The sequence below is a fragment of the Mesorhizobium sp. LSHC420B00 genome, from assembly GCF_000503055.1.
Taxonomy (GTDB): domain Bacteria; phylum Pseudomonadota; class Alphaproteobacteria; order Rhizobiales; family Rhizobiaceae; genus Mesorhizobium.
Map to the genome: position 1 here is coordinate 1 of NZ_AYVY01000015.1, position 56,054 is coordinate 56,054.

The window sequence follows — 56,054 nt, forward strand, 5'->3', positions numbered from 1 at the left end:
GGCTGGGCCGGCTCGGCGGGTGCGGGGGCCGCCGGCGCGGTTTCAGCCGGGACGGCCGGTGGTGTTTTGGAAATGTCGCCGGAGCCGGCCGGCATTTCGGGCATTGCCGGCTCAGCAGGCTTTATCGGCGCTGCCTCAGCAGGTTTTGGCGGTTCGGCCGGGTTGGCTGGTTCCGCGGCCGGGGCTCCGGTCGCGGCGATCTCGGTGATGCGGCCGTCGAGCTTCGGCGTATAGGGCCGGTGCGCGCCGAGGTAATCGGCGACGACCTGTTCCAGCCCCGGGCCGTAATCATAGGCGTTCTTGGCCTTCTCGGCGAATACCTTGTAGCCGTCACCGCCCTGGCGGACATAGTTGTTGGTGGCGACCAGATAGTCCTTGTCCGGTTTGATCGGCGTCCAGGCGCCGCCTTCCATGACCTCGACCGATTTGACGCGTCCATTAGGCGGCGCCGATTTGTCGAACGCATATTTCAGGCCGGCAACCTGCGGGAAGCGCCCGGCGCCGTCCTCGACCTGACTGAGGCCGCTTTCCAGGCCGGCAACCAGATCCTTGCCGGTGATCTGGAAGGTCGCCAGCGTGTTCTGAAACGGCAGCACAGTGAGAACCTCGCCCATGGTGACGGTGCCTTGGTCGATCGAGGCGCGCAAGCCGCCGCCATTCGAGATGACGATCTCGACACCTTGGCCCTTGACCCGGTCGAGGACGGCGTCGGAGACCAGATTGCCCATCTCGCATTCGCGGGCGCGGCAGTTTTCGCGGCTGCCGTCGATCGCCTTGGTGGTCTCGGCGACTTCCTTGTTCTTCAAAGCCTCGATCGGGGCGCCGAGTTCCTTGATGCGGGCAAGCACGGCGGGGTCGGGCGTGATCGATTTGTCGAGATGAATGGGATCGCCGCTTGCCTCTTTGACGACGCCATTGTCGTCGAAGACGACCTTGAACTCGCCGAGATATTTCGAATAGGACGCCGCCTGCACGACCGGCACTTTGTAGCCGTCCGGATTGTCGACCATCGTCGGATAAGGGCCTTCCGCCTTGGGGTCGGTGTTGGACAGCAGCGAGTGGCTGTGGCCGCCGACCACCACGTCGACGCCCGGGATCTTGGCGATCACGTCGCGTTCTCGCTTGTAGCCGATATGGGTGACCGCGATGATCTTGTTGACGCCCTCTCGCTTCAGTTTCTCGACCTCGGCGGTGATCGACTTGACGTCGTCCTCGATGGCGATGTTCGGGCCAGGCGTGGCAAGCTCCGGCGTGTCGTTGGTGACCGCGCCGACGATGCCGATCTTCTGGCCGCCGACCTCGACCACGATCGACGGCTTGACGCGGTCGCCGAGCTTGGATTGCGCATTGGCCTTCACATTGGCGCCGAGCACCGGAAACTGGATCATGTCGAGGAACGGCGCCAGCGCCGACTCGCCATCGTCGAACTCATGGTTGCCGACCACCTCGGCATCGAATTTCATCTGGTTGAGGAATTCGCCTTCGGTCTTGCCCTTGTAGGTCGTGTAGAAGAGCGAGCCCTGGAAATTGTCGCCGGCGCTGAGCAGCAGCACGTTCTGGCCTTGCAGCTTCTTGCGCTCCTGCGCGATCGCGGTGACCAGGCGGCCGGCGCCGCCGACGCATTCGCCCTTGGTCTCCTCCTCGGCCGAGCAGGTCGATTCATACTTGTTGTTGCTCTCGATGCGGCTGTGCCAGTCGTTGATGTGCAGGATGTTCAGCGTGTAGTCGGCAAAGGATACGCCTGCCGACAGGCCAAGCGCCGATGCCGACAGCGCGGCGATGGCAGCGATCTTCTTCATTCTCGTCTCCCGGATAACTTGAGTACAGCGCCGCGCGTCATTTGGGACGCGCAAAGTACCAATTTTATTTTGCGCATGATCCTTTCCGAAAATCGACTCCGATTTTCGGGGTCATGCGCAGACGCGTTTAAAGCTCTTGTTTGACTGGGATGTAACAGCCCTCTCGGGCCATGTTCACATCGCGTTTCAGTCGATGCAAGCGGAAATCGGCATCAGCTTTGCCGGCGTAAAAAGGCTTTGCCGGCGTAAAAAGCGGCGGCTTGAAGCCGCCGCCCTTTTGCAAAGTCAATTCGGAATCGGATTTCAGGTGCGCCTGGTCAGCACAAAATTCTGCCCGCTCGCGCTGGTGCAATTGAGCTGGCTTGTGGAGACCATCAGGCAGTTGAAGCTGATCGGCGTCTGCCGGATCAGCGAAGTGCCATGGATCTCGACCGAGGTGCCGCCGGTCATGGTGTAGCTGCCATCGGCAAGCTTCTGGCCGGTGTCGGTTGCGACGGTCGCGAAGCTGCCGCCCTTGAAGGTGGACAAGCCCGTGCCCTGCGCGTCGATCCAGGAGCCTTCAACCCCTTTGGCCGTGATCACCGGCGGCTCGCCTGGGCCGGTTGTGGTGCAGGCCGCCAACGCGACCGTAGCGGCCGCGGCAATGCCAGCCGAAAGCAGTCTTTGCGCGATCGTCATCTTCAAAATCCTCTCCTCTCGCATCGGCCCGAAAATCGATCCGATTTTCGGAAAGCACGATGCTCACATTCAAAGTGCTAGAGCGTACTTTGTGCGTCCAAATGGACGCACGTCGCTCTAGGCCGCTCCTCTTCAATCGCCCGATTTCCGGGCGATTGCAAGCTGGCGGAGTGTCGACGCAATGCTGCTATCGAACGAGGATGTTGCGGAATTGCCACGGGTCTTTGGTGTCGAGGTCCTCGGAAAACAGACCAGGTCGATTGTCGAGCGGTGTCCAGTCGGTATAATAGCTCCTGACCGGCCCGAGATATGGGTTCTGCACGTCGAGGCAGCGCTTGTAATCCATCTCGTCGGCTTCGACGATGCCGGCCTCGGGATTTTCCAGCGCCCAAACCATGCCGGCCAGCACCGCCGACGTGACCTGCATGCCGGTGGCGTTCTGGTAGGGCGCCAGCTTGCGCGCCTCGGCCAGCGACAACTGCGAGCCGTACCAGTAGGCGTTCTTGGCGTGACCGTAGAGCAGCACGCCGAGTTCGTCGATGCCATCGACCAGTTCGTTTTCGTCGAGCACGTGATGCACGGGCTGAGCCTCGCCGGCGGCACCGAACATCTCGTGCAGTGACAGCACGGCGTCGTTGCAGGGATGATAGGCGTAATGGCAGGTCGGCCGGTACTGCACCTTGCCCTTCTTGCCGCGCAAGGTGAAGAAATCGGCAATTGAAATCGCCTCATTATGCGTCACCAGGAAGCCGTATTGCTGACCGGGCGTCGGGCACCATGTGCGCACGCGCGTGTTGGCGCCGGGCTGCTCCAGAAAGATCGCGGCCTTCGAGCCGTTCTTGTGTTTTTTGGCGTTCTTCGGCATCCACGTCTCATGCGTGCCCCAACCGAGCTCGGCCGGCTGCAGGCCTTCCGAAATGAAGCCTTCGACCGACCAGGTGTTCCAGAACACGTTCATCGGCTTGGGTTTCTTGGTGCGCTGGGTGTCGCGCTCGGCGATATGGATGCCCTTGACGCCGGCTTTCTTCATCAGCCTGGCCCAGCCTTCGCGATCGTGCTGCGCGGGCTCCGAGAAATCGAGGCCAAGATCTGTGGCGAGGTTGACCAGCGCCTGCTTGACGAACCACGAGACCATGCCCGGATTGGCGCCGCAGCACGAGATCGCCGTGGTGCCGCCTGGGTTCTTCGCGATTTCAGTACGCACCGTCTCGCGCAGTGCATAGTTGGTGCGTGAGGCATTGTCGGCCTTTTCGTCGAAATAAAAGCCGAGCCAGGGCTCGACCACCGTGTCGATATAGAGGACGCCAAGCTTGCGGCAGAGCTTCATGAGTTCGAGCGAGGAAGTGTCGACCGACAGGTTGACGCAAAAGCCCTGGCCGCCGCCATTGGTCAAAAGCGGTGTCAGCAGCTTCTTGTAGTTCTTCTTGGTCACCGCGTCCTGCATGAAGGTGATGCCGCGCTCGTCGAGCAATTTGCGGTCGGTGTCGCGCGGGTCGATGACCGTCATGCGCGACTTGTCGAATTTGAAATGGCGCTCGATCAGCGGCAGCGTTCCCCGTCCGATCGAGCCGAAGCCGATCATCACCACAGGGCCGGTGATCTCACCGTAAACGGGCCAGTTTTCATTCACCATTTATCGATTACTCCCTCAAAAAACGCTTCGGAACAGCGGCTTGGCCGCGGCGCGACAAACCATAGATCATTGTCACAATAAAGCGAAAATCGGACGGCCGGCGTTACGCCGCGCCATCCCGGCTACGGCTCGACCAGACTTGCAAACTCCGGCTTGAAGAGGGCACGTGCCTCGGAGACCGGCAGTTCCAGCAGATCGTCGGCGCAGGCCTGGATGGCATGCGGCAGGGTCTGGAGCCCGAACACCAGAACCTGCTTGTCGCCCTCGCGCCAGAGGCTGGCAGCCAAATTTTCGTCGATCAGATCGTCGATGCCGCATTCGGCTTCGTGATCAATATCGGTCTGATCGCTCGGTTTCTTGCGCCGCTGCTTGACGAAGGAGGCGAGGGAAGGACCGGGCTTGCCATCTATCGTATCCAAGAAAATGTCCTGAAGGCCGAGCAGGACGCCGCGCCGCACATCCATGATGTAGGCGTCCGAATAGTTGGTCGGATGCGCTCCGCCGCAGAAGATGCTGCCGGACTCCCGCCAGCTCATCAGCCGCGGAGTCAGCGAGGTCACTTCGAATGTGCTGTCCTCATAGCCGCCGAGTGTGCCGCCGTTCACACCGTCAATCGGCCCGCCTTCGTTGAAACCGGCATACTGCGCCGCCACGCAGCCCAGTGCGCCGATGTTGGCGCGCCAGTGCCTGTCTTGCAGCAGAGCGTTCGCGGCCTCGATTGGAACGTCGCCGGACAGTTCGACAATGCGCGGCGTGGCAAATTTGGTGCGGGGGTCGACGACATAGCGGTAGGTTGCGTCCGGCCAACCAGTCGTCTTGCCGTTATCGAGCTGAGTGTCCACCCGCAGATAGTCATAAGGGGACGTTTCCATGGTGAGCGGCGTGTCATTGCCGAAGAACTTCATGAAGCTGAAATCGTAGAGATCGAGCGGGCTGCTGGGCTCGTTCTCGGTCACCTGCCGACTTGCGACCCGTTCCAATCTGAGCGGCAGCGCGCTCTTTCCGTTCCAGCTGCCTTCAAGGGTTTTGCCGTTATTGGATGAGGCCAGGCGCCAGACGGCGGCAATCGGCGCAGCCTTTCCGTCATCGCAATTGTCGGCGCCGCATGCCTCCTCCTCGGCCAGTTCGAACTTGCTGCCCTTTTGAGACCGGGCCTGCAGCGGGATGTCGACGCCCTTCGAGCGGTAGAAATAGCGGCCGGCCAGCGGGCCGCCGGGCGCGGCGGGGTCGCCGGTGAATTCGACGACGATATCGCTCTTTCCAAGCTTGCCGGCATAAGTCACCGGCTCCGCCTCGGCTGCTGTCGACAGTACCAGGATCGCGGCCATTAACGTGACCGGCCTGCTAAGATGCTGGATCATTTTTCCCCCAAGCCGCAAGTTACAGCTGTCTTGCGCCAGCAGTCACGGTCGGCTGTCAGGCCCTTATAGTCAAGTTGTGCCTCGTCCCGCACCTGAGGCTGCTCAGCGAAAAGACGCGGCGAGCGCCGCCCCTGGTGCGGATGGCGCATCCGCCCGTTTCAGCGGGTTTTTGTCCTCGGCGCGGCTGTGGAGGCTCGAACCACCAGTTCTACCGGCAGAACGACTTGGCGGGGGGCTTCATTGTCAAGGACCATTCGGGCGGCAAGCCGGCCTTTTCCGATCACGTCTTGTGCGACAGTGGTCATCGGAGGCGTGGTGCGTGCGGATTCAGCGGTGCCATCGAAGCCGACGACCGACACGTGGCCCGGCACGTCTATGCCGCGACGAACCGCCTCGTCGAGTATCGTGATCGCCTGCCAGTCCGACATGGTCAGGATCGCGGTTGCTTCAGGCGCCCTGTCGAACACCACTGATCCGGCAGATGGCTCGCCTGGGATTGTCTCGATGATCGGGACATCGTCGATCGACAAATTTGCCTCCGCCAAACCCTGTTTGAAACCGTCGAGCCTTTCATCGTCGAGCGGGAAGCCGGCCAGAAGCGGGCGCGTTGCCTGTCCGGGCATGTGGACGATCGGCGGGCCGGGAGTGCGGCGCACCGAAAGGATGGCAAAATGCCGGTGCCCCAGCCCGGTCAAATGCCGGACGGCAGCAACCGCACCACTCCTGCCGTCGATCTTTATCGAATTGATGTCGGGACCTGCGTCGCTTTCGAGAATGACGAAGGGCAGACGCCGTCTCTGTACAGAAATTATGAGACCAATGTCGGCGCTGTGACCAAGGATAAAGCCGTCAACCAGGGCATCGCGGATGCTGGCGAAGCGCGTGTTGTCGGTGCCGTTTACCAGGCTGAGCGTCGTTCCAGCCTCGTCGCAGGCGAGCGAAACGCCGAGCACCAGCTCGCGGCCGTATGGGCTTCTCATCACTTCGGAGATGGCGTAGGCGCCAGGCGGCATGAACCCGATGGCATTGAACTTGCCGTCCCGCAGCAATCGTCCTTTCGGATCGGGGCCGCCAAACCCGAGCGCTCGCGCGGCCGCTTCGACGCGCTCGCGCAATTCGGGCCTGACCAGCTCCGGCCGGTTGAAGACGTTGGAGACAGTCCCCCGGGAAACTCCGGCAGCCTTGCCGACATCGGCTAGGGTGGGCATTGGCGATTCACTCGTTTTCCCTGAGGTAGACCATTTTTTGGAGCGCTCCAAGAATTTTATTGACTCAAAACCAAAATAGGGGGATCGTGCTCCTTGGAGCGCTCCAAGAGCATATACTGAGGGTGTTTCTGCGACTGAGACACCGAGAATCGTCACATGGCATGGTCGCAGCGGCCAATGCCCAGGAGAGGATGATGGCAGAAACCGATGCTTTTCCAGCCTCGCTCGTAGGCAAGACTTTCGACTGCGTTTTCGGCCCCTTCGTACCGCGGCTGACGTTTCTTTCGCCGCAGGAATTGCATATCCAGGCGTCGATCGGGACCACTGAAATCGACGAGGTGGTCAAGGTCGGCCTGACCAGCGTGCGTCCGAATCTCGTGCTCGCGAGTTGGACGGAGCAGAGCGGCAACTTCATTGTGCAGTTGCAGGATCACGAGAACCGGATCGTCCATAATTATGCGCGGCTGGCCGATGGGCAGCTCTTCTGTGCTCAGGGCGCCATTCAAGCCGTTCCGGCGTGAGGGGAGGAAAATGCGATGGAACTCGCTTATGACAGTCATCTGCTTGCTCGAATTCTGCTGAGCGTCGCGACCGTGGGTTACGGTGTAGCGACGATCAAAGCCGACTTGAACGCCACCCACGCCACCAATCCACTGTGGACTCCCCATGCCCGGTTTCACGTCGTCTGGCAGGTGCTGAGCTATACCGGGGTGGCGCTGATTGCCCTCGGACTCATCTGGATCAAGGGGCAACTCGAAGCCGAGCGGCTCTATCTCGCCGGCGGATTGGCCGCGGCCATGTATGGGGCATTCTTCGCGGCCATGCTCTCGCGGCCGATCTATGGTGGCGTGCTGTATGACGAGAACGGCTACCCGCCGTTCCGGCCGCCGTTTGGACCGGCGGGCTGGCGGTGGGATGTCAACGTCACCGTCTTTACCGCGATGTCGGCGATCCTGCTGCTGGGCCTGGCTGCGATTTAGGGCAATTCCGGGAAAAGTGTGAGACGGCTTTCCGTCCGGAATTGCGCAAGAACAAAGAGGTGGAGCGGTTCGGCGTTTCCGTGAAACGATGAACTGCTCTAGGACAGCGCCAGCGCCCTAAGCCACGCGACCAGCCGGTCACGATCGGCGGTCATCCCCTTGTAGTCGAGCTGGGCCTCGTCCAGCGCCAGAAGTTGTTCGGCCAAGGACGCTGCGAGCGCCGCACGGTCGCGGTGGCGCTCCAGCACGGCGAGCGGGTCGAGATGGATGCGGATGGTGAAGAGTACGTCGCCCGAAACGGGGAGCTTTCTCAGCGTCTGCCGCTCGACGCGGATAAAGGCATGGGCGTCGATGTCACCGTCCGGGAATCTCGACGGGCGACTGCTGGCGCGGTCGATGCGTTCGACATTGGAGAGCGGATGGTAGAGCGCGTTGCCCGCCTGGATCGACCAGTTGTAGCGCTCGACGGCTTGGCCCTGGAGGCCGTCGAACATGCGGTTGATGAGATCGGCCGGGCGTGTGCCTGGACCGAAACCCGGTACCGGCGCGTGGATCTGCTGCAGCGGCTTGCCGAATTTTTCGGTCAGCGACCATGACGAGGGGAAGCAGAGCGAGCCGGCCGCCAGACGCCAGCCGCTCTCGTCGCGGCGCATCAGGATCAAATCCTCCTGGACGAGCAACGAGGCCGCGACAAGCGGCGCATCGCTGAAAGAAGCTGCGGTGCCTGAGCCTACAAGACTGTCGGTGCCGCCGATCACCACGATCCCGTTGTCGGTACGCCTGTGGGTCCCAGGAAAGTTCGCCGCCAGATGCGCACCGAGCAGATCGAGCACTTCGCGTTGGGTGTCGCGTGTGGCTTGCTCCTCGACAAAAACGTTGTCTGGAATTTCGGCATAAAGCCGGCGTTTCTCGGCAAGATAGGGCAGCAGATATTCGTCGATCTCGATCCATCTATCTAGATTGAGCGGCTTCAGCCCGATGGTGAACAGTTTCGACGAGCCGTCATAGGGTGTGTGGGTCGGTGGGCGGAAACTCATGCTTCTTTGTAGGCTTCCAGTGCGGCGGCGGCCATTCTCGCCGTGAATTCGGTGATTTCGTAATCGGCGGCGCCTGCCTTGGCGAAGGGATCGTCCGCCAGTCTGGCATCGAGCACGTCGCGTGGACCGCGCGCGATGATGATGCCGCCGGTCCTCGGCCGCTTCGGCCCGGAGGCGACAAAAATGCCTTCCGCATAACAGGCCTTCAGCCACTCGACATGCGCTTGCTGCAGGCTGTCGATCTCGGTCAGCGGCACCGTATACTTCAGCGAAACCACGAACATTGTTGTCTCCCGATGCTTCAGCCCAGCCGCGCCGGGATCAATCCGCGCAGCGAGTTGCCGACGAACAGCGCCTTGGCCGATTTCAGTTCGCTCCATGTGTAGATTGCTTCGCGGGCGCGGCCTTGATCCAGCAGTTCGCCGCGCAGGACGCCAGGCAGCAGGCCGCAATCGAGCCGCGGCGTGGCCAGCACGCCGTCGCCGAATTCGGCAAAGACATTGGTGATCGTGCCCTCGCAGATTTCGCCGCGCTCATTGGCGAGCAGCACCTCGTCGGCCCGGCCGGCGAGATATTCGGCGCGGGCGCGCGTATAGATTTGTCGGCGGCTGGTCTTGTGGCGCAGCAGCATATCGCTCGAATCAAGCCGCACGCGCGCCAGCTGCACGGTCCAGACCTTGTCTGCGGCGAGCGGCGCGTAGGGCTGCACCGAAACCGCTACATCGCCCTTGCGCGACAGGACGAGGCGAGTGCGCAACGCAATGTGCTGGCGGCCGACCGCATTCATCAGCGCTTCACCGACCCGTTGCGGGTCGCAGCCGAAGCCGAGTTCGTCTGCCGAGCCGTAAAGCCGCGCGAGATGGCGGTCGAAACGGAGGAAACCCGAGCCGGGTTCCCAGCGCATTGTTTCGATCAGTTCGAAATCGGCAGTGTTCCCGTCGCGAAACGGGCTTTCAGCAGACACTCCTGGTACTCCTCTTCGGCTGTCGAATCGAAGACGACGCCACCGCCGACATTGTAGACTGCCTCGCCATTGGCAAAGAGCGAGATGGTGCGGATCGCCACCGAAAAGCGCATCCGGCCGCCGGGGGCGATCCAGCCTATGGCGCCGCAATAGACATCGCGCGGGCCACCTTCCAGCTCGCGCAGGATCTCCATGGCACGGATCTTCGGCGCGCCGGTGATCGAACCGCAGGGGAACAGCGCGGCGAAAATCTGGCGGATGGCGAGGCCGGGCAAAAGTTTCGCCCGCACGCGGCTCACCATCTGGTGGACCGTCGGGTAGCTCTCGATGCGGAAAAGCTCCGGCACATCGAGCGTGCCAACCTCGCTGATCAGTGAGATGTCGTTGCGCAGGAGATCGACGATCATCCGGTTCTCGGCCTGGTTCTTCTCGTCGTTGCGCAAGAACGCTTTCAGGCGATCGTCCTCCGCCTTGGTGGCGCCGCGCGGCGCAGTGCCTTTCATCGGATGCGTCTCGATCATGCCTTCCGCGTCGACCTCGAAGAACAGTTCCGGCGAACGCGACAAGACGATCGGATCGCCAAGCGCGACCAGCGCCCCATACTTCACCGGCTGGCGTTCGGTCAGCGCGTTGAAGGCGTCCAGCGGATCGCCCGACCATTGCGCGTGGACCGGAAAGGTCAGATTGCCCTGGTAGCAGTCGCCCTTGCGGATGTGGTCATGCAGCCTGGCAAAGCGTTTGGCGTAGTCGTCCGAGGACCAGGCTGCCTTGGGGTCGAAGATTGGGCCGTTGCTAGCCGGCAGATCGCCTGGCGCGACCGTCTCTTCGACCGGCGGGTCGAACACGCCGAGGCAGAAAAGCGGGGCGCGGCGGCCGGCTGGCAGCAGCGGAACGAGCTTGGGCTCGAGCAGGTAGCCGGCCTCGTAGGAGAAATAGCCGGCCAGCCATTTGCCGCCATCATGTGCAGCCTGCGCGGCTTCAAGCGCCGGCAGGAAGTCCGCCTCGCCATGCGCCGAGATGATCTCGGCCGGCCGGTCGAAAACGAGCTGACGCGCGGTCTCGTCGTTCCGGAAAATTGCAAAGGGCAGGGGCAGGGACATAAGGCTCGGATGCTGCGGTCACCAGCGATCGATCTATATGGGGGCTCGACCGTGCGCAATCGAGGGAACGGCGTCTCAAGACGCAAAGGCGCGGCGGGGCAAAAACAAAAGCGGCGCCCGAGAGCGCCGCCTTGTTCCAAATGCCGCCTTGCGATGGATCAGGTGTTGCTGGCTTCCCCCGCGGTCGGGAAGCGGCGCGCAAATTCCTTTTCGTCGCCGGCGGCAAGCAGTTTCGCCTGCTCGATCCAGCGTTCACGTTCGATGCGGCCGTCGAAATTCAACGTCGCCTCGATCCGCCTGACATCGTCGGGCGTCCAGGCGGCGATCTGGGCATAGGTCGTGACCCCAAGCCCTTTGAGCAGCCGCTCGTTGGTCGGGCCGATGCCGATCAGGCGACGCAGATCGTTGGCTTTGCCCGCCGCTGCGGTCGTTGCGTTGCCGGTCGCGGCTTTCTTTGCCGCCGGCGCAGCCTTGCTTGCCGCTGGCGCAGTCTTTTTTGCCGCTGGCGCAGTCTTGGGTGCGGCGCTCGCTTTCGATGCAGCCGGCTTCGGCGTCGCCGTTTTCGCCGCACTTGCGCGTGGCGCGGTCGCAGCCTTGGCCGTTGCAGATTTCTTCGGCGCCGGTTTGGCCGGCGCGGATGTCGACATCAGGGTTGACGGTGCCTGCATCGCCGCCTTGGTTGCGCCGGCCTTGGCGGCTGGCGCCTTGGCTGTTGCCGCCTTCGCGGTTGGCGCCTTGGCGGCCGGCGCCTCGCCCAGCCGCCGCTCGAGGTCGGCGCGGGCGCGGCCGCATTCATCCAACTCACCGGTCAGGCGGTCGCTATCGGCCCGCAATCTGTCACGTTCGCTGCGCGTGCGGTCGAGATCGCCGCGCAAACTGTCGAGTTCGCCACGCAGGCGTCCCCAAATGAACCAGCCAACCAACACACCTACCAGGAACGCCAGGAGCATGTAGAAAAAAGTGCCCATTGTCTTTCTCTCTCCAGTCCGATCCGTCCGCCCTGGCCTGTGGAGCCATGACCTCGGCGAAGGACCATTCGATGGTGGTTCCGCAATTTGCAGAACAGCCGGCTTCGATCGAGCTGTCGGCGACCGGTTTGCCCCTGGCCAACAACCGTTGTCGCATCCGCCGACGCGCCATGACCGGTCGGGACTTTCCGACCGGATCCATTCGTGCCCGGCTGAGCTTGAGGGCGGACGCTATCATACAGCTTACGGGAATCTAACGGAAAACTTCCATGGAAAGTTATTTAAGAACAAATATCCAAGACAAGAATAGAACCATCGTCAATATGCATTGCAGCTAAACTGTTCTGGAAAACCCGATCACCCGGTGTTGCGCATCACCCAGTGTTGCGCATCACTTGTCCAGTGCTTCCAGCTCGTCGATCAGTCCGCTGATCACACCAAGCCCGATCTGCCAGAAGGCAGGGTCCGTCGCGTCAAGGCCGAACGGCGCCAGAAGCTCGGAATGATGCTTGGTGCCGCCGGCGCGCAGCATGGCAAAATATTTCTCCTGAAAGCCGCGCTCGGCGTTCTGGTAGACCGCGTAGAGCGAGTTCACCAGGCAATCGCCGAATGCATAGGCATAGACGTAGAAAGGCGAGTGGATGAAGTGCGGGATATAGGTCCAGAAAACCTCGTACCCCTCGCGCAGCTTGATCGCCGGCCCGAGGCTTTCCGCCTGCACTTCCAGCCAGAACTGGCCGAGCTTGTCGGAGGTCAATTCGCCGCTCTTGCGCTCGGCATGCACCTTGCGCTCGAACTCGTAGAAGGCGACCTGGCGCACGACCGTGTTGATCATGTCCTCGACCTTCTGGGCGAGCATGGCCTTGCGTTCGCGCTTGTCGGTGGTCTGCTCGAGCAACGAGCGGAAGGTCAGCATCTCGCCGAACACCGATGCGGTTTCGGCCAGCGTCAGCGGCGTCGACGCCATCAGGGCGCCCTGGCCGCCGGCCAGCACCTGGTGCACGCCGTGGCCGAGCTCGTGCGCCAGCGTCATCACGTCGCGCGGCTTGCCCATGTAGTTGAGCAACACATAAGGATGCGCCGAAGGCACCGTCGGATGGGCGAAGGCACCAGGCGACTTGCCGGGTCTCACCGGTGCATCGATCCAGTTGCGGTCGAAGAAAGTTCTGGCGATCTCCGCCATGTCGGGTGAAAAGCGCTGATAGGCGGAAAGCACGGTGTTCTTGGCCTCGTCCCAGCCGATTACCGCCTGCGGGGTCTCCGGCAGGGGCGCATTGCGGTCCCAGTGGTTCATCACCTCCATGCCGAGCCAGCGCGCCTTCATCGCATAATAGCGATGCGACAGGCGCGGATAGGCGTCGCGAACCGCCGCGGCGAGTGCGTCCACCACGCTGCGTTCGACGCGGTTGGCGAGATGGCGGGAATCGGCAATGTCCTCGAAGCCCCGCCAGCGGTCGGAGATCTCCTTGTCCTTGGCCAGCGTGTTGGTAATCAGCGTGAAGACGCGCAAATTCTTGCGGAAAGTTGCGGCCAGCGCTTCGGACGCCCGGCGGCGCACCTCGCCGTCGGCGTCCTGCAGGCGATTGAGCGCCGGCTCAAGCGTCAACTCCTCGCCGTCGAGGCCGAAGCGCAAATCGGTCATCGTCTCGTCGAACAGGCGGTTCCAGGCCCCGCGCCCGGTGATCGACTTTTCGTGGAAGAGTTGCTCGATGCGGTCTTCGAGCTGATATGGCTTGTCCTTGCGCAGATCGAGCACCCAGGGCCGGTAGTGGGCGAAGGCCGGATCGGCGGCGAGTGCGTTTTCGATCGCGCCATCGTCGATGAGGTTCAGCTCGAGCGCGAAAAACAGCAGGTGCGCGCTGGCATCGGTCATCTTTTCCTGGATGTCGCCATAGAGCTTGGCGCGCTGCGGATCCGACGTGTTGCCGGCATAGACAAGCCCGGCATAGGAGACGATCCGGCCGATCAGCTCCTCCAGCGCTTCATAGGCCTGGAGCGCCTCGCCCAGCCTGCCGGCGCTGCCACGCCCGGCCTCGGCGGCGAGCGTGCGTTTCCAACGGCTCTCGAAGGCGATGGCATCGGCGGCGGCCTTGGCGATGTCGCGCTTCAACTCGGGCGCTTCCATGCCCGAATAGAGATCGGCCAGATTCCATTCCGGCAGGTCGCCAAGCTCCGCCACGCCCTGACCGGACGCCGCCGCCAGCTTTCGAGCAAAAACCATGCGCATTGCCGATCCTTCCAGACACGAAAATTCGAGGAAACGAGAAGCCGGTCAAATCCTAAGGAATTCATTCACCGGGTTTTTTGAAAGCTTATTTAGAACCCTGTGCCAAGATGATCCATAGGGCGCATTCTCGGGCGGGCACGGTCGGATCAGTCATGGCAGCTTCCATACTCATAGTCGATGACGATCCGGTGCAGCGCAGGCTGCTCGAGGCGGCGGTGACGAAATTCGGCCACACCGCGATCGTCGCCGATGGCGGCGAGGCCGGTCTCGATGTTGTCGACGGGCCTAATGCGCGCGACGTCTCGGTGGTCATCCTCGACCTGATGATGCCGGGCCTCGATGGCATCGGCGTGCTGAAGGCAATGCGCGAGCGCGGCATCCACGTTCCCGTCATCGTGCAGACCGCCCAGGGCGGCATCGAAACCGTCGTTTCGGCAATGCGTCACGGCGCCTTCGACTTCGTCGTCAAGCCGGCCTCTCCCGACAGGCTGCAGGCGTCGATCGGCAATGCCCTCAAGGTCGAAGCGCTCGAAGGCGAAGTGAAGCGCTCGTCACGGCAGCGCGGCGGCCATCTGACGTTCAAGGACATGATCACTCACAGTCCGGCGATGGATCGGGTGATCCGGCTCGGCCGCAAGGCGGCGGCGTCCAACATTCCGATCCTGATCGAGGGTGAATCCGGCGTCGGCAAGGAACTGGTGGCGCGCGCCATCCAGGGCAGCGGCGACCGCCGCTCGAAACCCTTCGTCACCGTCAATTGCGGCGCCATCCCCGACAATCTGGTCGAATCGATCCTGTTCGGTCACGAAAAGGGCTCGTTCACCGGCGCCACCGAAAAACACACCGGCAAGTTCGTCGAAGCGCATTCGGGCACGCTGTTCCTCGACGAAATCGGCGACCTGCCGCTCGACGTGCAGGTCAAGCTGTTGCGCGCCGTACAGGACGGCGAGGTCGATCCGGTAGGCGGGCGCTCGACCGTCAGGGTCGACATCAGGCTGATCTCGGCAACCCATCGCAACCTGCTGCAGCAGGTAAAGGACGGCAAGTTCCGCGAGGATCTGTTCTATCGTCTGAACGTCTATCCGATCTTCGTGCCGCCATTGCGCGACCGTCGCGACGACATTCCCCATCTGGTCGAGCACTTCATGGAGAAGATGGCGCCCGCCGATCCGCGCCACCGTCTGCGAGGCATCTCGGCTGCGGCGCTCGCCATGCTGCAGGCCTATGACTGGCCGGGCAATATAAGGCAGCTCGAAAATGCCGTCTTCCGGGCTTCGGTGCTCGCCGAGGGCGACATGCTGACCGAAGAAGAGTTCCCGCAGATCCGGGCGCAGGTCGAGGGCACGGTCAATCTCGATGCGGATATCGCCTCGCCAGCTTCAGGGGGGCCAGCTTCAGGGTGGCCAGCTTCCGGATTGGCTTCGGGCAGCCTGCCGCGTGATAACATCCCGGCCGCCGTCGGCGCCGCCGCGGCCGAGCCCAACGCGCCGGCCAGACCCCGCTTCGGCACGCTGCGGGCGCTCGACGAGCGCGGCAATGTGCGTGCGCTGGCCGATGTCGAGCTCGAAATGATCAAGCTCGCCATCGACCACTACAACGGCCAGATGAGCGAGGTCGCCCGCCGCCTCGGCATCGGCCGGTCGACGCTCTACCGCAAGCTCAAGGAATACGGCATCGACCCGGAGACCGGCCGTGTCGAGAGGCTCGCTTCCTGAGTCACAGGGCCAAGCCGGTTCTCATCCGGACATCATTCCAGGCAACTGAGTCTCGTAATGACGTGTTCGCCGCAATGTTCACGTATTAAGGCGGACGGTAACAGATCGTGTTTCGAGCTGGCGCCAAAACATGATCTAAACCAGCGGTTTACCAAGATATCCTGCGCAATATTTTTGGCGGGATATCGCCACGGTGTTACCGCATTTCGGCTTCAATAAGCGATGATTAACCATTAGGATCGATATTCGGATGCACATCTAACGCATCCGTTTGGTCAAATCCGGGGACAAAACGGCAGCCTGCAAGGCCTTTTGATTTGAACAGAATCGAACGACACAAAAACGGGCGGCATTATCACATGAGCGTCTGGCCGAGATGGCTGGCAGCGGTGATTGTTGCCGTCGGGTTCCTTGCAGCGGCGGCAACCGGCGCCGGCGCCGAGACACGTTCGCTGAAGCTCTATCATCTCCACACGCATGAAAAGGCGGAGATCGTCTACAAGCGCAACGGCCGCTACGATCAAGCCGGCTTGCGAAAGATCAACATCATCCTGCGCGACTGGCGTCGCAACGAGCCGACCAAGATGGATCCGCGCCTGCTGGACCTGGTCTGGGAAGCCTATCGTGAGAGCGGCGCCACCGACTATATCCAGGTCGTCTGCGGTTATCGTTCGCCGTCGACGAATTCGATGCTGCGCAGCCGCAGCAGGGGCGTCGCCGAGAAGAGCCAGCACATGCTCGGCAGGGCGATGGATTTCTACATTCCCGGCGTGCCGCTGAAGAAGCTGCGCGACATCGGCCTCAGGATGCAGGGCGGCGGCGTCGGGTATTATCCCAGCTCCGGCTCGCCCTTCGTGCACATGGACGTCGGCAATGTGCGCCACTGGCCCGGCATCAGCCGCCAGGAATTGGCGCGCGTGTTCCCCAATGGCAAGACGCTGCATGTGCCGAGCGACGGCAAGCCGCTGCCTGGTTATCAACAGGCGCTCGCCTCCTACAAAGCCCGCAAGGGCGCCGGCGCGCCGGCCATCGAACTGGCCAGCGCAAGCGGCGGTGGCAAAAAATCCCGCGGCTTCCTGGCAGCCTTCTTCGGCGGCGGCGACGACGAGGCGGACGACAGCGCCGATGTGGCGATGGCCGAGCCAGCGCCAAAGCCCCGTAACGTGAAGCCGGCGCCGTCGGCCAAGAGCAGCAATCTGCCTGGCATCGCCATCGTGGCGCCTCGGGATGCCAAGCGTGCCGAGATTCCGGAAGTCGCCGATGCTCCGGCGCCTGCGCCGGAACCGGAGAACGACACGCCGGAGACGATCATCGCGGCATTGCCGGCGCGCAGCATTCCGCTGCCCGATTTTGCTCCGCGCCCGAAGGCCGACATCGGTGCCCAGCCGCCTGAAAACGTTCCGTTCGGCGTGGCGGATGCGACTGCATCCACCGAACAGGCGGTGGCAACCGCGCAAGCGCCGGCAAGTGTGGCGTCGGCAAGTGTTCCGTTCGCCATGGCAGACGCGTCGGCTACGGCCGGCCCGGTGCAGGTCGCGGCAAACAACATTCCCGTGCCGAGCTGGCGGCCCGATCATTCGCTGCCGGCCGATCTTTCGTCGGCTGGTCTTGCGCCGCAGGACAAGCAAGTGTTGCTGGCGCTCGCGAGTGCGGCCGAGCGGAGCAACACCGCCACCGATGCATTCTCGGTATTGCCGTCGGCGCGGCCCGACAGTTCGCAGCCCGACGAGGTCAAGGCCGTTCTGGAACGGGTCAGCGCGACCGACGAATACAAGGTCGCTTCGCTTTCCGAGCAAGCATCGGTGTTCGAGGAACCGGCGAGCGACGACGCATCGAGCGACGGGGCGTCGCCGCGCAAGGCCATCGTTGCCCGCCCGGCCGGCTCCGATCCGACGGCCGTCATCGGCGCGGGCGTGAAGACCACACGCAAGGAACCCAGGGCCACCGCCCGCGACCTGAAACCAGGCCCCAAGCCGGTGGTGGTCGCTGCCGCGCCGCAGGCTGCCCGTTGGGCGCTGCACAGCGGCGAGTATGTCGCGACCGTTTCAGACGCGACAACGGCGCCGCGCTACGCTTACGACTTCGTCCGTACGGCACCGAGCGAGGTCTATACCGTCGGCTTCCAGCCGGGCAACGAGATGGCCGACGCCAACCGGTTCACCGGCAAGGCCGTCAAGTTCATGTCGGTGGCCCGCTTCCAGACCGAATAACAGCTGGGCAAATATCGTAGAGGCCGCGCTGGCAACCGGCGCGGCTGCCGCCACCGCCGGCACTGGCTTCCTTCGTGCCGGGATGCTAACCAAGGTCAGCATTCTCCCGCTTCGTCTAATGGTAGGACAGCGCCCTTTGAAGGCGTGAATCGTGGTTCGAGCCCATGAGCGGGAACCAGCCGGCGAACCAGATCGGCAGCAGGCCAGATCGGCGGCGATGCTAGCGCCCGAGCTTGCTCGCGGCGCGCGCCAAGGCTTCGATCTCGTCCCATTTGCCGGCCTTGACCAGATCGTCCGGCGCCACCCAGGAACCGCCGACGCAGATGACGTTGGGCAGGCTGAGATAGTCGGCGGCATTCTGGCCGGTGATACCGCCGGTCGGGCAGAATTTCACGTCGGCGAGCGGCGAGGCGAAGGCCTTGAGCGAGGCGATGCCGCCCGACTGTTCGGCCGGGAAGAATTTCAGAAAGCGCAGGCCGGCTTCGCGCGCGGCCATCACCTCTCCCGGCGTGATGGCACCGGGCAGCAACGGCACTTCGCTGTCCTTGGCTGCCGCGAGAAGCTCGCGGGTGATGCCGGGGCTGACGATGAACTTCGAACCGGCGGCCGCCGCCTCGCCGAACTGGCGGGCGTCCAGGATGGTGCCGGCGCCGACGACGGCGTCTTCGACCTCGCCCGCCACCCGGCGGATCGCCTCCAGCGCGTCGGCGGTGCGCAGCGTAATCTCGATCGCCGGCAGGNAGGCCGCCGCGGGCCAACGCCCGGGCCAGCGGCACCGCGTCGGCGGGATTGGCGATCTTCAGCACCGGTATGACCGGCTGGCCGTTGAGGAGCGACAGGAGCTTTTCGGTCGTGCTGGGCATTCGTCGTCTCTCCTCTGTTGATCAAGTCGACCGGTTAGCAGAAGGCGGTTTTTCTGTCCACGAAACGCGGCGTGTCGCGATGTCACGCGTGGTGTTCGAAACCCGTCGCGGGCAGACCGCTCCCGGCTCTGCCTTGATCCGGCTGTCGTGAGCGTTTAGTGGCTTGGAGATGACACTGTCCAGCCAAGCCTTCCGTGTTGCCGCGCTTTACCGCTTCGCCCGGCTCGACACCTTCGAGGCGCTGCGCGCGCCGCTCGCCGCCTTCTGCCGCGCATGCGGCATCAAAGGCACGCTGCTTTTGGCGCGTGAGGGCATCAACGGCACGGTCGCCGGCAGTGAAGCGGCAATCGCCGCGCTCATCCATCATCTCGAATCCATCGAAGGTCTCGCCGGCCTCGAGATTAAATACAGCAGCGCCGCAGCGATGCCGTTCCACCGCATGAAGGTGCGGCTGAAGCGCGAGATCGTCACCATGGGCGTGGACAATATCGACCCGGCGGCAGGTGCAGGCACCTATGTCGCGCCGGCCGACTGGAACGCATTGATCTCGGATGCAGGCACCATCGTCATCGATACGCGCAACGCCTACGAGGTATCGCTCGGCACCTTCAAGGGCGCTGTCGATCCCGCCACTGCCAGCTTTCGCGAATTCCCGGCCTGGGTCGAGCAGCATCGGCATGAGCTCGAGGGGCGCAAGGTCGCCATGTTCTGCACCGGCGGCATACGCTGCGAGAAGGCGACGGCCTATGTGAAGTCGCTTGGCTTCGAGGATGTTTTCCACCTCAAGGGCGGCATTCTGAAGTATCTCGAAGACGTGCCCGCCGAACAGAGCCTCTGGCAAGGCGAATGCTTCGTGTTCGACGAGCGCGTTTCGGTATCGCACGGGTTGGTCGAAGGCGAGGCCGAACTCTGCCGCGCCTGCCGGCATCCGCTAGCCGCAGAAGACCGGCTGTCGCTGGAATATGCAACCGGCGTTTCATGCCCGCATTGCTTCGATGCCCGCTCGGAGGAGGATCGCGCCCGCTATGCCGAGCGCCAGCGCCAGGTCGAGCTGGCGCAAGCGCGCGGCGATCGTCACATCGGAAGTTAGCTTCACGTCAAGCAACTTCACGTTAAGCAACAGAGAAGCGATCGATGACCCACAGCCATGTCCCGTCGTTCTGCCGGCGTGCGACCTCGGTGGTGATCGTGCCGTCGGGAAGCCGGGTCGAGGTGAGCGCGAGGTCGCCATTGATGACAGCCGGACGCTGATCTCCGGACTGAAATTTTCGGCCGGTTGCGGTGATCTCCGCGAACAGCGTTTGGATGGCTTCGCGGCCGAACGTCAGTTGTCCGCCACCGCTGTCGATGACTGCATGCGGCTCAAAAAGCGCGGCCATGCCGTCAATGTCTCCGACCCATTGCCGTGAAATCAGCAGGCGCTCCAGTTCCTGGGGATCGCGTGCCGGCTGGCGGTCAGTCTCATCGGTCATGCCAGGCTCCTCGCAAGCGACATGCCGCGACATTACTCGAAGTCGGGGCTGGTTTCGACACTTCCAAGGTCCACAGCACTGCATGTTTTTAGGGTGCGGAAGGAGGCTGAAGCAGTTTGATTTCCGTGTGAAATCCCAGCAGATGTCGGTGCGAGGTCACGCGTGGCAGCGGGCAAAAGGATGCACCGCGTCATTGTAATGTCAAACTGCGGGACCTAGGTCTTCGACGTGCAAACCTGCCCGCGCACCTTCGGCCGGGCCAATTCTGGAGGCATAGATGTTCGATCCCAAGAAGCTCCTCGACGACCTGCTCGGCTCGCAAGTTCCCGGTACCGGATCGACCGTCCGTGACAAGGCGGGGCAGGCGGTGCAGATGGCCAAGGACAATCCGCTTGCCGCCGGTGCGCTGGCCGCGGTGCTGCTCGGAACCGGCCCAGGCCGTCAGGTCACCGGTGCGGCGGTGAAGCTCGGCGGCCTGGCCGCGATCGGCGGCCTCGCCTACAAGGCTTACCAGAACTACAAGAGCGGCAACGCGCCGGCCGAAACGCAAGCCGCCGGTGAACCGGAATTGCTGCCGCCGCCGGCCGATACCGCCTTCCATCCGTCGCAAGCGCCGCAGGGCGAAGACGAATTCACGCTGACGCTGGTCAGGGCGATGATCTCGGCGGCGAAGGCCGACGGTCATGTCGATGACGAAGAGCGGCAGAAGATCGCCGGCAAGCTCAGCCTCGCCGGCGTCGGCGCCGAAGCGGAGAAATTCCTGATGTCGGAACTGGACGCGCCGCTCGATCTGGATGTGCTGATCGCCGGCGCCAAGACCGATGCGCAAAAGCTGGAACTCTACACCGCCTCGCGTCTTGCCATCGATCCGGACACGCGGGCCGAACGCGGCTATCTCGACCTGCTTGCCGGCCGTCTCGGCCTGCCGGACGCGCTGGTCGATCATGTCGAGGCGACAGTGACGGCGGCGAAGGTGCCGGCAGCGGGCAGCACGGCCAAGCCGGTGACCGGTTCGCGCTGGTAGGTTGAAGGTAGGGCGGCGGAGACCCGGTGCGCCGTTGGCGTTAGCTTCTCGTTAATCCGGTGAGCGCATGATTTCAGGCAGTCGGATCGGCTTTCCTCCTCCCAAGCCCGGTTCGAATCAGGGGCGGTCGCCAATGGCCGCCCTTTTTGCGAGCACAGGCTTTGGGCCGGCTTGCCATGGTTCCCGTCATTTGCGATGCCTCATCCCTTTCAGGGAGTACAGCCATGACCGACTATAAAACCGCCATCGTCACCGGCGCCGGTACGGGCATCGGCAAAAGCGTCGCCACGGCGCTGCTCAAGGCCGGCTGGAATACGGTCTTCTGCGGTCGCCGCAAGCCGGTGCTGGAGGATGCGATCGCCGCGGCCGGGCCGACACAGGCCAAGGCATTGGCGGTCGCCTGCGACATCAGCAAGGCCGATCAGGTCGACGATCTGTTCGAGACGGTGGCTGCGGCCTTCGGGCGCGTCGACCTGCTCTTCAACAATGCCGGCACGAGTTACAAATCGACATTGATCGACGGCATCCCGGTCGAAGTGTGGAACGACGTTGTCGGAGTCAATCTCACCGGCTCGTTCCTGTGTGCTCGCGGCGCGTTCGGCGCCATGCGCAGGCAGCAGCCGATGGGCGGCCGCATCATCAACAACGGCTCGGTATCGGCCTATGCGCCACGGCCGGGCTCGGTGCCCTATACGGCGACCAAGCACGCCATCACCGGGCTGACCAAGACGCTGGCGCTGGACGGCAGGCCCTTCGACATTGCTTGCGGTCAAATCGACATCGGCAACGCGCTGACCGACATGGCGCAAGCGATGACGGTCGGCGTGCCGCAAGCCAACGGCACCATTGCCGCCGAAGCGGTGATGGATGTCGAGCGCGTCGCCGATGCCGTCCTTCACATGGCCAGCCTGCCGCTCGACGCCAACGTGCTGTTCATGACGGTGATGGCGACCAAGATGCCGTTTGTCGGCCGCGGCTAGTCTCAGCCCGGTCCTAAAAGCGCGTCGCGTGCGACCGGCCTCATGCGACGCGCTTTTAGATTCTTGTTTTTATGCATGTCGTTATCGCAAAACCGCTGCACACTTTTGCGCGACATGCATTAGGGCCGCGTGACCGGAAGCGGCACGCCGGGAAGATACAGCGAAATCGGGCGGATTTCGTAGACGGCGGTCGGATTGACGCGGCGAAGGTCGCGCGCAATGTCGACAGCGGCGTCACGGTTGGCGCAGTCGACAACATAAAGTCCCAGCAATTGTTCCTTGGTCTCGGCGAAGGGGCCGTCAACAACCATTCCGGTGCCTGGCCCGCGCAAGGTGCAGGCGTCTTGTGTCGCGCCGAGCCGCGCCGCCGGTCCGAGGGTGCCTTGCCGGTAAAGCCGATCGTTGATCTGGAGAAGATCGGTCATCAGCGCCGAATCCTGCTCCGGCGTCAGCGCCGTAATCGCTTCTTCCTCGTGATAGGCTAGAATGGCATAGAACATCTGGCGTCTCCTTTCGTCGATCGTGGCCTCACTTCGTCAGAAACGTCTCGATCCGCTCCAGCGCGCGCAGGATGTTCTCTTCGGAATTGGCGTAGGATAGCCTGACATAGCCTTCGCCGAGAATGCCGAAATCGGGGCCGCCGATCAGCGCCACGCCGGCATCCTCGAGCAGCGCCGAGGCGAGCTTCTTGGCCTTCCAGCCGGTCTTGGAAACATTGGGGAAGGCATAGAAGGCGCCTTTCGGCGTAATGCAGGAAACACCGGGCAAGGCATTCAACCCCTCGACCACGACCTTTCTACGGCGGTCGAAGGCGCGCATCATCGTGTCGACATCGTCCTGCGGGCCGTCGATGGCGGCTATGCCGGCATACTGGCTCGGCGCGTTGACGCAGGACCAGCAATTGACCGCCAGCTTGCGCACCTTATCGTAGAGATGCGCGCCCTTGTCGCCGTTCGGCCAGATCGACCAGCCCATGCGCCAGCCGGTCATTGCCCAGGTCTTCGACCAGCCGTTGAGCACGATCAGCCGGTCGCGGATTTCGGGGAAAGCGAGCAGCGAACAATGCGTCTCGCCGTCATAGGTCATCACGTCGTAGATCTCGTCGGAAAGGATGGCGACATCCGGGTGCGCTTCCAGGCCCTTGACCAGCTTCTCGATCTCGGCGCGCGGTGTGACGCCGCCGGTCGGATTGGCCGGCGAGTTGAGGATCAGCAGCCTGGTCTTCGGCGTGATCAGCGCCAAGGTCTCCGCGGCCGAAAAGGCAAAGCCGTTCTCCTCGCGCATCGGCACCGGGATGGGGGCAGCACCGGTGAACTCGATCATCGAGCGGTAGATCGGAAAGCCGGGATCGGGATAGAGAATTTCGGCACCCGGCTCGCCAAACATCAGGATCGCCGCGAACATGGTCGGCTTGCCGCCGGGCAGGATCATCACCGCTTCCGGCGAGACTTCGACGCCAGTGGTGGCCAGCGTGCGGCGTACCACCGCTTCGCGCGTCGCCAGCAGGCCGTTGGCCGGCGTATAGCCGTGATGGCCATCGCGTAGCGCCTTGATCGCGGCCTCGACGATATGCTGCGGCGTCTTAAAGTCGGGCTGGCCGATGCCGAGATTGACAATGTCGCGGCCCTGGTGGGCAAGTGCAGTGGCACGCGCCAGCACTGCGAACGCATTTTCCTCGCCGAGGCGGTCGAAGGCCGAAATCGTGTGGAGCATTTTTCCCGTCCGTGTGGTTCTTTCAGCGAGCGTGCGTTTTTGTGAGCGTCCGCCCGCAAAAGTCAAACGGATTGGAGTTTTCGGTGTCGGAAAATCTCAAGAATTGGCAACCGCGCCCGCGGCCCGAACGCAAGTTGCTGGAGGGGCGCACTGTCAGGCTGGAGCCGCTCAACGCCGAAAAGCACGGCGACGGCCTGTTCGAGGCCTCGTCAGTGGTCGATGCCGGCGGCCGCTTCGCCTGGCTGTTCGACGACCCGCCGCAGACCCGCGCCGCCTTCCAGCCATGGCTGGACAAGGCCGAAGCCAGCGATGACCCGCTGTTCTTCACGGTCATCGACAAGGCCAGCGGCAAGGTCGCCGGGCGCCAGACGCTGATGCGCATCGATCCGGCCTATGGCGTGATCGAGATCGGCAACATCTATTGGGGACCGCTGATCTCGCGCAAGCCGGCGGCGACGGAAGCGCAGTTCCTGTTCATGAAGTACGTCTTCGACGAGCTTGGCTACCGCCGCTACGAATGGAAATGCAACAATCGCAACGAGCCGTCGAAGCGCGCGGCGGAACGTTTCGGCTTCAAGTTCGAGGGCGTTTTCCGTCAGCATCTTGTGGTCAAGGGCGAAAACCGCGATACCGCGTGGTATTCGATCATCGATAAGGAATGGCCTGATCTGCGCAGAGCCTATGAGGCGTGGCTCGATCCGGCCAATTTCGACAGCGATGGCCAGCAGAAGCGGCGGCTCGAGGATTTCCGCGCCGAGTTTGGCGCGTAGCAGGAGCTCATAGATGGCGCATACCCACGACCATGCCGCGCAGGGCCACGACCACAGTCACGGTGCCGGGCATGTGCATGGCTCGACCGACAAGAAGCGCGTGCTGATCGCGGCTTGCCTGACCGCCGGCTTCATGGTCGTCGAAGCGCTTGGCGGTCTCCTGACGGGATCGCTGGCGCTGCTGGCGGATGCCGGCCACATGCTTGCCGACTGCATTGCGCTCGGCCTTGCCTGGTATGCCTTTCATCTTGCGAGCCGACCGGGGACCGTGCGCCTCACCTACGGCTTCGGCCGGGTCAAGACACTGGTCGCCTACACCAACGGCATCGCCATCTTCGCCATTGCGCTGTGGATCGTCTATGAGGCCTGGGGGCGTTTGCTGACGCCTGAGCCCGTGCTCGGTGGGCCGATGCTGGTCGTTGCGATTGCCGGCCTTGCGGTCAACATCGGCTCTTTCTTCGTGCTGCATGGCGGCGACCGTGACAGCTTGAACATGCGCGGCGCCATCCTGCACGTGCTCGGCGACCTGCTTGGCTCGGCCGCGGCGATCATCGCGGCGCTGATAATCCTGGCGACGGGCTGGACGCCTATTGATCCGATCCTATCGGTCCTTGTCGCGCTGCTGATCCTGTCCACGGCATGGTCGCTGATGCGCGAGGCTGCCCACGTCCTGCTCGAAGGCGTGCCGGCAAGCCTCGACCGCGACCTGATCGCGAGGGACATCGAAGGCTCGATCAAGGGCGTGCGCGAGGTGCATCACATGCATGTCTGGTCGATCGACGGTTCCAGCAACATGGCGACGTTGCATGCCTGCCTCAATGACGGCGTCGACGCGCATATGGCGGTCAGCGCGATCAAGAAACGGCTTGCGCAGGAGCATGGCATAGCCCATGCCACCGTCGAACCGGAATTCGGCCAATGTGCCGACAGCCATGAGCATGATGGCGAGCACGATCACGCGCATGATGCGGCACCGCACCGTGGCCACTATCACTGATTTCGGGAGTTCCTGGTATTGGCAACGATCGACATGAACGCCCGCTACCCTGGGGCCGCGTGATGGACCGCGACACCCGCAATGCGGCAATCGGCGCCGCCTGGATTTTGCTGCTGTTCGGCATCGCAGCCTATTATCTTCCAACCGTGATGCTGGCGGTCGGCAACGTCTCGACGGTTCTTGCCGGCGTCGTCGCCGCGATCTTCATGGTGGCAATCTTCGTCGTGTTCTGGCTGCGTAGCCGCAGCCAGCGCAAAAAGGGAAAGTGACATGCGCATTCTGATTACCGGCGCGGCAGGCATGGTCGGCCGCAAGCTCATTGCCCGGCTGGCCAAGGACGGGACACTCGGCGGCCGCAAGATCGCCGCGCTCGACCTTCACGACATCGTGCCACCGCAGGCGCCCGCCCTCGAAGGCGTCAGCATCAGCGTCCACACCGGCGACCTTGCCGCGCCGGGCGCGACGACAAATCTGGTCGCGCCGCGGCCCGACGTGATCTTCCATCTCGCCGGCGTGGTGTCGGGTGAAGCGGAGGCCAATTTCGATCTCGGCTACCGCGTCAATCTCGATGGCACAAGGGCGCTATTCGATGCCGTCCGGCTGGCGGCATTTGCGCCGCGCCTCGTCTTCACCTCATCGATCGCCGTGTTCGGCGCGCCGTTTCCCGAAATCATTCCGGACGAGTTCCACCCGACGCCGCTGACCTCTTACGGCACGCAGAAGCTGATGGGCGAGGCGCTGCTTGCCGACTATACCAGGCGTGGCTTCTTCGACGGCATCGGCATCAGGCTGCCGACCATCTGCGTCAGGCCGGGAAAGCCGAACAAGGCGGCCTCGGGTTTCTTCTCCGGCATCATCCGCGAGCCGCTGAGCGGCCATGAAGCCATCCTGCCGGTGCCGCGCTCGGTCGTCCACACACACGCCAGCCCGCGTTCGGCGGTGAATTTTTTGATCCATGCGGCTGGAATTGACGGCGCTGCAGTCGGGCCGCGCCGCAACCTGACGATGCCGGGCGTCGCCGTCAGTGTCGGCGAACAGATCGAAGCGCTGGAACGTGTTGCCGGCGCCAAGGCGGTCAAACTGATCCGCGAGGAGCCCGACGAGACGATCTGGGCGATCGTGAAGGGTTGGCCGACACGCTTCGAGGCGCGGCGCTCGAGGGAGCTTGGCTTCGCTGCCGAAACGAGCTTCGACGAGATCATACGCGTCCATATCGAGTACGAGTTGGGCGGCAGGATCCCTAGTTAAAGCACCCCGATCGGGCGCAACGAGGTCAGGCGCCAGTCAGGCTGGCCGATAGCAGCAGCAGACCGAACAGGAAGACGAAGGCGGCACCGCCGATTTCGACGAAGGAATGGATGCGGTTGCCCATGCGGCCGTCGCCGGCGAAATACACCGCCCAGTTCTTCGCCGTGACCGCAAGCGTCGCCAGAGCCGAGACGGTGATTGCGGTGCCTAACGCCATGGCCAGCACCGACAGGATACCGCCGAACCACAGCCCATTTAGCAAGGCGAAGCTCAGCACGATCAGCGCGCCGGAACAGGGGCGGATACCGACGGCAGCCACCGCCGACCAGGCCGTGCGCCAGTCGAAGCGATCGCCGGAAAGCAGCGCCGGGTCGGGCGCATGCGAGTGCCCGCAGGTCTCGCAGACCTCCCCCGCCGCATGGCTGTGGTGATCGTGCGCAGCATGGGCGTGGTCGTGTGCGCCGTGGTCATGATGGTCATGCGCATGGTCGTGATCGTCATGCGCATGAAGCGCGTGGGAATGTGCCGCATGGGCATGCGCGGAATGTGAATGGCCGGCATGTGAATGGCCGGCATGGGCAGCCGAGAGGCTGTAGCCGGGATTTGCGCCGAACAGGCGCAGGATGGCCGGGCCAGCCTTGCGCCACAGCAGCCAGGCGCCGAACAGGGTGACGAAGACATAGCTCATGATTTCGAGGAACCATGCGGCGTCGGTCATCGATATCGCGGTGCCGCGCAGCACGAAATAGGCGAGCAGCATCACCACGATCGCGGTCAGCGCCTGCAGCAGGGCCGAGACGAAGGACAGCATGATGCCGCGCCGGAGCGCCACTTCATTGGCCACCATGTAGGATGAGATCACCGCCTTGCCGTGACCGGGGCCGGCAGCGTGGAAAATGCCATAGGCAAAGGACAGGCCGATGAGCAGCCACATCTTGCTGCCGTCCTGGCGCATCGCCTTCATCGCGCCGGCAAGCGCATGATAGAATTCCTGCTGGCGCAGATTGATCCACATCAGGATGTGGGCGAACGGGCCGGTGGCGGTTGGAGCCATGCCGTCATTGGTGCCGATGCCGAGCGAGCTCTGGGCGTGGGCGGAGCCGAGAAAGTGCGTCATCACAAAGGCGGCGGCCAGAAGACCGAGTGCCAAACGCAGGGACGGTTTCGTCACTGGATCTATCCTTCCGGCTGACAGGTCAGTTCAAGCTTGGTGGCAAAGATCTTGCTCATGTCGGTGCCCGTCGGATCGTTGAAGAACGCGTCGGTCAGGGTCTTCTGGTTCTGGGCGATCGCCTCATCCGGATTCGGGCGGACAACCTTGCTGGTGCAGGTCGGCGGCAGGCCATCGACCTGCAGATGGGCATCCTCGGTGAAATCGATCGCGGTGTAGAAGGTCGGGTCGTACACCCCGATGTCGATCTTGCCGCTGAGCTTGATCGGCGCCTTCGGTTCAGATTCGAACAGGATGATCAACTGGTCGTTGTCGAAATTGGCCATCAGCTGCGGCGGCGGGGTCATTGCCACGTCCTTGCCGTCGACGGTGACGAGCTGGAAGTAGTTGAATTCGGCAAGCGAGGCATGGACGGTGTCGGCAACATCCTTCAGCTCCTTGTCGTCGAGCTTCAGGTCGGAATTCTTGTCGAACTCCATCATCACCGTGCTCGAAAACAAGTCGTCGAAGCGCCAGACATGGCGCAATGCCTTCACAGTTTGGTGATCCGGCCCGAGGACCACTTCGAGCCGGGCCTCGGCGAAGACGTGGGGATGCACCTCAGCCGGTCCGACGGCGGCAAGCGTCGCGCTCAAGGCCGAAGCCAGCATGATTGCTTGCTGTTTCAGGTGCATTCTCGGTCGCAATTCAATTGGCTTCGGTGAATTGCCGACAGTTACCAGAAAGGGGGCGAAAATGGGACCGCAGGGCGGCTGAAAGCTCATGCGGTGTCCAGCGCCTTGAACCACTGCACCAGGAAGTCGACGAATACGCGAACTTTTGCAGGCAGATAGCGCCGGTGCGGGTAGACGGCGAAGATGCCGCCGCCGGGCAGGATGCGGTCATCCAGCGCAGTCACCAGCTTGCCGCTTTCGATGTCGGGCGCGGCGATGAAATCCGGCAGGATGGAAAATCCCAACCCAGCCACGGCAGCGGCCCTTGCCGCCATCGGGCTGTTGACCTCGATCGGGCCGGAAACCGAAACGCTCACGGTATCGCCGCTGTCGCCCTTGAACGGCCAGTTGGTGAGCCAGCGGCCATTGGTGTCGATGATGCAAGGCACGCGGGCAAGGTCTTGCGCCCTGACCGGCATGCCGTGCTTGGCGATCAGTTCGGGAGACGCGCAAAGCCGTACCGAAAATGGCGCCAGGCGCCTGGCGATCAGCGAGGAATTCTCCAGCCGCGAAATGCGCACCGCCAGATCGAAACCCTCTTCGACCAGATCGACGAAGCGATCGTCGAGATGAATGTCGAGGACGATGTCGGGATGCTGCTTGGCGAAGTCGATCAGCGATTGGCCGATCGGCGCGTCGGCGAAAGTACGCGGCGCCGACAGCTTGATCCTGCCGCGCACGTCGCCGGAGGATTCGCGCACCGCATCGGCAAGGCTGTCGACCTCGCGCACGATCTCCGAGGCGCGCCGGTAATAGGTGTGGCCGGCCTCGGTCAGGGAGAACTGCCTGGTGGTCCGGTTGAGCAGCAGCGCGCCGAGTTCGTCCTCGAGCTCGCGCACATATTTCGACAATAACGCCTTCGAGCGACCGATCTTGCGCGCCGCCGCCGAAAAGCCTTCGGCCTCGACCACGTCGATGAAGGCACGCATGCGGGTCAGCGTATCCATGTCATGCGCCTCCTTGGCGGGCTGAAAGGATGCGGGCGGCCAGCGCAATCAGCTGCCGGTCGCTGTTCTTCGGGCCGAGCAGCGAAAGGCCGAACGGCGCCCCGCCGGTCTTGCCGAGCGGCAGCGTGATTTGCGGAAAACCGGACAGGCCGGAAAGGCATAGCAGTCTCAGCGCGCGCTCGCGATAGGTTTGCAAATCGTCGAATGTCGCGGCCTTGAGCGGCGCGGCACCCGGAGCGGTGGGAAGCACAAGAACGGCGTCGTCGCCAAGCAGGCCGGCAAGTTCGAGGCGAAACGAAACGCGACGTTCCGTTTCGTGCTGCGCGGTTGTCGCGCTGATGGTCGCGCCATGCTCGAAGCGCTCCTTGACGCCGGGGCCGAGCATGCGGTCGCCGCCGGCGATCCAGGCGCCGTGGCTTTGCCAGGCTTCATAGCCCTGCAGCTTACGGAAGCACCAATAAAGATCGTCGATTGAATGCGACAGCGGGCCAACGCTGCGCGGCGCGCCCAGCACCGACGCGACACTGCGGACCATGGCGCGATATTCATCCGCCTCCAGCGGGCCGAGCACGAGGCTGTCCAGCGCGTCGAGGGCAAAAGGGCGTACCAGTTCGTGGCGATGCGGATCGTCGCCGAGCAGCACCGTGCCGACCTTTTCGTAAGTGACGATATCCCTGGCGAACCAGCCGAACGTGTCCAGCGAAGGCGCCAGCGGCATGGTGCCGTCGAGCGGGATGCGGCCATGCGTCGTCCTGAGGCCGATCAGGCCGCAGAAGCTTGCCGGCGCACGGATCGAGCCGCCGGTGTCGGACCCGGTGGCGATGTCGGCGAGCCCGCCGGCTACCGCCGCGGCAGAACCGGAGGATGAGCCGCCGGTGACGCGGTCGGGTGCCGCCGGATTGATCGGCGACGGGAAATGCGCGTTCAGCCCCAGCAGGGAAAAGGCGAGTTCGTCGGTCTGCGTCTTGCCGACGAAGCGTGCGCCCGAATCAAGCAGCGCCTGGACGGCCGGCGCGGTCGCCGTGGCCGGTGAAGCTTCCCGGTATTTCTGCGGATTGCCGCAGCCGGTGCGGTAGCCGGCGACGTCGAAGATATCCTTGACGGCCAGCCGCAAGCCGACAAGCGGGCCGGATTGCGCATTGGTAACAGGGGCTTGATCAAGGTCGAGAAAAGCGTTCAGCGGGCCGCGAGTGCCTGTCATGCGTTCGATATCCGGATGTGCTTGCCGCAGCATTGTTCTTCTGGTTGCCGCAGCATTGTTCGATGCCACAAATTTTACAACCTGCCATACGATTTTTATTGATTGTGAAATCTTTCGCTCTTATATCGCGCTTGCCCAAAGTCGCACGTGCCTGTGGGTGTCCGCCGATCCTCGAATGGTGAGGGCAATCGGTAAGGTAACTGGAGCCAACCCCTCCAGTCGGTTTAGCGGCCAACCGCCAACCGAGGACACCTTGAAGCAACGACGGTGCGGGCCTTTCTGGTGTTCTGCCGGTCGTCCAAAGACCGGGGTTACTGAAGAGGCACACCTTCATTGCCGGCAGTGCGGACGGGGTCTCCCATCCAAGCCAAGGCAGACAAAGCGAACCGAGGCCGGGCAAGGCCAAGGTTCACCGCCGCGAGACGGCGCTTCATGGTTCCGGGGTCTCCACCGGCTGGTTCCATGGATTTCCGTCCCGCCTTTGTCCACCGCGTGTTCGCGAGGCCGAGAGCCCGCGTCCGCAAGCCTTTGTGCGCGCCGAAAGGCGCTGATGGAGAGACCCCGATGGCTACCCAGCGCATCCTTGATTTCCTCGCTACCCGACGTCCGAACGGCCCGTGCCTCGTCGTCGACCTCGATGTCGTGCGCGACAATTTCCGCGCCTTCGAGAAGGCGCTTCCCGATTCCAAGATCTACTATGCGGTGAAAGCAAACCCGGCGCCGGAAATCCTGCGCCTGCTTGCTGCGATGGGCTCGTCCTTCGACACCGCTTCCGTTGCCGAAGTCGAGATGGCGATGGACGCCGGTGCGCCGGCGGACCGCATCTCCTTCGGCAACACCATCAAGAAGGAGCGCGACATCCAGCGCGCCTACCAGCTCGGCATTAAGCTGTTTGCGGTGGACTGCGTCGAGGAGGTCGAGAAGATCGCCCGTGTCGCTCCCGGCGCTCGCGTGTTCTGCCGCGTCCTGACCGACGGCGAGGGCGCCGAATGGCCGCTGTCGCGCAAGTTCGGCTGTGTGCCGGCGATGGCGGTCGACGTGCTGCGCCATGCCAGGGCGCTCGGCCTCGATGCTTATGGTGTGTCGTTCCATGTCGGCTCGCAGCAGACCGACCTGACCGCCTGGGACCGCGCGCTGGGCGACGCCAAGAAGGTGTTCGCGACGCTCGCCGACGAAGGCATCGTGCTGAAGATGGTCAATATGGGCGGCGGCTTCCCGACCCGCTATCTCAGGGATGTGCCGGTGGCGCAGGCCTATGGCCAGGCGATCTTCTCGGCGCTCAGGAAGCACTTCGGCAACGCGATCCCCGAGACGATCATCGAGCCGGGCCGCGGCATGGTCGGCAATGCCGGCGTCATCAAGTCGGAGGTCGTGCTGATCTCGAAGAAGGCCGACAACGACAATGTGCGCTGGGTGTTCCTCGACATCGGCAAGTTCGGCGGTCTCGCCGAGACGATGGACGAGGCGATCCGCTACCCGATCGTCACCGCGCATGACGGCAGCGAGACCGCGCCTTGCGTGCTCGCCGGCCCGACCTGCGATTCGGCCGACGTGATGTACGAGAAGACGCCGTATCCGCTGCCCTTGTCGCTGACCATTGGCGACGAGGTGCTGATCGAGGGCACCGGCGCCTACACGACGACCTACGCGTCGGTTGCCTTCAACGGCTTCGAGCCTCTCCGATCCTACGTGATCTGACGGTTCGAAAGAACCGATCAGATCATCCCGAGGTGGGCGCCTGTCGCNGCCTCTCCGATCCTACGTGATCTGACGGTTCGAAAGAACCGATCAGATCATCCCGAGGTGGGCGCCTGTCGCCCGCCCGGGCTCGCCTGTGGAACAATCCCCTCGTGAAGGATCGCGGAAGTGGACGTTTTGGATTTCATTGTTGAAGGCGCCGCGGGGATGTCCCCCTCGAGGGGGGAGAATGCCGGCGCTTTTGTCATCACTGCCGAAACCGCTGCCGATATCGGTGCGCGCGAGGCTTTGCTCGATCGCGCCATGGGGCCGAAGCGCCGGAAGAAGTCGTCGGAAAAGCTGCGGCGCGGCCGCCGGCCTTCGGAGGGCCTTGCCTTTGTCGCGCGCGATGCGTCGGGCGCTGTTGCCGGCACCGTGCGGCTGTGGGACGTGGTGCTGGGCGAGGGCGGCAAGGCAGCGCTGCTGCTCGGCCCGCTTGCGGTCGACCCGGCGCTGAAAAATGCCGGCATCGGCTCGGCGCTGATGCGCCATGCAGTGACTGAGGCCGAGCGGCTTNCCTGCTGGTCGGCGACGCACCCTATTACGAGCGCTTCGGGTTTTCGGCCGCAAAGACCGGCTCGCTGGCCATGCCGGGGCCTTACGAGCGGCACCGCCTGCTGGCGCGGGAACTGGTGGTCGGCGCGCTCGACGGCGCGCAGGGCACGTTGAAGGCGGCCGGGCGCAAGCTGAAGGCGCAGCGGCTGTCGCTCGCTGCCTGATGGTTCGAAGCCGCCGTCGTCGCGCGCGGCGGCTTGTCTCACCTTAAGCGATCAGCCGATCAGCTGGCTGAGCGCCATGGCGACGCTCATGTCGCCTTCGACCTTTATCTTGCCGGACATGAAGGCCATGGTCGGGTTGAGATCGCCTGATATCAGCGAGTCCAAATCGTCGAGCGACAGCTGTATGGTGCAATCTGCCGGTGCATCGGTGGTCGAGACATCGGCGCCGTCGATGACGATGACGCCGTCGCTGCCGGTGTCGAATTTCACGGAGCGATCGAACCCGGCGCTCGCCACGCGCGACCTGATCTTGTCGGCAATCTCCTGAACGCTCATGGCGGTTCTCCTCGTCTGGTTGCGTTTGTCGCGCCTTGGCGCTTCGACCCGGCCGAAGCCGCTTGCCTGGTTTTACAGCCACGGTCGGCGCATATAGCTTCGGGTTGACGTTTACGTCAACGCGGTTCCCCGAGCTGAAGATGGGCTTTATCGCCGCAGCATCACGCGGGCATAACACCTTGGCGGCCGGCATTGTTGCCATGCAAAGCCGCCGGGCGTATCAGGCACCACTCCCCTTTTGATATCGGCGAGCCGCCCCGGTGCTTTCCAGAAACGAACCGCAAGTCTATGCCCGCCGACTGCGCGCGGTGCTGATCCGATCGATCCCGCTGCTCGAGGCGCGCGGCATCGCCGTCGTCATTCTGGCGGCTTTGGTCGGGGTGATAGCGGGTGCGCTGGTCACCGGCATGAGCGAACTGGTGCAGGTCCTGCATGGGCTTATGTTCGGCGTTCAGCCCGGTGGTCGGCTTTCGGCGATGTTTTCGCTGCAAAGGCCGGAGCAAGCGCTGATACCGGCGATCGGCGGCATCCTGCTCGGGCTGACGGTGATCTGGCTGAGAAAGCGGAAGTTCCGCACGCCGGTCGATCCGATCGAAGCCAACGCCCTTTACGGCGGCCGCATGTCGCTGACCGACACTTTCATCATCGCCGGGCAGACGATGATCTCGAGCGGCTTCGGCGCTTCGGTCGGGCTCGAGGCCGGCTACACGCAGGTGGGTTCCGGCCTGGCGTCGCGGCTGGCGCGCTTGTTCAGGCTGCGCCGCAACGATGTCCGCATCCTCGTCGGCTGCGGTGCGGCCGGCGCGATCGCCGCCGCCTTCGATGCGCCGCTGACCGGCGCCTTCTACGGTTTCGAGCTGGTCATCGGCATCTATTCGGTCGCCAATGTCGCGCCGGTGATGGCCGCCGCGATCTCGGCCTCGCTGACCGCCGAAATGTTCGGCGGCGTGCCGTTTCCGCTGGAGCTCGCGGGTCTGCCGGCACTCACCGTCAGCCAGTATTTGCCGTTCATGCTGCTCGGGCTTTTGGGTGGCGGTGCTTCGATCGCCATCATGCATCTGGTGAGCCTGATCGAGCGCATCTTTGCGCGGCTGTCGATCGACGCCTCGTTGCGCCCAGCCATCGGCGGCGTGATGGTCGGGCTGCTGGCGCTGATCACGCCGCAGGTCCTGTCCAGCGGCCATGGCGCGCTGCACCGCGAATTCGCGATGAATTACGGGCTGGCCGTGGTGGCCAGCGTCTTCGTGCTGAAGCTGTCGGCGTCGGCGATCTCGCTCGGCTCCGGCTTCCGCGGCGGGCTGTTCTTTGCCTCTTTGTTCCTCGGTGCCCTGCTCGGCAAGATGTTCGCCGGCGCGATGGCGTTCGTCTCGCCGGCGACCGGCATCGACCCCGCCGTCGCCGCCGTCGTCGGCATGACCTCGCTCGCCGTCGGCGTCGTCGGTGGCCCGTTGACGATGACCTTCCTGGCGCTGGAATCGACCCGCGACCTGACGCTGACCGGCGTGGTGCTGGCCGCCTCGCTCATGGCGGCGATCCTGGTGCGAGAAACGTTTGGCTATTCCTTCTCGACATGGCGCTTTCACCTGCGCGGCGAAACCATCCGCAGCGCCCATGATGTAGGCTGGATGCGCAGCCTGACGGTCGGCTCGATGATGCGCAAGGATGTCCGCACCATCGACGCCTCAACGACGCTTGCAACATTCCGCAAGCAGGTGCCGCTCGGTGCCTCGCAGCGCGTCATCGCGGTGGATGCCGAACTGCACTATGTCGGCGTGCTGATCGTCGCCGAATTGCACAGCCATTTGTCGGATGACGAGATGCCGGTGCTGTCCTTCGCCAAATTTAGGGATGCGGTGCTGGTGCCGAGCATGAACGTGCAGTCGGCGGCCGAGACCTTCCAGCGCGCCGGCGCCGAGGAATTGGCAGTGGTCGAGGATTTCACCGACCGCAAGGTGGTCGGTTTGCTGACCGAAGGCCACCTGATGCGCCGCTATGCCGAGGAACTCGACAAGGCGCGGCGCGATCTGTCGGGCGAGGGGTAGCCGAGAGGGGATGGCGATCCCGCTGCATTTAGCTGGACACCGCCGGCGAATGACCGCTACCATCGCGGTGGCTTTGAACCAGATTTCATCTGGAGCCAGATTCCGCCTGGAGATGGCGTGCTCGAAGAACCGAACAGAAATCCCGGATCCCATCGCTATGGGAAGCCGAGCTTGTGGTGGCCACCACCGTTGGGTTGACGGCCTGCGGGCCTGATCCAAGCTGAAAATCAAATTCTGTGTTCAGAGAGACATCATCATGAATACCCTGCTTTCCGTGGAGGCCCGGGAGACCGCGCTTGCCGTGACTTTCGTGTCGGGCGAAACAGTCTGCTACCCCTGGCTTTGGCTAAAGGACAATGCACCATCGGCGTTTCACCCGCAGACCGAAGAACGAACTTTCGACCTGACCAGCGTAGACCCCTCGCTCAGACCCATCAGCGTGCGGGACAGGGGCAGCGCTGTGGGCATTGTCTGGCAGAACGACCAGGCTGAGGAGGAATTCCCGAGCCAGTTCTTTGAGTCCTACCGTCCCGGCAGAAAGCGGGACGATCCGGCCGACATCGCTCCGAAACTCTGGGACGCCTCAATCAATCTTGAAACCATGCCGCGTCACGCCGCCGGGGACATCTTGCAAAGCGATGCCGATCTGCTCGCCTGGCTGAAGGCAACGGCTGCATACGGGCTCTCCATCGTCGATGGGCTTGACGATGATCCCGATGCGGGGCGGCGTTCGGCCGAGCGGATTGGTTTCCTGCGCCAGACAAATTTCGGCACGATGTTCGAAGTCGTGTCGATGCCGAACCCGAACAATCTGGCCTATACGCCGGTCGCCTTGCCGCTACACACCGATCTCGCGAACCAGGAGGTGCCGCCCGGCTACCAGTTCCTGCATTGTATCGCCAATGACGCTGAGGGCGGTGGATCGATCTTTGCCGACGGGTTTGCGGTCGTCGCCGCGCTACAGGCGGAAGATCCGGAAGCCTACCGCCTATTGTGCGAGATCGAGATCCCCTATCGTTTTCACGATGAAAACTACGATCTGCGCGGTCGGTTTCCTGTGATTGTAACGCAACGCGACGGGGAAGTGACGGAGTTGCGGTTCAACGCCCATCTTGTCGATGTCATCGACCTTCCCTCCGACCTATGCGCGCCCTTTTATGCGGCTTATCGCAAGCTGATGATGATGATCCGCGGGCCGCGTTTCCAAATAGCCTACCGCCTGAAGGCCGGCGAAATGGCGGTCTTCGACAATCGCCGGGTGTTGCATGGCCGCCAATCGTTCAACCCGAACACCGGGCGGCGACATCTGCGCGGATGCTATGTCGATCGTGGTGAGTTCCAGAGCCGGATTCGCGTCCTCTCGCGATAGTGATGCGACACACATGTCGGCTGCTGCGTAAGGACGGCTCACGTCAACGGTCCGCTAATCGCCGGCTCAGAAATCCGATTGCGCGAACTGCCTTCTTCCTTGTGGAAGAGTGTCTTGAAGAAAAGAGCGTCGGGAACCGCCTTGATTATTTTTGCGATCACGGCGGTCGCGAGCACGGCAAACGCCAGGCGACCGAGAAGCACGCTCGTAGCATCGGCGCCAAGTGCGACAACGACCAACGTGTCCTCAATGAGGCTATGGGCAAAACCCATGAACACGCAGGCGAGGAATATCTGACGCGGCTCCGCGCTAGGCGTGCGCGCCTCGCGGATCAGCAGTCCTGCGCCATAGGAAATCCCGAGAAACAGGCCGACAGCGGCGAAAGGTACCGTCTGCTTTTCGATGCCGGCGAGCCGAAAGAGCGGTGCAAGTCCTCTGTTCATCCACTCCAAAATGCCCGCCATCTTGAGAAGCTCGATAACCCAGCTTAGCGCAAGCAAAACGATGAGCATGATGCCCAGGGTTTTGAGCGTACCCAGGAGAAAGCCGCCCCAGTCGGTGCTTTCATTCGCCGGCATCCACGCCGGCGTCACCGGTCCTGACAGCCATCCGGTCACGGCGAATATCTGATGCAGAAGGACAGCAAAGACCAAACCCCCGCCAATACGAAGCGCCGCGGTGACCAGGAAGCTCGGCCCGGTCCTCTGAATGATCCGTTGCTCGATCGGAATGGCATGTGCAAACAGCAAGAGAGCCGAAAGAACCGTCATGTCGGCAGTGCTGAGCGCCGAAACCGGAACCAAGGTGAATACGATCACAAGCGCGCCCCAGATCCCGACCAGCAATCCCGTCAGCCAGGCAAAGGCGAGTTCAGGTGGCAACCCCACCTGCAACATGAGCGGGGAGAAGAACGGAGAAATTGCCTGGATGACGCGAAGGTCCTGCAGGAGCCGCGTGGCTATCGCAACCGGAACGATCACGCGAACCAGCTCCCAGTAGATTTCAAGCGTTTCCAATGTCTTGCGATAGAAGGCGGCGCAAATTGCCATCATGCTGCTCCATCATCCCTGGAGCCATTGGGGTACCTGAGACGCTTCGCATTTGAGCGCGACCGAGATGGACAAGATCGACAGAAGGCTTCTCAACCTGCTCCAGGATGATGCCTCACGAACGAACGCCAAACTGGCGGGGTTAGTCGGGCTTTCCCCTTCGAGCTGCCTGCGCCGCATACGACGACTGAAGAAAAGCGGCGTCATCAGCCGCGTTGTCGCGCTTCTCGCACCTGCAAAGGCTGGCCGGGGCTTGAAAGCGATCGTCACCGTCGAACTGGAGCGTCATGGCGAGCAGTATATGCGGGACTTTCTCGAGTTGGCCGCTCAGGAACCGGCCGTCACTCAGGCCTACAGCGTGAGCGGCGAAACCGACGCCGTCCTTATGCTCCGCCTGACGGATATGGAAGAGTTCGATGCGCTATGCGAGCGACTGTTCCGAGACCGAAGCAACGTCGCGCGATACCAAACGATGTTCGTGATCCGAACGGCCAAAGAAGTGACCGCAATTCCACTGTAGTGTTCGGGTTGCGATAGACCTGCTAGGCCGTGAATTCAGCGGCCCGGCGAAGAAACTTTACGAACTTTCAATATGCCGCAAAGGCGGTAGTGAAGGAACGCCTAGCGCACGCTAGGACAATCGCTGGCGCCGAATGTCGGAATTGGGCGCCAGCTCGACGCATTTCATGGCGCCTCCCTCACGCCCAGGCATGAAGCTGTCCTTGTTGACTCAAGGAGAATTTGCATGCGTGGTCATTGCTTATGTGGCGCTATTGCTTTTGAAGTCGATGGCCCGGCACAGGCCTGCGTGGTCTGTCATTGTGAAAGTTGTCGGCGGCAATGTTCTGCGCCGATGACCTCCTATATTGGCGTCTTGAACGGCCAATGGCGATGGCTGAGCAAGCTACCGAAGGTATTCAACTCTTCTCCCGGTGTGGAAAGAACATTTTGCGATCACTGTGGCACGCCGCTGTCCTTCCGCTCAAAGAACATGTCTGATGTCATGCATTTTTTTGCGGCAGCGATGGAGGAGCCAGAAAAATTTGCACCTACGCTGCATGTCGCCTTTGAGGAGAAGCTCCCTTGGTTGAAGCTCGCCGACAACCTGCCGACCCGTTTTGGGCCTGACTACACGAAAGACTAGGATCTGCTCGCATCGAGACAAACGGCGGAAGCTGAGGACAGCGTCCGGAAGCGAGATGATACCCCCGTCTGTTCAAACGGCGGTCAAACATTATCGATCGTGGCTGCTCTCGACCTGCTTGAGCGGCAGCAGGTAGGCGATGATCTGCTGATCGCCGAGAGCTGGATCAAAGCCAATAACGTCGGATGCGAAAAGGTCGTGGGCGGGGCGTCTCTCGAAGCCAAGGCTCTCATACAGCTTGCATGCAGACGTCATGAACGAGGCGGTGTGAAGCGCAAGGCCGCTCGAGCCCTGCAGACGCGCTTGCAAGACGCACCATTCGCAAAGCACGCGGCCATATCCGCGGCCCTGTGCCGAGGGAGCAACCGCGAGGGTCCTGAGGCCTGCCAGCCCGGGCGGCCAGCCCATGCGGTCAAAGGCGGCATCGGCGTAGTAGGTGACCGTCCCGACGAGCTGTCCCTCGGCTTCGAGCACCGCGACGCTAGCCTTCGCCCATCGCCCCGCGATATCCCGCGCGTCGTTCACGTAGGGCTCGAAGATGTGTGGCGCCAGAACGGGCCGTAACGATGCGAAGGCGTCGGAGACGAGCCCGCCAATTTCATCCAGTTCCTGACGGCTTGCCAGCCGGACGCGTGGCTTGGATGCGATTTGCATGCATGTTCTCACTGCACCAGTAATTGGACCATATGTAGGGCGTTGTGTGCCCCTCCGGCTGGCTGGACTTCGCCCGGCTTCGGCCGTGTCCCGCAGCGCGATTCACCCGGAGAGATTCGCCTGCCACAATAATCACCGGCAGCAAGATTCCAATGGACCTGAGCCGTCGAGCCGCGACGAGGAGTTAATCGGCGGAGTACCTCAAGCTTTCGGTAACAGTTTGCTCATGCTTATGCGCTCCTCGACCTCGTATCCGCACTTTCGGTAGAACCCAAGAACCGTCGAATTGGAAGCGACAATTTGGAGGTTGATCTTTATGCAACCAAGGCCGGCGAGCCGCCTTTCGGCCTCATGGATGAGGGCCTCGCCGATCCCTTTTTGGCGATGGGACTGCAGAGTAGCGATGCGCGATATCTACCCTCGATGGCCGTCATACCCGGCCATGATCGATCCGACGACCTGATCGGCCTCTATCGCCACCAAAAGCAGGTTCGGCTGATGCCTCAGCTTCCCGCGAAGCGGGAGCGATCGTAGTTGCGCGACATCTCGAGCCCAGACTATCCGGCTCTATAGTGGAGCGTTACGGCGACCCAGCAGCAGAGCGATGCCCAACGCCGGAAGCGTCGCCATCGCGACGGCGAAGAAGACGAATTGCAGCCCGGCCGATGCGGCGACCAAGCCGAGCGCCGGACTGCCGAAGCCGAGCGCCACGTCGAGGAAGACGGTGTAGAGTCCCATGGCCAGGCCGCGGCTGCGTGGCGGAAGACGGCTCACGGCCTCGGCACCGAGGCCGGGATAGACCAGCGAGTAGCCAAGGCCAGTCAGGCCCGCTCCGATGGCGGCTAGAACGGGCCCGGGCGCAAGCCAGATCAGCATCAGCCCTGCAGCCTCGACAGCCACGAAGATCATGGCGACCCGTGCGCCCCCTAACCTGTCAGGCAGGTGGCCGAAGCATAGCCTTGCCACGATCAGCGACGCGGCATAGGCCGTGAAGGGAAGCCAGACCGGCTGCCAGCCCCGCTCGGCAAAGAGCAGCGCGCCGAAGGCCAGAATCGCACCATAGCCGAGACTGCTGAAAGCTGCTCCCACTCCGGGAAGCCAGACCGCTTGCGCCACGCTCCTCCATGACTGCGGCACGCTGCTCGCGGCGGCGCTGGCGCCGCGCATCGGCAGGATGGCAAGCAGCGTTGCAAGCGGCAGGACGATCGTCGCCAGTGCGATCGCGGTGAAGCCGCTCGCCGCATAAAGCGCAGATCCGATCGGCGCGCCTAGCGCGAGTGCTGCGAACATCGCCGTGCCCACCCAGGCTATGACCTTTCCGGAGTTCTGTCCGCCCGCAAGGGAGAGGCCCCAGGCGACGCCACCGGTGATGATGAAGCTCTCAGACGCGCCCAGTACCGCCCGGCCGGCGAACAGCGCCGATGCGGACGCCACCGGCCGGTCGAGCAATGTCAGTGAGCCGAGGTAAAATAGCCCCGCCACGGCAGCGGCAATGAGGCCGACGACGACGGCCCTCTTGCCGCCGCGCCCATCGGCATAGTTTCCAGCCCCAATGCGCGACAGCATCGAGGCGACGAACTGGCTGCCAGTGACCAGCCCGACCGCGAAGGGGCCGAAGCCGAGCTGCTGGTGAAGATGCAGCGGCAGGACGGGTAGCGCCAAGCCGATCAGGAGGAAGCCGGCGAAGACAGCCGCCATGATTGGTACCAGTTCCGCTATCGCGCCATTTCGGTCTGAAGTCCGCGCCATTGTGGCCACCGATAAAACTTTGACAGTCGGGCTGTTCCGATCAGTAACGTTCGTAGGTCACGCGCCAGCCTTCGGCCGGATTGTCCGGCGTCAGGACCAGTTTGTTGTCCGAGACTTCGAATTTGCGTTTCATGCTCTTCCCGACAAGGTTGCGGACCAGGGAGGACTCGATCGTGATGACGAAGGTCTTGTCCTGGTCGTCGATAGCGACCGGCCCGTAATAGGCTTCGTAGCCATTCTCTGTGTAAGGCGTGTCCGGTGCCTTGGCGTCGGGGTTCTGCGCCTGCAGCGACAGGGTGCCGGCCTCGGTGAAGATGACCTGGCCGGAATATGGCACGGGCTTGAGGCTTCCCTCGGCACCGGCCTCGAGCGACCTCATGCGCCATGCGCCGATGATCGGCGACTCTTGCGAGAAAGCCGGCGTGGCGACCGAAAGCGCAAGGGCGGCAATCTTCAATCTCATCGTCATATGTCGTTGTTCCTTTTCTGATTTGTGGGTGCGGACAGGCCGTCCGCCCAATCTTCGCTCACACCGAAAGCATGACCTTGATGGCGCGCCGCTCGTCCATGGCGCGGTAGCCTTCAGCGACCTCGGCCAACGGCAGCTTGAGGTCGAAGACCTTGCCGGGCTTGATCCGACCTTGCAGCACACGGCCCATAAGGTCGGGCAGGAAGCGGCGCACCGGCGCCGGGCCGCCCAGCATGCGCTTCTGGCCGAAGAACAGTTTTTGGCCGTCGAAGTTCACGCCGTGCGGCACGCCGACATAGCCGATGGTGCCGCCGGGGCGAGAGCAGGCCAGCGCCTGGTCGAAGGATTCCGCCGTGCCGACGCATTCCAGCACCGAGTCCGCGCCGACGTCCTTGGTGACCTCTTTGATCCGGGCCACACCTTCCTCGCCGCGCTCGGCGACGATGTCGGTCGCGCCGAACTCGCGGGCGAGTTTTTGGCGGCTGGCGTGCCGGCTCATGGCGATGATGCGCTCGGCGCCCATCTCCTTGGCCGCAAGCACGCCCATCAGGCCGACCGCACCGTCGCCGACCACCACCACCGTCGATCCTTCTCGGACCTCGGCTGCGTCGGCCGCATACCAGCCGGTGCCGAGCACATCGGACACAGCCAGCAGGTCAGGGATGAGTTCGGCCGGCGGCACCTCGGCGGTGGCGACCAGTGTGCCATCCGCCAACGGCACGCGGGCGTAAGGCGCCTGCGCGCCCGACATGAACTCGCGCTGCACACAGGACGACTGGAAGCCGAAGCGGCAATGCGGGCAGGTATTGTCGGAGAGGCAGAACGAGCCGACGACGAACTGGCCGGGGCGCACCGTGCGCACCTCTGCGCCGACCTCGACGACGATGCCACAATATTCGTGGCCCATATGCATCGGGCCGTCGACCCGCTGCAGCCCGCGATAGGGCCACAGATCCGAGCCGCAGATGCAGCTTGCCGAGAGCTTGATGATGGCGTCCGTCGGCCGCATGATTTTCGGATCAGCGATCTCCTCGCAGCGGATGTCGCCCGGTTTGTGAAGAACGGTTGCGAGCATTTTGGTTCCTTTCGAGTGGAGAAGATCAAGCGCGGTAGTCGGCGTCGCTGATATGTTCCAGCCAGTCCACGACCTTGCCGTCCTTGACCTCCTGGAGAGCAATGTGGGTCATGGCAATCTGAGCCGACGCGCCGTGCCAGTGCTTTTCGCCGGGCGCGAACCAGACGACGTCGCCGGCACGGATTTCCTCGACCGGGCCAGCCTCGCGCTGCACGCGGCCCAGGCCCGAGACGACGATCAGCGTCTGGCCGAGCGGATGCGTGTGCCAAGCGGTGCGGGCGCCGGGCTCGAAGGTCACCTGTGCGCCTTGAACCCGCCCGGCATCGAAGGGATTGAAGAGCGGATCGATCCGCACCGTTCCGGTGAACCAGTCAGGTGGTCCCTTGCCGGAAGGCCTCGTGCCAGCGCGAAGAATGTCCATGGTGATCTCCTTTGTGTCCTCAAGTGCGTTCGATGCGAAGCGGGAACTCGCCGCGAATGTGCAGGGCCTGCTCGCCCTCGTCGAAGCGGCCGAGCCTGATCAGCCCGGGATGGCGATAGTCGGCGTAGAACATGGCCAGGTTACCCCATGACGTGAAATAGCAGAGGTCGTAGGGCTGCTCGTTGGCGAACGGACCACTTCCCTTCTCTGTCAGCTTGCGCGGCAGATAGGCGATCTTCTCGTTATGCGCGTAGTCCTCGATCTTGAGATCGAGCGGCAGCATGGAAAAGAAATCGCGCGCCGACGGATTGTCGTAGAGCGTGGCGGTCATGATGCGGCCGTTGAAAATCATCCTGATCTTCATGTTGGTTGACTCATGGCTGACTGGGGCTTCGCCTTCTTGGCTGGCGGCTGCTCGAGGCAGGGCCGCCACCGCGAGCGCGGCGCCGAGCAATGTCCGGCGGTTAAGCGGCGCACGCTCGATGATCATGGCAAAGATCTCCGGGCCATATGCGATGCGGCAAGGGCGGCGAGCGCCGATCCGCAGAGCAGCACTGCACCTAGAGTGAACGCTCCCCACCAGCCGACCGTATCGAAGAGCGTGCCGCCGATCGCGGCGCCGCCGGTGATGGCGAGCTGGATGACTGCCACCTGCAGCCCGCCGCCGGCCTCTGCGTCGTTCGGCAACGTCCGGCTGAGCCACGTGCCCCAGCCAACGGGCGCGGCCGTGCCGAAGAAGCCCCAGGCAACGAGCAGCAGCGCTGTGGGAACGGGGAGGGCACCAAGGGCGATGAGCGCAGCGGCCAAGGCCGCCATGACCAGCGGGATGACGATGAGGATGCTGAACAGACGCGTGGACAAAAGCCGGCCGACGCACCATGTGCCGAGCACCCCCGCCAGCCCCATCGCCAGCAGGATCGCCNACGTGTGCTCTTCCGATCTAGGATCGCCGAGAGAGCAGCGATGTCGAGCCGGGTGACGCCCTCGAGGAAGGGCCGCAGATAGGTGAAGAGCGCGAACTGGCCCATGAACAGCATCATGATCGACGCCATGCCGATGGCGACGGGAAGACGGCCGAGGAGCGCCAGTGGATTGCCTGAACGCTTCCCCCGGCGCGGGGGCAGCGCCGGCAGGCTTGTCCACTGCCAGGCCAGCGCCAGAAGCCCAAACGGCACGACGAGGAAGAAAGCGCCGCGCCAGCCGACATAGGCGCCAAGAAAACTGCCCAGCGGCGCGGCGATGGTGGCCGCAATGGCATTGCCGGCGTTCAGCATGGCGAGACCCTTCGGAACCATGTCTTGCGGCACGAGGCGCATGACGATCGCGGTCGACATCGACCAGAACCCGCCGATCGCGATGCCGAGCAGCGCCCGGCCGACCATGAGGAACGCGTAGTTCGGCGCGAAGGTGACAGCCAAACCGGACACGATGAGGAGGAGGGTGAAGCCGGTCACGACCAGTCGGCGGTCGATATGGCGCGTGAGGCCGGCGACCAGCAGGCTGGTCACGACGGCGAAAACGCCCGAAATCGAGATCGCCTGTCCCGCGCGGCCCTCGGTGATGCCGAGATCGGCCGCTAGCGGCGACAGCAGGCTGACCGGCATGAATTCCGACGCGATGAGCACGAAAACACACAGCGCCATCGCCAAAACCGCGCCCCATGCGGCGCGGTCACCGACAAGCCTTGTGTCGTACGTCGTTTCCATAATTGGCATCCTTGCAGGGCGACCGGGCGGATCAGCCGCCAACGCCGTCGCGATGCCAGAAGATATTGCAGAGGAACCCATTCTATTAGACTAAGTAATTCGCATGGACTTATCTGCTCATGATATAAATATCCGACGGGAGGTACCCTATGCAGCGCGATGGCATGAAGGATCTGCTATGGTTCGTGGCGGTCGCGCGGGAACGGAGCTTCACCAAGGCGGCGGCCAAGCTCGGAACCTCGCAGTCGACCCTGAGTTCGACAATCAAGGAGCTTGAAGCTCGTCTCGGCGTCCGCCTGCTGACACGTACGACGCGGAGCGTCGCACCGACCGAGGCCGGCGAGCGACTTTTCCAATCTCTTGTTCCCCGCTTCGAGGAAATCGAAGCGGACCTCGCAAGCCTGGTGGCCTTTCGCGACAAGCCCTCCGGAACGGTCCGTATCACGCTTTCCGACCATGCGCTCCAGACGACCGTCTGGCCGAAGCTGCAGCCCTTGCTCAGCGACTATCCTGACGTGTGCGTCGAACTCTACAGCGACAACGGCATGAAGAACATTGTGGAGGAGCGCTTCGACGCAGGCGTGCGGCTTGGTGAGAGCATCGACAGGGATATGATCGCAGTGCGCATCGGGCCGGATTGGAGGCTCGTGGCCGTGGCTTCGCCGGAGTACTTTTCCCGCCATCCGGTTCCGACCGCACCGCAGGATCTGGTCGATCATGACTGCATTAATATGCGGCAGGCGACGTTCGGCGGATTATATGCCTGGGAATTCGCCAGGGATGGCCGCGACCTTCGTGTGCGCGTGGAAGGCCAGCTCACCTTCAATTCGTCCATTCCCATGATCGAGGCTGCGATAAGCGGTTTCGGGATCGCCTATGTCCCGGAAAACCTCGTCAGCCACCACATCGCCAAGGGATGCCTTAGGCTCGTGCTTGACGACTGGAGTCCGCCATTTGCGGGCTATCACCTCTACTACCCGAGCAGGCGACAGCTCTCGCCTGCGATGGCGGTGATCATTGAGGCGCTCCGCCATCGCATCTGACTCCCAAGACTGTGCCTATGAATCATGAAGCTGACATTGGTAAATGGTAGGTTCTGATCCAAGCCATTTGACTTCTACGCTGCGGGCGGCTGCTTTCGCCTCAAAGCAGACGTGTAGCTCGCTCGCCTCTATGTCTGTGATTGACACAGAAGCAGTCATCGAAAAGGAGCCAAACTCGCCGGCTGAACTGGCCAAGAATTCTCGTGGATAGCCAAGGTTTTTCTCGAGCCTAGGCCAAGTCTTGGTCGTCGATGGTAGGGACACGGTTGTCCAGTTATCCCCCGGCAAGACGCGGCAGCAGGAATATCTCCGCCCCTTCCGGCAGTTCCTTCGACCAGGTGTCGCGATAGATCGTCCCGTCGATGGCGACGGCGATGCCGCGATCGATGTAGGGCTCGAGGCCGGGATACTGTTCAGCCAGCTTCCTGAACAGCTCCCGAATATCCTTCGCCTCGATCTCGACCTTGCTCTTGCCTCCGGCGATCGCGCCGAGCGATCCCCAGAGCGTTACTTCAACCATCAGCCTTCCCGTTCCGCCTCGATCGCCGCCAGGATGCGCGGCGGCGACATCGGTATATGCGCCATGCGCACGCCGACCGCGTTCGAGACTGCATTGGCGATCGCCGCCAGCGGCGGCACGATCGAGGTCTCGCCGACGCCGCGCACCCCGTAGGGATGGTTAGGGTTGGGGATCTCGAGGATCTGTGTGTCGATCATCGGCAGGTCCGAGCAGACCGGGATGCGGTAGTCCAGGAAGCCAGGGTTCTGCAGCCGCCCGTCCTTGCCGTAGATGTACTCTTCGTTGAGCGCCCAGCCGATGCCTTGCGCGGCACCCCCCTGGTACTGCCCCTCGACGTAGGTCGGATGCACCGCCTTGCCGGCGTCCTGAACGACGGTGTAGCGCAGCACCCTGGTGAAGCCGGTCTCCGGATCCACCTCGATATCGCAGATATGGGTGGCGAAGGAGACGCCGGCGCCGTCGGCGACGAGCTCGCTGTGGCCGGCGATCGGTCCGCCCGTCTTTCCGGAAGCGGCCGCGATCTCCTTCAGCGACAGCGCAGCAAGGTTGCCGTACTTCTCGCCCCTAGCGATCGCGTGGCCCTTTTCCCAGACCACGTCGTCGACCGGGATGTCCCACGTCTGCGCGGCGCGATCCCGCAGGATCTTGATGGCGTTGCGAGCGGCGGAGATCGTCGCCATCGAAGACGAGAAGGTGCCGCGGCTGCCGTCCGTCATATCGTTGTAGCCGAGGCTGGAGGTATCGGCGACCACCGCCTTGACCTGCTCATAGGGGATACCGAGTTCCTCCGCCGCCACCAGCGAAATCGAGGCGCGTTCAACGATTTCCAGNGAGAAGGCGCCGCGGCTGCCGTCCGTCATATCGTTGTAGCCGAGGCTGGAGGTATCGGCGACCACCGCCTTGACCTGCTCATAGGGGATACCGAGCTCCTCTGCCGCCACCAGCGAAAGCGAGGCGCGCGAGCCACCCACGTCAACGGTTCCGACGGCAAGCGAGACCGAACCGTCCATGCCGATGTTGAGGTCGGTGCAGGTCTGGCCACCGAAGTTGAACCAGAAGCCGCAGGCCATGCCGCGGCCCTGGTTCTTGCCGAGCGGCGCCTTCATGTGCGGATGGCTCTTCGCCGCCTCCAGCGTTGGGCCGATGCCGATCGGGCCGTATACCGGGCCGTAGGACGATCTGGTGCCTTCCTGCGCCGCGTTCCTGATCCGGAACTCGACCGGGTCCATGCCGATCTCCTTGGCCAGCTCGTCGACCGCGCTTTCCACCGCAAACGCCGCCATCGGTGCCGACGGCGCGCGATAGGCCGCCGTCTTGGGCCGGTTGACCAGCACTTCGTAGCCGACCGTCCTGACGTTCTCGAGCTTGTAGCAGGCAAAGGCGGTCATGGCGCCGATCTCAGCCCACATGCCGGCATAGGGGCCGCAGGAATAGCGCAGCGTGGCCTCGGCCGCCGTGATCGTGCCGTCCTTACGGGCGCCGATCCTGACGTCGATCGAGGTGGCGCTAGTCGGGCCGGAGGCGCGGAACACCTCGTCGCGCGTCATGACCAGCTTGACCGGCCGGCCGGCTTTGCGCGACAGCGCCAGCGCCACCGGTTCGGCCCAGACATGGGTCTTGCCGCCGAAACCACCGCCGATCTCCGACGAGGTGACGCGCAGCTTCGAGGCCTCCATGCCAAGCAGCTGGGCGCAGTGCTGGCGATAGACGAAATGCCCTTGCGTGCAGACCCAAAGATCGGCGGTGCCGTCGGAGCTGAAATTGGCGACGCAGGCATGCGGCTCGATATAACCCTGGTGCGTCTGCTCGGTCTTGAAGGAGCGTTCGACGACGAAATCGGCCTGGCCGAAACCTTCATGGATGTCGCCATGGCCGTACTGGGTGCGCTTGGTGACGTTGGAAGGCTTGACGGGCTTTTGCTCAAGGCCCTCGGTGAAGATGGCGTCGTTGAGCACGGGTGAGGAGTGCTTCATCGCCTCGTCGACATCGGTGACATGCGGCAGCACCTCGTAGTCGACCTCGATCAGCTTCAGTGCCTGCCTCGCCGTGCGGGCATCGACTGCAGCGACCGCGGCCACAGCATGGCCGTCGTAGAGCGCTTTCTTGCGCGCCATGCAGTTGTCGAGGATGTCGTACATGGCGGCATCGCCGTCGGTGAGGTCGGGCAGGTCGGCCGCGGTGATCACCGCCTTGACGCCGGCGAGCTTCTCCGCCTTCGACGTGTCGATCTTCCTGATCGTGGCATGCGCATGGGGGCTTCTGAGAACGCGCCCGACCAGTTGCCCGGCCATGTTGAAGTCGGCGCCATAGCGTGCGCGGCCCGTCACCTTGTCGACGCCGTCGGGACGGATGGGGCGCGTGCCGACAGAGGTGAAATTGCGTCCGGAGTAACGTGGATCGAAATTCATCGTCATGCTCCCTTCATCACGCTCGCGGCGTCCTGAACGGCACGCACGATCTTGTCATAGCCGGTGCAGCGGCAGAGGTTCCCGGCGAGGCCGAAGCGGATCTCCTCCTCGGTCGGATCGGGGTTCTTGGCCAACAGGTCCTTGGCCGCCATGAGGAAGCCCGGCGTGCAGATGCCGCATTGAAGCGCGGCGTGTTCCAGGAATTTCTGCTGCAGCGGATGCAGCTTGTCGCCATGCGCCATGCCCTCGATGGTTTCGATGCGCCGCCCTTCAGCCTCCGCGCCGAGCACCAGGCACGAGCACACCAGCCGGTCGTCGAGGATGATGCTGCAGGCGCCGCAGTCGCCGGTGCCGCAGCCTTCCTTGGCGCCCGTCAGCCCCAGGCGATCGCGCAGGACATCGAGCAGCGTCTCGTCCGGCTGGCAAAGGTACTCGACATTGTCGCCATTGATTGTCGTTGATACTGCCACACCAGCCATCATTTGCCTCCTGCACGTGCATAGGCGGTCGTGACGGCCCGCTTGGCCAGCACACCCGCAACTTTCCGTCTGAATTCGATAGTGCCTCGCTTGTCGTCGATCGGACGACAGGCCCCCGAGCAGACCTTGGCGAGCCTCTCCAGCGTGGCTTCGTCCAGCTTGGAGCCGATGAGAACCTCGGCGGCCTCCTCGACCAGAATCACCGTCGGCGCCACGGCGCCCAGCGCCAGGCGGGCGAATTTGACGCGACCTTGCTCATCGAGCATCAGGTTCACGCCGACGCTTACCACGGCGATGTCCATCTCCGTGCGCGGAATGAAACGCAGATAGGCATCGCCCGAACGCGGCAGACGTTTGTCGAGCAGGATTGCCTCGATGATCTCGCCCTTGGTCAGCGACGTCTTGCCCGGCCCAGTCGGTACCGCTTCCACGGCAATCGTGCGCCTGGCTCCCGGGCCGACGACCACCGCCTTGGCGCCAGCGGCTACCAGCGCCGGCACGCTGTCGGCGGCCGGCGAGGCGTTGCACAGATTGCCGACGATGGTGCAGCGTCCCTGCACCTGCTTCGAGCCGATCAGCTTGGCCGCTTCGACGACGCCGGGCCATGCCTTCTTCAGGGCCTTGCTCTCGCCCAGCATGGCGCACGGGACCGCCGCGCCGATGCTGAAGCCCTCGGCTGTTTCCCTGATCTCGCCAAGCCCATCGATCGCCTTGATGTCGACGATCAAGTCGGGTTCGATAAAGCCGCCTTTCATTCTCACCAAGAGGTCGCTGCCTCCGGCAAGGATGGCGGCCGTGCCGGCTGAGCCGGCCAACAGGCCGGCGGCGTCTTCAATTGAAAGCGGACGTATGTAACGCATCGTCTCCCCTTAGTGGTCATAATCACATCAACTGATATAAACCGTCTCTCCACAATGGCCATCCCATTCGTACATTCGCGGATTGGGCCAGGCGCCGCAATTTTCATTTGCTCGTCCAACTGGACGCGCCGCCAGCCACTAATGCTCGATCGGTCCCTTCGGCATCACCAGCGCCGTGCCGGCTGTCGTCGGCCGCTCGATCATGCGGCGGACGCGGGGTGGCTCGTTGCCGCTGTGCAGGGCCCTTATACGCTCGCCGATGACCGCGTCGGCGTAGGTGGCGCGCCTGTTGTGGCGGATATATTCGACCCAGGTTGGCGTGTGGTAGTGCTCGATCCATATCGAGGGATTTTCGAGATCGCGCGCCAATGTCCAGTTGCGGGCGCCGTCACGCCGGCGGATGCGGCCCCGTTCGGCCATGGTGGCGAGGAATTCCGGCACGTCCTCGTTGCGGATCACGTATTCGATCATGATGGCGATGGGACCACTGCGCGGCTTGAGATCAAGCGCCAGATGCGGCTCCTGGAAGCGGTTAAGCGGATCGAGGTTGAGCACGGCCTGCTGCGGCAGCGGCAGCAGCAGGCCGATGGCGCCTCCCGCCAGCATCGCGACGCTGGCCGCCATCAGGGCGACTTCGGCGCCATGGGCGTCGGCAACCACGCCCCAGACCCAGCTGCCGAGCGCGATACCGCCGAAGGTTGCGGTCTGGTAGACCGAAAGCACGCGGCCGACCACCCAGCGCGGCGTCGACATCTGCACGGTGACATTGAAGTGCGAAAGCGCTGTCACCCAGCAGGCGCCGCCGACCAGCAAGCCGAGTGACGTCTGCCAGGCATTCTCGCTGACGGCGGCATTGAAGGCGCAGAGCGCGAAACCGGCGAATGCCATGCGCACCATGGTTTCGCTGGACAGCAGCTGCCGCAGCCTGACGCTGGTCAGCGCGCCGCCGACGGCGCCGATGCCGAAGGCGCCGAGCATGATGCCGTAGCTCAAGGCGTCGCCCTTGACGACGTCGCGCGCGACCAGGGGAAGCAGTGCCAGGACCGCGCCGGCGCTGAAGCCGAAGGCCGAGCTCCTGACCAGCACCTTGCCGATATTGGGCGACATCGCGACGTAGCGCAGGCCAGCGCCCATTGCGGCGCCCAGCGTCTCGCGCGGCAAGGTCGATGCCGGCAGTTCCGGCCTCCAGCGGGCCAGCACGACGATGAGGCCGACATAGCTCAGCGTGTTGACGGCAAAGGCCGCGGCGGCGCCTGCGGCGGCAACGATGATGCCCCCGATCGCCGGGCCGACGCTGCGCGTCAGGTTGAAGCCCATCGAGTTGAGCGCGATCGCCGCCGGCACCTTGGGACGAGGCACCATGTCGCCGACCGAAGCCTGCCAGGACGGGCTGTTGAGCGCGGTGCCACTGTCGATCAGGAAGGTGAAGGCGAGCAGCGTCCACGGCGTCATCAGGTCGAGATAGGTGAAGACGGTGAGAAGAGCCGAGACGGCGAGCATGAAGATCTGCGCGATCAGCATGATTTTGCGCCGGTTGAAACTGTCGGCGATGGCGCCGGCCAGCAGCGCGAAGAGCATGATCGGCAAAGTGGTCGAGGCCTGGACCAATGCGACCTGGTAGGACGAGGTAGCGATCGTAGTCATCATCCAGGCGGCACCGACGCCCTGGATGAGGCCGCCGAAATTGGAGACGAGGCTGGCGGACCACACCGCCCGGAAGATGCCGTGCCGGAACGGCGCCAGCGCCGAGGCGCTTTCGCTTTCCGGTGTGTCGTCGTTCATCGATGCTTTCCCGGGCTCAAATGCGTTTGTTCTTGCGATGAATCGGCCCCTCAAGCCATGGATTCAAAAAATAGAACATCACAGCGCAAAGGGCGAACGCATTCTCGAGAAAGATCATGGTCCAACAACAAGATAGCGAGCGCGGAGCCCGTCCGCGCGCGCCATAGCGGGCTCACTGCATGCCGTCCCTGACGATCGCCGCCACTTCGATCAAGCCTTCGAAATTGTCGGTGCGGCCCTGGCGGATGTCTTCGGTTTCGCGCAGCAGCCACAAACCGATCGAGATGAGATTGGCGCGCAGCTCCGTGGGCAGGGCGCTGTCGCCAGAGCGGAGATCTTCGACGAAGGCGGTCCAGACGCGACTGGTGAAATGCAGGGCCTCGGCCGCTTCCAGCGAATCGCGGCCAGCCGCCATCGCCGCCAACAGCATGCGGATCGAACGGCTAAGAAGCTGCCGATGCCTGGCCCCGGCAGCGGTCTGCATTTCGGCTCGGGGGAATTGATACATCGTTGCTGCTCTACCGCTCCGTCGGCGTTGTCAGGTCAGGAAACTCAACAGATCGAGTTGCGAGATTTGATCCAGATGCTGGCATCGCCAGCTGCCGAATACGCATCACTTCACCAGGGACACCACCACGCGACGCCGCGCACAAAATCGCACCTGTTGCAGGGAGCGCGAATCCGGCTCCGGAATGGTTCCGGAACATGAGGTTTTGGTGGTCGCCGCGCCCCCGAGGAACGGCTGATTCGGCTACAATCTAACCGTAGACGAATCCGACATCAAACGCGATTTGACTGAAACGAATTCCATCGGTCGGGGCGCTCCGAGGGTACATTTTCGAAGCGCCCGTGTGCTTTGCGGCGGTCGGATCCAACTGCAAGTGTGCCGTATCGGCAATTCGTCGATTGCGATAGGCTCCTGTTGTCGGGACGGATGGGGCGTCTGTCTCGGTTTGGCGTAACGCCGGTTGCATGCCACTGCGCGACAGAGCGCGGATTCGTGAAACTGGCTTTGGGGAATTGGGGGAAACAATGGGCGATTCAATTCAGGAAATAACGTCCGTCTCGTGGTTCGGGCGGATCAAGCGCGGGGTCGGCGGGATCGTTTTCGGCTTGCTCTTGATCGTGCTGATGGTGATCGGCCTGTTCTGGAACGAGGGTCGCGCCGTGCAGACGGCGCGTTCGCTGGCCGAGGGATCGGGCGCGGTGATCTCGGTTGGCACCGATAGCATCGATGCTGGCAATGAAGGCAAGCTTGTCCATGTCACCGGGGCGGTGACGGCGAGCGGCGGCCTTGCCGATCCGGACTTTGGCATTTCGGCGCAAGGATTGCGGCTGTCGCGCAGCACCGAGATGTACCAGTGGAAAGAAGAACAGAAATCCGAGACGACGAAGAAGCTTGGTGGCGGCGAGGAGACGGTGACAACCTACAGCTATTCGAAAGTGTGGGACGACAGCCAGATCAACTCGTCGGAGTTCAAGAAGCCGGACGGCCATGAGAATCCGCCGATGGAGATACACAGCAAGAGGTTCCAGATCCCGGACGGCAAGCTCGGTGCCTTCACGCTCGACCGGCCGGTGCTGGACCTGATCGGCGGCGACAAGGAATTTTCACTGTCACCGGACCAGTCGGCTACCATCGATGCCGCCTATACCGGCACCAAGCGGGTCAACATCGTCGACGGAAAGATCTATTTCGGCTTCAACACCACGTCGCCGGCGCTGGGCGACTATCGCATTGGCTACGAGCTGGCGCCGCTCGGCCTGGTCAGCGTCGTCGCGCGCCAGGCAGCGGGCGGGTTCGAACCCTACCAGACAAAGGCCGGCGACCAGTTGCTGATGGTCGACATCGGCAATGTGCCGGCGGAAAAGATGTTCGCCGACGCGGTCAACCAGAACACGCTTATCACCTGGCTGCTGCGCGCCGCCGGCCTGCTGCTGTTGGCCATCGGCTTTGCCCTGCTGCTCAGCCCGATTGGCGTCGTCCTCGACGTTATTCCTTTGCTCGGCAGCGTGGCGCGGATGGGCACCGGCATCATTGCCTTTTTCCTGGCGATCCTGGTCGGCACGACGACGATGGCGATCGCCTGGTTCTGGTACCGGCCGGTGCTGGCGGCAGGCATCCTGGCCGCCGGCGTCATCGCGGCGGCGGCGGTCTATTATCTTGGCCGCTCGCGCGGGCAGGCCGCACCGCTTGCCACGCCGAGCGCCGCTACATGATTGCAGGCACCGGCGGCACTTCTAGCGGTCCTCGAAGCCGGTCAGCACGCCGACGGCGTTGACGCCGATCTCCTCGACGGCGTAGCCGCCTTCCATGACGAACAGCGTCGGCAGGCCGAGCCTGGCGATGCGGCGGCCGATTCTGGGATAGTTTTCCGTTTTCAGCTTGAACTGGCTGATCGGGTCCTTCTCGAAAGTGTCGACGCCGAGTGAAACCGCGACGACGTCAGGAGCATAAGCCGAAAGCCTCGTGCAGGCCTCCTCGAGTGAGGCGTTCCACACGTCCCAGCCGGTGCCGAAGGGCATCGGATAATTGTCGTTGAAGCCTTCGCCGTCGCCCTCGCCGCGTTCGTCGGCATGGCCGAGAAAGAAGGGATATTCGGTCATCGGATCGCCATGCAGGTTCAGCACCTGCACGTCGCCGCGGCGATAGAATATCTCCTGGGTGCCGTTGCCGTGGTGATAGTCGATGTCGAGGATCGAAACGCGCCCGGCGCCATGGTCGCGAAACCATTGCGCGACGACGGCGGCGTTGTTGATGAAGCAATAGCCGCCCATGAAGGCCGCCCCTGCATGGTGCCCCGGCGGGCGGCACAGCGCGAAGGCGGAAGGCTCACCGGCCTTGACCAGCGCGGCGGCTGTCAGCGCGACATCATAGGACGACTTGATCGCGTCCCATGTGCCTTTGACAAAAGTCGCGCCGCCGTCGAAGGAGTAGAAGCCGAGCAACGCATCGATGCCTTTCGGGCGCACGTCGCCGCGCAGGCCGCGCGTCGGCCAGGTGAAGGGAATGGCCGAACCGGTGCGGCCCGACGCTTCCCAGAGCGGCCACACGGTCGGCAGGAAATCGATGTAGTCGCTGGCATGAACCTTCTTGGCGGCGGCGAGGTCGTGACTTTCCGGTGACAGGATCGGACCGAGCTTTTCGCTCTCCACCCGCGCCCTGATGAACTCGGCGCGCGAGGGCTTTTCAAAAGCCGGCACGATGGCGCCGGCGATCAGTTCGACATTGCCGGAATGGCCGGCATGGAGAGGCGAAAAAACAGTCTTCATGAAATCTTTCCGTGGTGAGACGCGGCGACCCTAACCGTCCTGCATGGCCCTTCACAAGGCGCTGGGCCAACCAGCCATGGCTTGCTGGCACGGCAGCCGGTCGTCTAGCCTGCCGGCAGCGCAACCAAACCGTGGGAAATCATGAGTTCAAATGCCGACCTGATCGTCACCAATGCCCGCGTGCTGACCATGGATGAAGGCAATCCGACGGCCGAAGCGGTGGCGATAAAGGACGGCAAT

Annotated in this window: 53 protein-coding genes, 1 tRNA gene and 3 pseudogenes (1 of these 57 running past the window's edge); 22 read left to right on the plus strand and 35 right to left on the minus strand. The window is 63.3% G+C overall.

The annotated features are described in order from the left end of the window. From X760_RS59685 to X760_RS59705, 5 genes are all read right to left on the minus strand, one after another. On the minus strand, positions 1–1,799 hold a 1,799-nt coding region (locus X760_RS59685; protein ID WP_023720181.1), incomplete at its 3' end, for a bifunctional UDP-sugar hydrolase/5'-nucleotidase. 303 nt (positions 1,800–2,102) lie between these two features. After that, complete coding sequence (locus tag X760_RS59690; protein ID WP_023720183.1) at positions 2,103–2,477, minus strand: hypothetical protein; 375 nt, start codon at positions 2,475–2,477, stop codon at positions 2,103–2,105. Between the two features lie 187 nt (positions 2,478–2,664). Next, complete coding sequence (locus tag X760_RS59695; RefSeq protein ID WP_023720184.1) at positions 2,665–4,110, minus strand: homospermidine synthase; 1,446 nt, start codon at positions 4,108–4,110, stop codon at positions 2,665–2,667. Between the two features lie 122 nt (positions 4,111–4,232). Beyond that, entirely contained in the window at positions 4,233–5,471 is a 1,239-nt protein-coding gene (locus tag X760_RS59700; RefSeq protein ID WP_156948113.1) for a hypothetical protein, read from the minus strand. Between the two features lie 158 nt (positions 5,472–5,629). Next, a complete protein-coding gene (locus X760_RS59705) occupies positions 5,630–6,679 on the minus strand; it encodes a LacI family DNA-binding transcriptional regulator (protein ID WP_023720186.1) in 1,050 nt (349 codons plus the stop codon). A gap of 194 nt (positions 6,680–6,873) precedes the next feature. Here X760_RS59705 and X760_RS59710 point away from each other — a divergent pair, with 194 nt between their 5' ends. Continuing rightward, positions 6,874–7,200 carry a hypothetical protein gene (locus X760_RS59710; RefSeq protein ID WP_156948115.1) on the plus strand — a complete coding sequence of 109 codons (327 nt, stop codon included), beginning with the start codon at positions 6,874–6,876 and terminating at the stop codon, positions 7,198–7,200. A gap of 15 nt (positions 7,201–7,215) precedes the next feature. Further along, positions 7,216–7,659: a DUF6640 family protein gene (locus X760_RS59715; RefSeq protein WP_031194347.1), complete on the plus strand. Its 444-nt coding sequence runs from the start codon at positions 7,216–7,218 to the stop codon at positions 7,657–7,659. A gap of 98 nt (positions 7,660–7,757) precedes the next feature. On the opposite strand, the gene X760_RS59720 is transcribed toward X760_RS59715, so the two are convergent. The 6 genes from X760_RS59720 to X760_RS59750 form a co-directional block, all read right to left on the minus strand. Then, positions 7,758–8,696, minus strand: a complete 939-nt coding sequence (locus tag X760_RS59720) for a DUF3445 domain-containing protein (RefSeq protein ID WP_023720189.1) — start codon at positions 8,694–8,696, stop codon at positions 7,758–7,760. After that, on the minus strand, positions 8,693–8,980 hold the full coding sequence (locus X760_RS59725) for a YciI family protein (RefSeq protein WP_023720190.1): 288 nt from the start codon (positions 8,978–8,980) through the stop codon (positions 8,693–8,695). The genes X760_RS59720 and X760_RS59725 overlap by 4 nt, the downstream gene beginning before the upstream one ends. Before the next feature lie 17 nt (positions 8,981–8,997). Next, positions 8,998–9,660 carry an aminotransferase class IV family protein gene (locus X760_RS59730; RefSeq protein WP_031194348.1) on the minus strand — a complete coding sequence of 221 codons (663 nt, stop codon included), beginning with the start codon at positions 9,658–9,660 and terminating at the stop codon, positions 8,998–9,000. Beyond that, positions 9,609–10,760, minus strand: a complete 1,152-nt coding sequence (locus tag X760_RS59735; protein WP_031194349.1) for an aminodeoxychorismate synthase component I — start codon at positions 10,758–10,760, stop codon at positions 9,609–9,611. Before X760_RS59735 ends, X760_RS59730 begins: the two co-directional genes overlap by 52 nt. Before the next feature lie 158 nt (positions 10,761–10,918). Further along, a complete protein-coding gene (locus X760_RS59740) occupies positions 10,919–11,728 on the minus strand; it encodes an NADH dehydrogenase (RefSeq protein ID WP_023720193.1) in 810 nt (269 codons plus the stop codon). Between the two features lie 391 nt (positions 11,729–12,119). Then, the gene (locus X760_RS59750) at positions 12,120–13,955 is read right to left on the minus strand and encodes a M3 family oligoendopeptidase (RefSeq protein ID WP_023720195.1); all 1,836 of its coding nucleotides are present in this window, start codon (positions 13,953–13,955) and stop codon (positions 12,120–12,122) included. A gap of 152 nt (positions 13,956–14,107) precedes the next feature. On the opposite strand from X760_RS59750, the gene X760_RS59755 reads away from it, so the two are divergent. The 3 genes from X760_RS59755 to X760_RS59765 all read left to right on the plus strand — a co-directional run bounded on the left by X760_RS59755 (position 14,108) and on the right by X760_RS59765 (position 18,058). Continuing rightward, the gene (locus X760_RS59755; protein WP_023720196.1) at positions 14,108–15,670 is read left to right on the plus strand and encodes a sigma-54 dependent transcriptional regulator; all 1,563 of its coding nucleotides are present in this window, start codon (positions 14,108–14,110) and stop codon (positions 15,668–15,670) included. 359 nt (positions 15,671–16,029) lie between these two features. Continuing rightward, entirely contained in the window at positions 16,030–17,880 is a 1,851-nt protein-coding gene (locus tag X760_RS59760) for a DUF882 domain-containing protein (protein ID WP_023720197.1), read from the plus strand. A 104-nt stretch (positions 17,881–17,984) separates the two neighbouring features. Next, positions 17,985–18,058: transfer RNA gene (locus X760_RS59765), tRNA-Gln, on the plus strand. 42 nt (positions 18,059–18,100) lie between these two features. On the opposite strand, the pseudogene X760_RS59770 reads toward X760_RS59765, so the two are convergent. After that, positions 18,101–18,743, minus strand: a pseudogene (locus X760_RS59770) (2-dehydro-3-deoxy-phosphogluconate aldolase). Here X760_RS59770 and X760_RS77265 point away from each other — a divergent pair. Both X760_RS77265 and X760_RS59775 read left to right on the plus strand, forming a co-directional pair. Continuing rightward, the gene (locus X760_RS77265; RefSeq protein ID WP_198030517.1) at positions 18,670–18,894 is read left to right on the plus strand and encodes a hypothetical protein; all 225 of its coding nucleotides are present in this window, start codon (positions 18,670–18,672) and stop codon (positions 18,892–18,894) included. The pseudogene X760_RS59770 and the gene X760_RS77265 overlap by 74 nt on opposite strands. A gap of 18 nt (positions 18,895–18,912) precedes the next feature. Further along, the gene (locus X760_RS59775; protein ID WP_023720198.1) at positions 18,913–19,833 is read left to right on the plus strand and encodes a rhodanese-related sulfurtransferase; all 921 of its coding nucleotides are present in this window, start codon (positions 18,913–18,915) and stop codon (positions 19,831–19,833) included. A 22-nt stretch (positions 19,834–19,855) separates the two neighbouring features. Here X760_RS59775 and X760_RS59780 read toward each other — a convergent pair whose 3' ends face one another. Further along, on the minus strand, positions 19,856–20,215 hold the full coding sequence (locus X760_RS59780; protein ID WP_023720199.1) for a ketosteroid isomerase: 360 nt from the start codon (positions 20,213–20,215) through the stop codon (positions 19,856–19,858). Positions 20,216–20,492: 277 nt separating this feature from the next. On the opposite strand from X760_RS59780, the gene X760_RS59785 reads away from it, so the two are divergent. Together X760_RS59785 and X760_RS59790 are read left to right on the plus strand one after the other, a co-directional pair. Then, positions 20,493–21,239: a tellurite resistance TerB family protein gene (locus X760_RS59785; protein WP_023720200.1), complete on the plus strand. Its 747-nt coding sequence runs from the start codon at positions 20,493–20,495 to the stop codon at positions 21,237–21,239. Positions 21,240–21,463: 224 nt separating this feature from the next. Next, the gene (locus X760_RS59790; protein ID WP_023720201.1) at positions 21,464–22,219 is read left to right on the plus strand and encodes an SDR family oxidoreductase; all 756 of its coding nucleotides are present in this window, start codon (positions 21,464–21,466) and stop codon (positions 22,217–22,219) included. A 119-nt stretch (positions 22,220–22,338) separates the two neighbouring features. Here the strand turns inward: X760_RS59790 and X760_RS59795 are convergent, their stop codons facing one another. Then, on the minus strand, positions 22,339–22,719 hold the full coding sequence (locus X760_RS59795) for a YciI family protein (protein WP_023720202.1): 381 nt from the start codon (positions 22,717–22,719) through the stop codon (positions 22,339–22,341). A 28-nt stretch (positions 22,720–22,747) separates the two neighbouring features. After that, complete coding sequence (locus X760_RS59800; RefSeq protein ID WP_023720203.1) at positions 22,748–23,932, minus strand: pyridoxal phosphate-dependent aminotransferase; 1,185 nt, start codon at positions 23,930–23,932, stop codon at positions 22,748–22,750. A gap of 83 nt (positions 23,933–24,015) precedes the next feature. Here X760_RS59800 and X760_RS59805 point away from each other — a divergent pair, with 83 nt between their 5' ends. The 4 genes from X760_RS59805 to denD all read left to right on the plus strand — a co-directional run bounded on the left by X760_RS59805 (position 24,016) and on the right by denD (position 26,947). Then, the gene (locus tag X760_RS59805) at positions 24,016–24,702 is read left to right on the plus strand and encodes a GNAT family protein (RefSeq protein WP_023720204.1); all 687 of its coding nucleotides are present in this window, start codon (positions 24,016–24,018) and stop codon (positions 24,700–24,702) included. Positions 24,703–24,715: 13 nt separating this feature from the next. Next, positions 24,716–25,699 carry a cation diffusion facilitator family transporter gene (locus X760_RS59810; RefSeq protein WP_023720205.1) on the plus strand — a complete coding sequence of 328 codons (984 nt, stop codon included), beginning with the start codon at positions 24,716–24,718 and terminating at the stop codon, positions 25,697–25,699. 62 nt (positions 25,700–25,761) lie between these two features. Next, positions 25,762–25,968: a hypothetical protein gene (locus X760_RS59815; protein WP_031194351.1), complete on the plus strand. Its 207-nt coding sequence runs from the start codon at positions 25,762–25,764 to the stop codon at positions 25,966–25,968. Between the two features lies 1 nt (position 25,969). Further along, positions 25,970–26,947, plus strand: a complete 978-nt coding sequence (gene denD / locus X760_RS59820; RefSeq protein WP_023720207.1) for a D-erythronate dehydrogenase — start codon at positions 25,970–25,972, stop codon at positions 26,945–26,947. 25 nt (positions 26,948–26,972) lie between these two features. Here denD and X760_RS59825 read toward each other — a convergent pair whose 3' ends face one another. From X760_RS59825 to X760_RS59840, 4 genes are all read right to left on the minus strand, one after another. Next, positions 26,973–28,127: a nickel/cobalt transporter gene (locus tag X760_RS59825; RefSeq protein WP_023720208.1), complete on the minus strand. Its 1,155-nt coding sequence runs from the start codon at positions 28,125–28,127 to the stop codon at positions 26,973–26,975. Further along, complete coding sequence (locus X760_RS59830; protein ID WP_023720209.1) at positions 28,124–28,792, minus strand: DUF1007 family protein; 669 nt, start codon at positions 28,790–28,792, stop codon at positions 28,124–28,126. The genes X760_RS59825 and X760_RS59830 overlap by 4 nt, the downstream gene beginning before the upstream one ends. Before the next feature lie 86 nt (positions 28,793–28,878). Then, positions 28,879–29,778: a LysR family transcriptional regulator gene (locus X760_RS59835; protein ID WP_023720210.1), complete on the minus strand. Its 900-nt coding sequence runs from the start codon at positions 29,776–29,778 to the stop codon at positions 28,879–28,881. 1 nt (position 29,779) lies between these two features. Further along, entirely contained in the window at positions 29,780–30,979 is a 1,200-nt protein-coding gene (locus X760_RS59840) for an amidase (protein ID WP_023720211.1), read from the minus strand. A gap of 564 nt (positions 30,980–31,543) precedes the next feature. Here X760_RS59840 and odc2 point away from each other — a divergent pair. Both odc2 and X760_RS59850 read left to right on the plus strand, forming a co-directional pair. Continuing rightward, complete coding sequence (gene odc2, locus X760_RS59845; RefSeq protein WP_023720212.1) at positions 31,544–32,677, plus strand: ornithine/lysine decarboxylase; 1,134 nt, start codon at positions 31,544–31,546, stop codon at positions 32,675–32,677. A gap of 207 nt (positions 32,678–32,884) precedes the next feature. Then, positions 32,885–33,435: pseudogene (locus tag X760_RS59850) on the plus strand (N-acetyltransferase). A gap of 51 nt (positions 33,436–33,486) precedes the next feature. On the opposite strand, the gene X760_RS59855 reads toward X760_RS59850, so the two are convergent. Then, on the minus strand, positions 33,487–33,771 hold the full coding sequence (locus X760_RS59855) for an SCP2 sterol-binding domain-containing protein (protein ID WP_023720213.1): 285 nt from the start codon (positions 33,769–33,771) through the stop codon (positions 33,487–33,489). A gap of 260 nt (positions 33,772–34,031) precedes the next feature. Between X760_RS59855 and X760_RS59860 the strand changes: the two genes are divergently transcribed. Both X760_RS59860 and X760_RS59865 read left to right on the plus strand, forming a co-directional pair. After that, on the plus strand, positions 34,032–35,813 hold the full coding sequence (locus X760_RS59860; RefSeq protein WP_023720214.1) for a chloride channel protein: 1,782 nt from the start codon (positions 34,032–34,034) through the stop codon (positions 35,811–35,813). Positions 35,814–36,069: 256 nt separating this feature from the next. Next, positions 36,070–37,182, plus strand: coding sequence for a TauD/TfdA family dioxygenase (locus tag X760_RS59865; protein WP_023720215.1), 1,113 nt, complete (start codon positions 36,070–36,072; stop codon positions 37,180–37,182). A 38-nt stretch (positions 37,183–37,220) separates the two neighbouring features. Here X760_RS59865 and X760_RS59870 read toward each other — a convergent pair whose 3' ends face one another. Continuing rightward, positions 37,221–38,231 carry a nucleoside recognition domain-containing protein gene (locus X760_RS59870; RefSeq protein WP_023720216.1) on the minus strand — a complete coding sequence of 337 codons (1,011 nt, stop codon included), beginning with the start codon at positions 38,229–38,231 and terminating at the stop codon, positions 37,221–37,223. Positions 38,232–38,298: 67 nt separating this feature from the next. Here X760_RS59870 and X760_RS59875 point away from each other — a divergent pair, with 67 nt between their 5' ends. Together X760_RS59875 and X760_RS0138430 are read left to right on the plus strand one after the other, a co-directional pair. Beyond that, a complete protein-coding gene (locus X760_RS59875; protein ID WP_023720217.1) occupies positions 38,299–38,751 on the plus strand; it encodes an Lrp/AsnC family transcriptional regulator in 453 nt (150 codons plus the stop codon). A 225-nt stretch (positions 38,752–38,976) separates the two neighbouring features. After that, complete coding sequence (locus X760_RS0138430; RefSeq protein WP_023720218.1) at positions 38,977–39,375, plus strand: GFA family protein; 399 nt, start codon at positions 38,977–38,979, stop codon at positions 39,373–39,375. Positions 39,376–39,465: 90 nt separating this feature from the next. On the opposite strand, the gene X760_RS59880 is transcribed toward X760_RS0138430, so the two are convergent. The 7 genes and pseudogenes from X760_RS59880 to X760_RS59915 form a co-directional block, all read right to left on the minus strand. After that, a complete protein-coding gene (locus X760_RS59880; protein WP_023720219.1) occupies positions 39,466–40,029 on the minus strand; it encodes a GNAT family N-acetyltransferase in 564 nt (187 codons plus the stop codon). A 567-nt stretch (positions 40,030–40,596) separates the two neighbouring features. After that, entirely contained in the window at positions 40,597–41,778 is a 1,182-nt protein-coding gene (locus X760_RS59890; RefSeq protein WP_031194356.1) for an arabinose transporter, read from the minus strand. Between the two features lie 40 nt (positions 41,779–41,818). Further along, positions 41,819–42,247, minus strand: coding sequence for a lipocalin-like domain-containing protein (locus X760_RS59895; protein ID WP_023720222.1), 429 nt, complete (start codon positions 42,245–42,247; stop codon positions 41,819–41,821). Between the two features lie 58 nt (positions 42,248–42,305). Then, positions 42,306–43,322 carry a zinc-dependent alcohol dehydrogenase family protein gene (locus X760_RS59900; RefSeq protein WP_023720223.1) on the minus strand — a complete coding sequence of 339 codons (1,017 nt, stop codon included), beginning with the start codon at positions 43,320–43,322 and terminating at the stop codon, positions 42,306–42,308. 25 nt (positions 43,323–43,347) lie between these two features. Next, a complete protein-coding gene (locus X760_RS59905; RefSeq protein WP_023720224.1) occupies positions 43,348–43,743 on the minus strand; it encodes a cupin domain-containing protein in 396 nt (131 codons plus the stop codon). Positions 43,744–43,762: 19 nt separating this feature from the next. Beyond that, positions 43,763–44,233 (minus strand): cyclophilin-like fold protein, encoded by a 471-nt coding sequence (locus tag X760_RS59910; protein WP_023720225.1) that lies wholly within the window; start codon positions 44,231–44,233, stop codon positions 43,763–43,765. Continuing rightward, a pseudogene (locus X760_RS59915) lies at positions 44,230–45,449 on the minus strand (MFS transporter). The gene X760_RS59910 and the pseudogene X760_RS59915 overlap by 4 nt, the downstream one beginning before the upstream one ends. Before the next feature lie 149 nt (positions 45,450–45,598). Between X760_RS59915 and X760_RS59920 the strand changes: the two are divergent. Beyond that, positions 45,599–46,492, plus strand: coding sequence for a LysR family transcriptional regulator (locus tag X760_RS59920; RefSeq protein WP_023720226.1), 894 nt, complete (start codon positions 45,599–45,601; stop codon positions 46,490–46,492). A gap of 274 nt (positions 46,493–46,766) precedes the next feature. On the opposite strand, the gene X760_RS59925 is transcribed toward X760_RS59920, so the two are convergent. The 6 genes from X760_RS59925 to flaF form a co-directional block, all read right to left on the minus strand. Then, complete coding sequence (locus tag X760_RS59925; RefSeq protein ID WP_023675441.1) at positions 46,767–47,012, minus strand: MoaD/ThiS family protein; 246 nt, start codon at positions 47,010–47,012, stop codon at positions 46,767–46,769. Beyond that, positions 47,012–49,420, minus strand: a complete 2,409-nt coding sequence (locus X760_RS59930; protein ID WP_023720227.1) for a xanthine dehydrogenase family protein molybdopterin-binding subunit — start codon at positions 49,418–49,420, stop codon at positions 47,012–47,014. The genes X760_RS59925 and X760_RS59930 overlap by 1 nt, the downstream gene beginning before the upstream one ends. 2 nt (positions 49,421–49,422) lie before the next feature. Next, positions 49,423–49,899 carry a (2Fe-2S)-binding protein gene (locus X760_RS59935; RefSeq protein WP_023720228.1) on the minus strand — a complete coding sequence of 159 codons (477 nt, stop codon included), beginning with the start codon at positions 49,897–49,899 and terminating at the stop codon, positions 49,423–49,425. Continuing rightward, positions 49,899–50,759 (minus strand): xanthine dehydrogenase family protein subunit M, encoded by an 861-nt coding sequence (locus X760_RS59940; RefSeq protein ID WP_023720229.1) that lies wholly within the window; start codon positions 50,757–50,759, stop codon positions 49,899–49,901. Before X760_RS59940 ends, X760_RS59935 begins: the two co-directional genes overlap by 1 nt. A 138-nt stretch (positions 50,760–50,897) precedes the next feature. Further along, on the minus strand, positions 50,898–52,541 hold the full coding sequence (locus X760_RS59945) for an MFS transporter (RefSeq protein WP_023720230.1): 1,644 nt from the start codon (positions 52,539–52,541) through the stop codon (positions 50,898–50,900). Between the two features lie 172 nt (positions 52,542–52,713). After that, positions 52,714–53,049: a flagellar biosynthesis regulator FlaF gene (flaF, locus tag X760_RS59950; RefSeq protein ID WP_023720232.1), complete on the minus strand. Its 336-nt coding sequence runs from the start codon at positions 53,047–53,049 to the stop codon at positions 52,714–52,716. A gap of 524 nt (positions 53,050–53,573) precedes the next feature. On the opposite strand from flaF, the gene X760_RS59955 reads away from it, so the two are divergent. Further along, the gene (locus X760_RS59955; protein WP_023720233.1) at positions 53,574–54,761 is read left to right on the plus strand and encodes a TMEM43 family protein; all 1,188 of its coding nucleotides are present in this window, start codon (positions 53,574–53,576) and stop codon (positions 54,759–54,761) included. A 21-nt stretch (positions 54,762–54,782) separates the two neighbouring features. On the opposite strand, the gene X760_RS59960 is transcribed toward X760_RS59955, so the two are convergent. Further along, on the minus strand, positions 54,783–55,814 hold the full coding sequence (locus X760_RS59960) for a histone deacetylase family protein (protein ID WP_023720234.1): 1,032 nt from the start codon (positions 55,812–55,814) through the stop codon (positions 54,783–54,785). Positions 55,815–55,955: 141 nt separating this feature from the next. Between X760_RS59960 and X760_RS59965 the strand changes: the two genes are divergently transcribed. Next, positions 55,956–56,054 carry the beginning of an amidohydrolase gene (locus tag X760_RS59965; RefSeq protein ID WP_023720235.1) on the plus strand. The gene runs 1,569 nt beyond the window's last position, so 99 of the gene's 1,668 nt are visible here — the first part of the coding sequence; the start codon lies at positions 55,956–55,958; its stop codon lies beyond the right edge, outside the window.

Excerpts from the sequence above, each read along its gene's own strand:
- X760_RS59690 (WP_023720183.1), bottom strand. The coding sequence starts at position 2,477 with ATGACGATCGCGCAAAGACTGCTTTCGGCTGGCATTGCCGCGGCCGCT.
- X760_RS59695 (WP_023720184.1), bottom strand. The coding sequence starts at position 4,110 with ATGGTGAATGAAAACTGGCCCGTTTACGGTGAGATCACCGGCCCTGTG.
- X760_RS59700 (WP_156948113.1), bottom strand. The coding sequence starts at position 5,471 with ATGATCCAGCATCTTAGCAGGCCGGTCACGTTAATGGCCGCGATCCTG.
- X760_RS59705 (WP_023720186.1), bottom strand. The coding sequence starts at position 6,679 with ATGCCCACCCTAGCCGATGTCGGCAAGGCTGCCGGAGTTTCCCGGGGG.
- X760_RS59710 (WP_156948115.1), top strand. The coding sequence starts at position 6,874 with ATGGCAGAAACCGATGCTTTTCCAGCCTCGCTCGTAGGCAAGACTTTC.
- X760_RS59715 (WP_031194347.1), top strand. The coding sequence starts at position 7,216 with ATGGAACTCGCTTATGACAGTCATCTGCTTGCTCGAATTCTGCTGAGC.
- X760_RS59720 (WP_023720189.1), bottom strand. The coding sequence starts at position 8,696 with ATGAGTTTCCGCCCACCGACCCACACACCCTATGACGGCTCGTCGAAA.
- X760_RS59725 (WP_023720190.1), bottom strand. The coding sequence starts at position 8,980 with ATGTTCGTGGTTTCGCTGAAGTATACGGTGCCGCTGACCGAGATCGAC.
- X760_RS59735 (WP_031194349.1), bottom strand. The coding sequence starts at position 10,760 with ATGTCCCTGCCCCTGCCCTTTGCAATTTTCCGGAACGACGAGACCGCG.
- X760_RS59740 (WP_023720193.1), bottom strand. The coding sequence starts at position 11,728 with ATGGGCACTTTTTTCTACATGCTCCTGGCGTTCCTGGTAGGTGTGTTG.
- X760_RS59750 (WP_023720195.1), bottom strand. The coding sequence starts at position 13,955 with ATGCGCATGGTTTTTGCTCGAAAGCTGGCGGCGGCGTCCGGTCAGGGC.
- X760_RS59755 (WP_023720196.1), top strand. The coding sequence starts at position 14,108 with ATGGCAGCTTCCATACTCATAGTCGATGACGATCCGGTGCAGCGCAGG.
- X760_RS59760 (WP_023720197.1), top strand. The coding sequence starts at position 16,030 with ATGAGCGTCTGGCCGAGATGGCTGGCAGCGGTGATTGTTGCCGTCGGG.
- X760_RS59775 (WP_023720198.1), top strand. The coding sequence starts at position 18,913 with ATGACACTGTCCAGCCAAGCCTTCCGTGTTGCCGCGCTTTACCGCTTC.
- X760_RS59780 (WP_023720199.1), bottom strand. The coding sequence starts at position 20,215 with ATGACCGATGAGACTGACCGCCAGCCGGCACGCGATCCCCAGGAACTG.
- X760_RS59785 (WP_023720200.1), top strand. The coding sequence starts at position 20,493 with ATGTTCGATCCCAAGAAGCTCCTCGACGACCTGCTCGGCTCGCAAGTT.
- X760_RS59790 (WP_023720201.1), top strand. The coding sequence starts at position 21,464 with ATGACCGACTATAAAACCGCCATCGTCACCGGCGCCGGTACGGGCATC.
- X760_RS59795 (WP_023720202.1), bottom strand. The coding sequence starts at position 22,719 with ATGTTCTATGCCATTCTAGCCTATCACGAGGAAGAAGCGATTACGGCG.
- X760_RS59800 (WP_023720203.1), bottom strand. The coding sequence starts at position 23,932 with ATGCTCCACACGATTTCGGCCTTCGACCGCCTCGGCGAGGAAAATGCG.
- X760_RS59810 (WP_023720205.1), top strand. The coding sequence starts at position 24,716 with ATGGCGCATACCCACGACCATGCCGCGCAGGGCCACGACCACAGTCAC.
- X760_RS59815 (WP_031194351.1), top strand. The coding sequence starts at position 25,762 with ATGGACCGCGACACCCGCAATGCGGCAATCGGCGCCGCCTGGATTTTG.
- denD (WP_023720207.1), top strand. The coding sequence starts at position 25,970 with ATGCGCATTCTGATTACCGGCGCGGCAGGCATGGTCGGCCGCAAGCTC.
- X760_RS59830 (WP_023720209.1), bottom strand. The coding sequence starts at position 28,792 with ATGCACCTGAAACAGCAAGCAATCATGCTGGCTTCGGCCTTGAGCGCG.
- X760_RS59835 (WP_023720210.1), bottom strand. The coding sequence starts at position 29,778 with ATGGATACGCTGACCCGCATGCGTGCCTTCATCGACGTGGTCGAGGCC.
- X760_RS59840 (WP_023720211.1), bottom strand. The coding sequence starts at position 30,979 with ATGACAGGCACTCGCGGCCCGCTGAACGCTTTTCTCGACCTTGATCAA.
- odc2 (WP_023720212.1), top strand. The coding sequence starts at position 31,544 with ATGGCTACCCAGCGCATCCTTGATTTCCTCGCTACCCGACGTCCGAAC.
- X760_RS59855 (WP_023720213.1), bottom strand. The coding sequence starts at position 33,771 with ATGAGCGTTCAGGAGATTGCCGACAAGATCAGGTCGCGCGTGGCGAGC.
- X760_RS59865 (WP_023720215.1), top strand. The coding sequence starts at position 36,070 with ATGAATACCCTGCTTTCCGTGGAGGCCCGGGAGACCGCGCTTGCCGTG.
- X760_RS59870 (WP_023720216.1), bottom strand. The coding sequence starts at position 38,231 with ATGGCAATTTGCGCCGCCTTCTATCGCAAGACATTGGAAACGCTTGAA.
- X760_RS59875 (WP_023720217.1), top strand. The coding sequence starts at position 38,299 with ATGGACAAGATCGACAGAAGGCTTCTCAACCTGCTCCAGGATGATGCC.
- X760_RS0138430 (WP_023720218.1), top strand. The coding sequence starts at position 38,977 with ATGCGTGGTCATTGCTTATGTGGCGCTATTGCTTTTGAAGTCGATGGC.
- X760_RS59880 (WP_023720219.1), bottom strand. The coding sequence starts at position 40,029 with ATGCAAATCGCATCCAAGCCACGCGTCCGGCTGGCAAGCCGTCAGGAA.
- X760_RS59890 (WP_031194356.1), bottom strand. The coding sequence starts at position 41,778 with ATGGCGCGGACTTCAGACCGAAATGGCGCGATAGCGGAACTGGTACCA.
- X760_RS59895 (WP_023720222.1), bottom strand. The coding sequence starts at position 42,247 with ATGACGATGAGATTGAAGATTGCCGCCCTTGCGCTTTCGGTCGCCACG.
- X760_RS59900 (WP_023720223.1), bottom strand. The coding sequence starts at position 43,322 with ATGCTCGCAACCGTTCTTCACAAACCGGGCGACATCCGCTGCGAGGAG.
- X760_RS59905 (WP_023720224.1), bottom strand. The coding sequence starts at position 43,743 with ATGGACATTCTTCGCGCTGGCACGAGGCCTTCCGGCAAGGGACCACCT.
- X760_RS59910 (WP_023720225.1), bottom strand. The coding sequence starts at position 44,233 with ATGATCATCGAGCGTGCGCCGCTTAACCGCCGGACATTGCTCGGCGCC.
- X760_RS59920 (WP_023720226.1), top strand. The coding sequence starts at position 45,599 with ATGCAGCGCGATGGCATGAAGGATCTGCTATGGTTCGTGGCGGTCGCG.
- X760_RS59925 (WP_023675441.1), bottom strand. The coding sequence starts at position 47,012 with ATGGTTGAAGTAACGCTCTGGGGATCGCTCGGCGCGATCGCCGGAGGC.
- X760_RS59935 (WP_023720228.1), bottom strand. The coding sequence starts at position 49,899 with ATGGCTGGTGTGGCAGTATCAACGACAATCAATGGCGACAATGTCGAG.
- X760_RS59940 (WP_023720229.1), bottom strand. The coding sequence starts at position 50,759 with ATGCGTTACATACGTCCGCTTTCAATTGAAGACGCCGCCGGCCTGTTG.
- X760_RS59945 (WP_023720230.1), bottom strand. The coding sequence starts at position 52,541 with ATGAACGACGACACACCGGAAAGCGAAAGCGCCTCGGCGCTGGCGCCG.
- flaF (WP_023720232.1), bottom strand. The coding sequence starts at position 53,049 with ATGTATCAATTCCCCCGAGCCGAAATGCAGACCGCTGCCGGGGCCAGG.
- X760_RS59955 (WP_023720233.1), top strand. The coding sequence starts at position 53,574 with ATGGGCGATTCAATTCAGGAAATAACGTCCGTCTCGTGGTTCGGGCGG.
- X760_RS59960 (WP_023720234.1), bottom strand. The coding sequence starts at position 55,814 with ATGAAGACTGTTTTTTCGCCTCTCCATGCCGGCCATTCCGGCAATGTC.